Annotated in this window: 43 protein-coding genes and 1 pseudogene; 23 read left to right on the top strand and 21 right to left on the bottom strand. The window is 70.4% G+C overall.

The genetic code is table 11. From position 1 onward, the window contains the following. Positions 1–38: 38 nt before the first annotated feature. Positions 39–578, bottom strand: a complete 540-nt coding sequence (locus ACFWWR_RS38950) for an EF-hand domain-containing protein (protein WP_383876153.1) — start codon at positions 576–578, stop codon at positions 39–41. Between the two features lie 654 nt (positions 579–1,232). Here ACFWWR_RS38950 and ACFWWR_RS38945 point away from each other — a divergent pair. Genes ACFWWR_RS38945 through ACFWWR_RS38920 form a run of 6 tightly spaced genes read left to right on the top strand, consistent with a single transcriptional unit; the run spans position 1,233 to position 7,756 of the window. Beyond that, entirely contained in the window at positions 1,233–2,270 is a 1,038-nt protein-coding gene (locus ACFWWR_RS38945) for a hypothetical protein (RefSeq protein ID WP_384308412.1), read from the top strand. Next, entirely contained in the window at positions 2,260–3,219 is a 960-nt protein-coding gene (locus ACFWWR_RS38940) for a sugar phosphate isomerase/epimerase family protein (protein ID WP_384308409.1), read from the top strand. Before ACFWWR_RS38945 ends, ACFWWR_RS38940 begins: the two co-directional genes overlap by 11 nt. Further along, on the top strand, positions 3,212–4,648 hold the full coding sequence (locus tag ACFWWR_RS38935; RefSeq protein WP_383876148.1) for a M20/M25/M40 family metallo-hydrolase: 1,437 nt from the start codon (positions 3,212–3,214) through the stop codon (positions 4,646–4,648). Before ACFWWR_RS38940 ends, ACFWWR_RS38935 begins: the two co-directional genes overlap by 8 nt. After that, positions 4,645–5,874, top strand: coding sequence for an Ldh family oxidoreductase (locus ACFWWR_RS38930; protein ID WP_384308406.1), 1,230 nt, complete (start codon positions 4,645–4,647; stop codon positions 5,872–5,874). Before ACFWWR_RS38935 ends, ACFWWR_RS38930 begins: the two co-directional genes overlap by 4 nt. Continuing rightward, on the top strand, positions 5,871–6,815 hold the full coding sequence (locus tag ACFWWR_RS38925) for a Gfo/Idh/MocA family protein (RefSeq protein WP_384308403.1): 945 nt from the start codon (positions 5,871–5,873) through the stop codon (positions 6,813–6,815). Before ACFWWR_RS38930 ends, ACFWWR_RS38925 begins: the two co-directional genes overlap by 4 nt. Next, complete coding sequence (locus tag ACFWWR_RS38920) at positions 6,812–7,756, top strand: carboxymuconolactone decarboxylase family protein (RefSeq protein ID WP_383876143.1); 945 nt, start codon at positions 6,812–6,814, stop codon at positions 7,754–7,756. The genes ACFWWR_RS38925 and ACFWWR_RS38920 overlap by 4 nt, the downstream gene beginning before the upstream one ends. A 478-nt stretch (positions 7,757–8,234) precedes the next feature. Here the strand turns inward: ACFWWR_RS38920 and ACFWWR_RS38915 are convergent, their stop codons facing one another. From ACFWWR_RS38915 to ACFWWR_RS38905, 3 genes are all read right to left on the bottom strand, one after another. After that, the gene (locus ACFWWR_RS38915) at positions 8,235–8,381 is read right to left on the bottom strand and encodes a hypothetical protein (RefSeq protein WP_384308400.1); all 147 of its coding nucleotides are present in this window, start codon (positions 8,379–8,381) and stop codon (positions 8,235–8,237) included. 229 nt (positions 8,382–8,610) lie between these two features. After that, entirely contained in the window at positions 8,611–10,035 is a 1,425-nt protein-coding gene (locus ACFWWR_RS38910) for a family 43 glycosylhydrolase (RefSeq protein WP_384308420.1), read from the bottom strand. Positions 10,036–10,278: 243 nt separating this feature from the next. Continuing rightward, on the bottom strand, positions 10,279–10,695 hold the full coding sequence (locus ACFWWR_RS38905; protein ID WP_384308398.1) for a hypothetical protein: 417 nt from the start codon (positions 10,693–10,695) through the stop codon (positions 10,279–10,281). Between the two features lie 714 nt (positions 10,696–11,409). Between ACFWWR_RS38905 and ACFWWR_RS38900 the strand changes: the two genes are divergently transcribed. Beyond that, the gene (locus ACFWWR_RS38900; protein WP_384308395.1) at positions 11,410–13,569 is read left to right on the top strand and encodes a SpoIIE family protein phosphatase; all 2,160 of its coding nucleotides are present in this window, start codon (positions 11,410–11,412) and stop codon (positions 13,567–13,569) included. A 168-nt stretch (positions 13,570–13,737) separates the two neighbouring features. On the opposite strand, the gene ACFWWR_RS38895 is transcribed toward ACFWWR_RS38900, so the two are convergent. Then, positions 13,738–14,793 (bottom strand): type III polyketide synthase, encoded by a 1,056-nt coding sequence (locus ACFWWR_RS38895; protein ID WP_384308392.1) that lies wholly within the window; start codon positions 14,791–14,793, stop codon positions 13,738–13,740. Here ACFWWR_RS38895 and ACFWWR_RS38890 point away from each other — a divergent pair. Then, the gene (locus ACFWWR_RS38890; RefSeq protein ID WP_383876136.1) at positions 14,788–15,006 is read left to right on the top strand and encodes a hypothetical protein; all 219 of its coding nucleotides are present in this window, start codon (positions 14,788–14,790) and stop codon (positions 15,004–15,006) included. The genes ACFWWR_RS38895 and ACFWWR_RS38890 overlap by 6 nt on opposite strands. A 129-nt stretch (positions 15,007–15,135) precedes the next feature. On the opposite strand, the gene ACFWWR_RS38885 is transcribed toward ACFWWR_RS38890, so the two are convergent. After that, entirely contained in the window at positions 15,136–15,870 is a 735-nt protein-coding gene (locus tag ACFWWR_RS38885; protein WP_383876134.1) for an ASCH domain-containing protein, read from the bottom strand. 108 nt (positions 15,871–15,978) lie between these two features. Between ACFWWR_RS38885 and ACFWWR_RS38880 the strand changes: the two genes are divergently transcribed. Continuing rightward, positions 15,979–16,362 (top strand): hypothetical protein, encoded by a 384-nt coding sequence (locus ACFWWR_RS38880; protein WP_384308389.1) that lies wholly within the window; start codon positions 15,979–15,981, stop codon positions 16,360–16,362. Beyond that, complete coding sequence (locus tag ACFWWR_RS38875; RefSeq protein ID WP_384308386.1) at positions 16,359–16,802, top strand: hypothetical protein; 444 nt, start codon at positions 16,359–16,361, stop codon at positions 16,800–16,802. The genes ACFWWR_RS38880 and ACFWWR_RS38875 overlap by 4 nt, the downstream gene beginning before the upstream one ends. A 158-nt stretch (positions 16,803–16,960) precedes the next feature. Here the strand turns inward: ACFWWR_RS38875 and ACFWWR_RS38870 are convergent, their stop codons facing one another. Next, positions 16,961–17,818 carry an acyl-CoA thioester hydrolase/BAAT C-terminal domain-containing protein gene (locus ACFWWR_RS38870; RefSeq protein WP_384308383.1) on the bottom strand — a complete coding sequence of 286 codons (858 nt, stop codon included), beginning with the start codon at positions 17,816–17,818 and terminating at the stop codon, positions 16,961–16,963. Between the two features lie 301 nt (positions 17,819–18,119). Between ACFWWR_RS38870 and ACFWWR_RS38865 the strand changes: the two genes are divergently transcribed. After that, positions 18,120–18,308 (top strand): hypothetical protein, encoded by a 189-nt coding sequence (locus ACFWWR_RS38865; protein WP_384308380.1) that lies wholly within the window; start codon positions 18,120–18,122, stop codon positions 18,306–18,308. Between the two features lie 689 nt (positions 18,309–18,997). On the opposite strand, the gene ACFWWR_RS38860 is transcribed toward ACFWWR_RS38865, so the two are convergent. From ACFWWR_RS38860 to ACFWWR_RS38845, 4 genes and pseudogenes are all read right to left on the bottom strand, one after another. After that, positions 18,998–19,777 (bottom strand): hypothetical protein, encoded by a 780-nt coding sequence (locus ACFWWR_RS38860; protein ID WP_383876125.1) that lies wholly within the window; start codon positions 19,775–19,777, stop codon positions 18,998–19,000. 313 nt (positions 19,778–20,090) lie between these two features. Then, a complete protein-coding gene (locus ACFWWR_RS38855; RefSeq protein WP_383876123.1) occupies positions 20,091–21,128 on the bottom strand; it encodes a LacI family DNA-binding transcriptional regulator in 1,038 nt (345 codons plus the stop codon). A gap of 421 nt (positions 21,129–21,549) precedes the next feature. Next, entirely contained in the window at positions 21,550–21,714 is a 165-nt protein-coding gene (locus ACFWWR_RS38850) for a hypothetical protein (RefSeq protein WP_384308377.1), read from the bottom strand. 288 nt (positions 21,715–22,002) lie between these two features. After that, positions 22,003–22,374, bottom strand: a pseudogene (locus ACFWWR_RS38845) (ATP-binding protein); the annotation flags it as partial. A 253-nt stretch (positions 22,375–22,627) separates the two neighbouring features. Between ACFWWR_RS38845 and ACFWWR_RS38840 the strand changes: the two are divergent. Next, entirely contained in the window at positions 22,628–23,020 is a 393-nt protein-coding gene (locus tag ACFWWR_RS38840; RefSeq protein WP_383876122.1) for a VOC family protein, read from the top strand. Positions 23,021–23,156: 136 nt separating this feature from the next. On the opposite strand, the gene katG is transcribed toward ACFWWR_RS38840, so the two are convergent. Beyond that, positions 23,157–25,346: a catalase/peroxidase HPI gene (gene katG / locus ACFWWR_RS38835; protein ID WP_384308417.1), complete on the bottom strand. Its 2,190-nt coding sequence runs from the start codon at positions 25,344–25,346 to the stop codon at positions 23,157–23,159. Positions 25,347–26,081: 735 nt separating this feature from the next. Between katG and ACFWWR_RS38830 the strand changes: the two genes are divergently transcribed. After that, the gene (locus ACFWWR_RS38830) at positions 26,082–27,476 is read left to right on the top strand and encodes an MFS transporter (RefSeq protein ID WP_383876120.1); all 1,395 of its coding nucleotides are present in this window, start codon (positions 26,082–26,084) and stop codon (positions 27,474–27,476) included. 42 nt (positions 27,477–27,518) lie between these two features. Here the strand turns inward: ACFWWR_RS38830 and ACFWWR_RS38825 are convergent, their stop codons facing one another. The 4 genes from ACFWWR_RS38825 to lnt form a co-directional block, all read right to left on the bottom strand. Beyond that, positions 27,519–29,465 (bottom strand): helix-turn-helix domain-containing protein, encoded by a 1,947-nt coding sequence (locus ACFWWR_RS38825; RefSeq protein ID WP_384308374.1) that lies wholly within the window; start codon positions 29,463–29,465, stop codon positions 27,519–27,521. A gap of 76 nt (positions 29,466–29,541) precedes the next feature. After that, the gene (locus ACFWWR_RS38820; RefSeq protein WP_383877084.1) at positions 29,542–30,351 is read right to left on the bottom strand and encodes a 3-hydroxybutyrate dehydrogenase; all 810 of its coding nucleotides are present in this window, start codon (positions 30,349–30,351) and stop codon (positions 29,542–29,544) included. Positions 30,352–30,405: 54 nt separating this feature from the next. Next, entirely contained in the window at positions 30,406–30,885 is a 480-nt protein-coding gene (locus ACFWWR_RS38815) for an NUDIX domain-containing protein (RefSeq protein ID WP_383877085.1), read from the bottom strand. A gap of 67 nt (positions 30,886–30,952) precedes the next feature. Continuing rightward, complete coding sequence (gene lnt, locus ACFWWR_RS38810) at positions 30,953–32,566, bottom strand: apolipoprotein N-acyltransferase (protein WP_383877087.1); 1,614 nt, start codon at positions 32,564–32,566, stop codon at positions 30,953–30,955. A 301-nt stretch (positions 32,567–32,867) separates the two neighbouring features. Here lnt and ACFWWR_RS38805 point away from each other — a divergent pair, with 301 nt between their 5' ends. Beyond that, on the top strand, positions 32,868–33,875 hold the full coding sequence (locus ACFWWR_RS38805) for an O-antigen ligase family protein (RefSeq protein WP_384308371.1): 1,008 nt from the start codon (positions 32,868–32,870) through the stop codon (positions 33,873–33,875). A 42-nt stretch (positions 33,876–33,917) separates the two neighbouring features. Here the strand turns inward: ACFWWR_RS38805 and ACFWWR_RS38800 are convergent, their stop codons facing one another. Beyond that, entirely contained in the window at positions 33,918–34,463 is a 546-nt protein-coding gene (locus tag ACFWWR_RS38800; protein ID WP_383877090.1) for a hypothetical protein, read from the bottom strand. Between the two features lie 138 nt (positions 34,464–34,601). Further along, positions 34,602–35,387 carry a glutamate racemase gene (locus ACFWWR_RS38795; RefSeq protein WP_384308368.1) on the bottom strand — a complete coding sequence of 262 codons (786 nt, stop codon included), beginning with the start codon at positions 35,385–35,387 and terminating at the stop codon, positions 34,602–34,604. A 57-nt stretch (positions 35,388–35,444) separates the two neighbouring features. Between ACFWWR_RS38795 and ACFWWR_RS38790 the strand changes: the two genes are divergently transcribed. After that, positions 35,445–36,623: a glycosyltransferase gene (locus ACFWWR_RS38790; protein ID WP_384308366.1), complete on the top strand. Its 1,179-nt coding sequence runs from the start codon at positions 35,445–35,447 to the stop codon at positions 36,621–36,623. 4 nt (positions 36,624–36,627) lie between these two features. On the opposite strand, the gene ACFWWR_RS38785 is transcribed toward ACFWWR_RS38790, so the two are convergent. Continuing rightward, entirely contained in the window at positions 36,628–37,920 is a 1,293-nt protein-coding gene (locus ACFWWR_RS38785) for a TerD family protein (RefSeq protein WP_384308415.1), read from the bottom strand. Between the two features lie 299 nt (positions 37,921–38,219). Here ACFWWR_RS38785 and ACFWWR_RS38780 point away from each other — a divergent pair, with 299 nt between their 5' ends. The 4 genes from ACFWWR_RS38780 (at position 38,220) to ACFWWR_RS38765 (ending at position 42,895) form a co-directional block, all read left to right on the top strand. After that, on the top strand, positions 38,220–38,675 hold the full coding sequence (locus ACFWWR_RS38780; protein WP_383877096.1) for a DUF6643 family protein: 456 nt from the start codon (positions 38,220–38,222) through the stop codon (positions 38,673–38,675). A gap of 41 nt (positions 38,676–38,716) precedes the next feature. After that, on the top strand, positions 38,717–39,544 hold the full coding sequence (locus tag ACFWWR_RS38775) for an MOSC domain-containing protein (protein ID WP_383877098.1): 828 nt from the start codon (positions 38,717–38,719) through the stop codon (positions 39,542–39,544). Between the two features lie 198 nt (positions 39,545–39,742). Next, a complete protein-coding gene (locus ACFWWR_RS38770; RefSeq protein ID WP_383877100.1) occupies positions 39,743–40,348 on the top strand; it encodes a hypothetical protein in 606 nt (201 codons plus the stop codon). A gap of 108 nt (positions 40,349–40,456) precedes the next feature. Beyond that, a complete protein-coding gene (locus tag ACFWWR_RS38765) occupies positions 40,457–42,895 on the top strand; it encodes a right-handed parallel beta-helix repeat-containing protein (RefSeq protein ID WP_384308363.1) in 2,439 nt (812 codons plus the stop codon). Here ACFWWR_RS38765 and ACFWWR_RS38760 read toward each other — a convergent pair. Continuing rightward, complete coding sequence (locus ACFWWR_RS38760) at positions 42,865–45,213, bottom strand: hypothetical protein (protein WP_384308361.1); 2,349 nt, start codon at positions 45,211–45,213, stop codon at positions 42,865–42,867. The genes ACFWWR_RS38765 and ACFWWR_RS38760 overlap by 31 nt on opposite strands. A gap of 292 nt (positions 45,214–45,505) precedes the next feature. On the opposite strand from ACFWWR_RS38760, the gene ACFWWR_RS38755 reads away from it, so the two are divergent. Both ACFWWR_RS38755 and ACFWWR_RS38750 read left to right on the top strand, forming a co-directional pair. Further along, positions 45,506–46,336, top strand: a complete 831-nt coding sequence (locus ACFWWR_RS38755) for a DeoR/GlpR family DNA-binding transcription regulator (RefSeq protein ID WP_383877105.1) — start codon at positions 45,506–45,508, stop codon at positions 46,334–46,336. A 63-nt stretch (positions 46,337–46,399) separates the two neighbouring features. Then, positions 46,400–46,873: an SRPBCC family protein gene (locus ACFWWR_RS38750; RefSeq protein WP_384308358.1), complete on the top strand. Its 474-nt coding sequence runs from the start codon at positions 46,400–46,402 to the stop codon at positions 46,871–46,873. Here ACFWWR_RS38750 and ACFWWR_RS38745 read toward each other — a convergent pair. Then, complete coding sequence (locus tag ACFWWR_RS38745; RefSeq protein WP_383877108.1) at positions 46,870–47,991, bottom strand: PLP-dependent cysteine synthase family protein; 1,122 nt, start codon at positions 47,989–47,991, stop codon at positions 46,870–46,872. The genes ACFWWR_RS38750 and ACFWWR_RS38745 overlap by 4 nt on opposite strands. 343 nt (positions 47,992–48,334) lie before the next feature. On the opposite strand from ACFWWR_RS38745, the gene ACFWWR_RS38740 reads away from it, so the two are divergent. Together ACFWWR_RS38740 and ACFWWR_RS38735 are read left to right on the top strand one after the other, a co-directional pair. Next, entirely contained in the window at positions 48,335–48,658 is a 324-nt protein-coding gene (locus tag ACFWWR_RS38740; protein ID WP_383877110.1) for a hypothetical protein, read from the top strand. Positions 48,659–48,845: 187 nt separating this feature from the next. Next, the gene (locus ACFWWR_RS38735; protein ID WP_383877112.1) at positions 48,846–49,376 is read left to right on the top strand and encodes an ATP-binding protein; all 531 of its coding nucleotides are present in this window, start codon (positions 48,846–48,848) and stop codon (positions 49,374–49,376) included. Positions 49,377–49,532: the final 156 nt, after the last annotated feature.

Here is a 49,532-nt window from a genome sequence, read left to right as displayed (position 1 = left end):
CCTCGCGCTCGGAGCGACCCCTGCCGTCGGTCCGCGGCTCAGACACCCAGGAGCGGGGCGTCGAGCTCGCCCGCGTGGTACTTGCCGACCGCGGCCACGAGTTCGTCGACGGACAGCTGCCCGTTTCCGTCGGCGTCCACCTGGCTGAACGCCTCGTCCGCGTCGATCCGGTCGTTGCCGATGGCGCCGAGCCACTTCCGGAACTCCTGCGGATTGACCTGCCCGTCGCCGTCGACGTCACACAGGTCGACCATCGCGCGGATGCTGGGCCGGAGCATGTTGCTGAAGCCGATCGCGCCCTGGCTCAGCATCTGGGCGTCGGCGATCTCGACGAACTCCTCGACCGACAGGGCCTGACCGGCGTTCAGGCCGGCCTTTTCCATCATGTAGTCCCACATGTGCGGGTACGCCTGCAGCAGCGCCTGAGCCTTGGGGGAGCCTTCCGGCTCACCGAAGGCCTCGACGATGCGCCGGGCCTCCGCCTCCAGGTCGCCGCGTTCGACACGTCCGTCCCCGTTGGTGTCGTACAGCGCGAAGCGCTGTCGGAGACGCTCGGCCTGGGCAGTCTTGTTGGACATCTCACTCCTCGTTGTCGAAAAGCTGCGGTGAAAACCGGCTGTCTCGCACCCGAAACCATGGGACACCGAAAGAGCGACTATTCCGGAATCCCCGAGAGAGAATTGAAGAGTCGAGCACAGGTCCAGGCGATCGACCGGCCCACGCGAGGCGAACATCCAACGCCTCGCTGCAAGTTACATGAGTACTGGCAACATCGAGGCCTGTCAACGGAGCGGGCGACGAGCGGAAGACCGCAGAAACATTTTTCCCGCAATGCCGAGCACCTCCACACGGCCGATTGTTTTCGACCGTGGGTTCGGCCGCGAAACCGGAATCGTCCTCCTGGGACCGCACAGGCCGGGCCGGCTGCACACCGCAGCCCCCCTCGACATGCATTTCGGCCATCTTCCCGTCGACTGCAGAAGTGGCAAGCAAACCCACGGACGCCCACCATCGGATACGATGCCTCGAGGCCGCGATAACGCAACCTGCGCCCCCTTTCGCCGCACATTCTGGAAACATGTCGCGCGCGTTTCAGGGGAAGACGGGATGGGTATGCAGAAGATTTTCGAGCCGATCCGCCAACCTTTTCCTAACTCACTCGACGCGATATTCGCGTGCGAATTCACACCCATGTGCGACGTTCAGAAAAGGTGTACGAGGGGGGTCGAGCCGTGCTGTGCACGTTGATCGTCGGCTTGGGCCGCGCGGGCCTGGGACTGCATGTGCCGGTGCTGCTGCGTGCCCGCTCCCAAGTCCTGGGCACCTTCGCCGATCACCCGATCGTGGGAGTGGATCCCGGAAACACCGCCCGTGCCGAGCAGCGGGATCTGCTGACCGTCGACTCTCTGCGCCGAGCGTGCGATCTACTCGACCCGGCGCGTACCGTCGTCCATCTGTGCACTCCACCCGCAGTGCGCGCCGAGGTGCTCCGCGAGGTCGCCGCACTCGGGTTCTCACGGATTCTCACGGAGAAACCGCTGGCCGGTGACCGGGACATGCTCCGGTGGATCCTGCGGCTCGCGGGGGAACACGACCTGCGTCTGTCCGTCGTGGCGCCCTGGCTGCACAGCGCGCTGACCCGGCGTCTCCTGCAGGTGGTGGGCGACCGGAGGCTCGGCGCCGTGCGTTCCGTGTCCGTCACCCAGCACAAGCCCAGGTTCCGGCGCTCCCTGGGCAGCAGCAGTCACACCTCCGCTTTCGACGTGGAGGCGCCGCATGCGGTAGGCGTCCTCCTGCGCCTCCTGGGTGACGCGCAGCTGCGCGGCGCGCGCAGCACCGACCTGCGGGTGGGGACGACGACGGTGCCGCGCATGGGCGGTGCGCACCTCGAACTGCTGCATGCGGGTGGGGTCCGCAGCGAGGTGCTGTCCGACCTGTCCGCACCGGTACGTCAGCGGCGGATCGTCCTCGGTATGGAGGACGGAAGCGTCGTCGGGCACTACGCGGTCGGCCAGGACGACGACTTCGCGCAGTTGGAGATCACACGTGATGGCCACACCACGCGTGAGGTCCTCCGTGACGACTCGCTCACGGCATGTCTGACACATGCCTACCGCGGCTTCGCCGATGGCGGCGATGGAGCCGGTGCCGACGACCTCGGTCTGCATGTGCGGACGGTCGAGCTGCTCGACGAGGCGAAACGGCTGGCGGCCGCGCCTCCCGCCGGTGACACGCACCCTCGCAAGGAGACGATCGCGCATGGGCGTTGACCTTCCCGGAGCGGGTCCCCAGCAGCCCCGGTGCGGGGTGACCGAGGACGCCCCGAGCGGACGGGCGGCTCCCGGCATCCGTTTCGCGGGCATCGGGGACGAGGCCGCGGCGGATCTCGCCGGGCAACTGGACGCACTGTGCCAACTCGGCTGGGAGGCGATCGAGTTGCGCAACGTCGACGGCGTCGCGGTCGCCGACCTGGACGACCGGGCCTTCGCCGCCCTGGCCGACCGGATCGCGGCAGTCAGTCTCGACGTCGTCTGCGTCGACTCCCGGATAGCCAACTGGAGCCGCCCGATCACCGGTCGCTTCGAGGACGATGCGAGGGAGCTACGGCAGCTGGCCCGGCGCTGCGCCACCCTGGGCACGCGGTACGTCCGGGTGATGTCCTATCCCAACGCCGGCCTGGACGAACAGGAGTGGGGCAAACGGGCGCTGGACCGGATGGCCCTGCTGGTCCGGCAGGCCGAGCAGCAGGGGCTGGTGCTGCTGCACGAGAACTGCAGCGGTTGGGCCGGCAGCCGGGCCGACCGGATACGGCAGCTCCTCGACCGCGCCGGCGGCCCGGCGCTGCGGCTGCTGTTCGACATCGGCAACGGGGTGCCCTACGGCTACGACGCCCGCGCGCTGCTGGACGAGATCATCGACCACGTCGCTCACGTGCACGTCAAGGACGCCCGGACCGGGCCGGGCGGCCAGGTCACGTACACCCTGCCGGGGGACGGGGAGTCCGGCGTGCGCTCCTGCCTCAGGGCCCTCATCGACCACGGCTACACCGGGGCCTGGTCGATCGAACCGCACACGCACCTGCGGCCGCACCAAGACCAGGACACCACCGGCACCGACGGTGTGGCGGCGTTCGTCCGCTACGGCCGGTGCCTGGAACGGCTCGTTCGGCAGGAAACCCGGTCTGCCCGGACGTCCGCCGGTGGGGGGCGGCATGGTTGACGTCCCGGACCGGCCTCCTTCCCCGTCCGACTCCGCCGCCCTGTCACCTCCCGCGGCCCTGTCGCTGCCCGCCCGGCTGACACCAGCCGATCACGACCTGCTGCTCGATCTGCTCGGCACTCCCACGGCCGGGCCGCTGGAGTCCGGCACCGACGGTCCCGCCGTGCGCCTTTGGGAGGCCGGCCGGGCCTATGCGGCGGCCGCCGCGACGCTCGGTCTGAGGATTCTGCGCCACGCCCCGCCGGAACCGGCAGCGCTGCGCCGGGACGACGTGCCGCTGACGGTCCGGAACGCGGCGCAGGACGAGACGTTCCTGGCCCGGCAGCCCAGCTTGGTGCTGCGCCTCGGCCCCGAGCTCCCGCGGCGGGACACGGTGATGTTCAACGTCCACCTGGACACGGTGGCCGGCTGGTGGCCGGCCCACTTCGACGGTCGGCGCTTCACCGGCCGGGGAGCGATCGATGCCAAGGGCCCCGCCGTCGCCCTGCTCGCCGGCATCCGGGCCGCTCGCGCTGCCGAGCCGGCCCTGGGCAGCCGGGTCGGTGTGCTCATCCAGGCAGTCGCAGGTGAAGAAGGCGGTGCCATGGGTACGTTCGGCACCAGGCCGCTGGTGGAGGACGGGTTCACCGGCGGGCTGAACCTGTTCTGCGAACCCACCGGGCACCGCTTCCTGCCCCGTTCGACTGCGTCGATGACGGCCCTGATCCACGTCGAGGGCGAGGACGCGGTGGACGATCGCCCCGAGGCCGGTCACAACGCGACCGTACTGCTGGGGCACATCAGCAACTTCCTGGCCCGCGCCCTGCCGCCGCGGATCGGCGACAGCAGGGTGTGCGTGGCCGGACTGCACACCGGCGAACGGCACAACCGGGTGTACGGCACCGGCCGGCTGCTGCTCAACATCTCCTACGGGTCACGGCCGGCCGGCCGAGCCGCCGAGGCCGCGCTGGAGCAGGCACTGCGCGAGGCACTCGCCGACTTCGCCTCCGGGGCCGCCGGTGTCCCCGACCTGGCCAGGACGGCCTTTGACGCGACACGGATCACGTCCCTGCACTGGTACAAACGCGGTCTACCCGCGCTGGACGGCCGAGGCCGCGCGCCGTGGGCCGAAGAACTGCTGGAACGACATGCGGGCCTGGCGCGCTGGCCCGACGAGGAGCCGGCCTTCACCTGCGACGCGATCTGGATGGAGGACGTACCCGACAGCTACACGGCGGTCCTCGGCCCCGGCGACCTGGACACCAACCACGCGCACGCCGCCGGCGAGTACGTCGACCTGGACGACCTGGACCGGTACGCCGACGAGATCGCCCGCATTCTCGTCGCCCGAGTCCGCCACGCGCCGCCAGACGACGGTGCCGACGAAGAATGTCACACTCACTCAGCTGCCGCGCCGGGCGCGGCCGCGGACAGGACCCCTCCCCGATGACCTCGACGGCTTCCACCACCTCCACGGCGTCGGCAGACGCGACCGCCCCGACTGCCGTGACGCCCCGTTCCGGACCGTGCGTCGTCCCGCCCCAGGCCTCCGGCGCTGACGGCGACATCGGCGTACGGGTGCCGTACCGGGACCTCGTCACCTTCGTGACCGAGGTCTTCCTCGCCAGGGGACTGCCCGAGCACCGCGCAGGAGCCGCCGCCGAGGCACTGTGCCACGGCGACCTGACGGGCTTCACCAGTCACGGCATCACCAACCTCACCCGGCTCTACCTGCCGCTGTTCGACGCGGGCCGATGTGACCCGCGGGCGGAGCCGCGGATCGTCGCCGACCACGGTGCCTCGGTGCTCCTCGACGCCCGCCGGGCACTCGGGCTGTGGGCCGCCACCGAGGCGATGGACCTGGCGGTCGAGCGCGCCCGCCAATACGGGGTCGGCATGGTCTCTGTGCGGGGAGCCACGCACTTCGGCTGCGCGGGCCACCATGCCCTGCGCGCGGTCCGGCACCACATGGTGGGCCTGGTCACCGCCAACTGCGGCCGACAGCGGATCGTTCGCCCGGTCGGCGGACGGGCCCTCATGCTCGGCACGAATCCGCTCGCGCTGGCCGCCCCGGCCGGCGACCGACCGCCGTTCGTCCTGGACATGGCCACCACGGTTGCCCCCACCGGCAGGGTCCGGGCCGCCGCACGTGCCGGGCAGAGCGTGCCTGTGGGCTGGCTGCAGGACGACGACGGCGCGCCGGTGACCGACCCGGCCGCCTTCGACCGCGGCCAGGCGCACCTGCGCTGGCTCGGCGGTGACCCTGACAGCGGTGCCTACAAGGGCTTCGGTCTGGGCCTTCTGGTGGAGGTACTGTCCGCACTCGTCCCCGGAGCCGGAGTCGGCCCGCAGGAGGGAAAGGCGGAGCCGGCCGGCCCTGACGATGACATCGGCTACTTCATGCTGGCCATCGCCCCCGGGCGCCTCAGGCCCGAGGCGGAGTTCCGCACCGACGCGGCCACCTTGTTCGGTGCCCTCCTCGGCTGCCCACCGGTCCGAGCGGACGAACCGGTGCGCTATCCCGGCTGGCCGGAGGATGCCCGCTCTCGCGACCGGCGCGCTCACGGCGTCCCTCTGGAGCCGGCCCTGCACCGGGAGATGCTCGATCTGGCCCGGGACAGCGGTCTCAGCTTCCCGGCGCCTGTGCGGCCCACAGAGGCGGGGAGCCTGGCATGACGCTCCCCCGCATCGGCCTCATCGGCCTCGGCGTCATCTCCCGCTTCTACCTGGCCGCACTCGAACGTGCCGCGTGCGCACGGCTGGTGGCGGTGTGCGACGCCGACGAGACCCGGCTCGCCGTCGCACCAGCACAGGTGCCGCGCTACCGCGACCACCGCGAGCTGCTGCGGGCCGCGGACCTGGACGCCGTGGTGGTCAACGTGCCCAACGACCTGCACTACCCGGTATGCAGGGACGCGTTGGCGGCAGGACGCGCGGTATGCGTGGAGAAGCCGCTCGCCACGCATCCGCTCGACGGCCACCATCTCGCGCAGTTCTCCCAGCAGAGCGGCGCCGTGCTGTTCACCTCCTTCCACCGCCGCTACAACAGGGAGGTGAACGCGCTCCGCGAACGCATCGCTTCCGGGGCGCCGATCGCGTCGCTGACGGTGCGTTACGAGGAGACGATCGAGGAACACGCCGGCCGGGACCGCTGGTATCTCGATCCGGAGCGCTGTGGGGGCGGCTGCGTCGCCGACAACGGGCCCAACGCGTTCGATCTCGTTCGCCTGTTCCTCGGCGATGTCCGGGTGACCGAGGCCACCGTGCACCGCGACACGCAGGGCGTCGACCGGCAGGCGCGGGTGTTGCTGACCGCCTCGTCCGGCGCGGCGGCCCGGGTGGTGCTCGACTGGTCCTGTCCCGGCGAGCGCAAGACGGTGGAGGTGCGACTTGCCGACGGGACCGTCGACCGTGCCGACATGCTCGCGGGCCATCCGGAGTTCAAAGGGTCCCTGTGGCACGAATACGTGGGCGTACTACGGGACTTCACCGACGTCCTGTCCGGCCGCCGCACGAACGACCCTGACGGTCTGGCCGCCCTGGAGCTGGTGGCCGCCACGTACGCCTACGAAGGCCGCAGCCGACCCCACCCCGAACAGGAGGTACGCCGCCCGTGACACCCGGAGAGGACGGTGCCAAACGCGCCGTGTACGGGCACCTGGTGAAGGTCCTCACCCACCGGCGTGACGACCGGGGGATGACTCTGGAGGAATTCGCGAGCCGGTGTGTCCGCCGTGGTGAGGTGCATGAGCTGGTGACCACCGACCACACGGAGACCGCCGTCGGCGCCCGGATCGACCGAGTCGGATTCCTGGGCTTCGTGGAGATCGGATGCGCCGGCGTCATCGACCGGGGCGACGAGGTCTGGGCTGACGGGGACCTGGTGGGGACGGTTCTGGGATTCGACGCCTGCCACTTCCCGAACCACTACAACATCCTCATTTCGGCGCCTGAACGGCTCACCGGCCCGCAGCTCGGTCTCGCCCCCGAAGTCGGGGTCAGGTTCGAGCAGCGGGTTCATGTGCCGCACCCGCCCGCAAGCAATCCGATCCCGCGCGGCGGACACCCGCCGAACCGATCACCGGGAGCACCCGTGAACCCACGTATCAACCTCGCAGAGCTGGAGCCCGCTGCCTATCAGGCCATGCTGGGCTTGGAGGAACACCTCTCGTCCAGCTCGCTGCCGGCGCCGCTGCGCGAGTTGGTCAAGCTGCGGGCAAGTCAGCTCAACGGTTGCGCGTTCTGTGTACACCTGCACAGTGGCCGCGCCAGGAACGGCGGAGAACCAGACGAACGACTGTTCTCCCTCGTGGCCTGGCGCGAGTCCCCCTTCTTCAGCAAGGCCGAACGTGCCGCGCTCGCGCTGACCGACGCCGCTACCCGCCTCGACGCGGAGGGAGTGCCCGACGACGTGTGGAACGAAGCCGCCGCCCACTACGACGACCGGCAACTGGCGGCGCTGGTCATGACGGTCGCCACCATCAACGCCTGGAACCGAATCGGTGTCAGCACCCGCTTGGTGGCCGACTCACAGCAACCTGACGGGGACGACCGCTGAACGACTGGAGGAGCCGCCCTCGACGGGGCGCGTACGCCATGCCGTCCATGGCAAGGCCAAGGCCACGGCAGGGCGGCGCGAACAGATAGAGCACTCCAGGCACTGCTCAACCTTGTCGCCGCCGTCCTGTTCTCACCAGCGAGTGGCCTGGCTGCCGAGTCGGCGATCCGCTCAGCGAGAGAGCGGCAGAAGTCGTAATGAAGCCGCCGGACATGCTGTTCCTCGCCGGACTCCGCGAACTTCTGCGCGCCGTACTGGCAGACGGTCTCCAGCAACGAGGCTGTCCATTGCACTCGTTGCTGAGGACCACCGACTGTGCCCCCAGGCGATCGAGCAAGCCGAAGACATCTTGGCGCGCAACGTTCTCCCCCGCACCCACACCCTCGGCCGCGTCCAAGCCGAAGCCACCAACGAACACCGACAGCAGGTTCCACAGCAGCCGCTCGGCTGGGAGTGCACAGCTCGTAGCTCCAGTCGATCAACGCGCGCAGGTGCGCTGCCGGGGAGGGGCGGGCGGTGCGGTACCGCCAGTGAGCGGGGCGAAGCGGTTCTCCAGGCGCTCCGCCACCTGGTCGACGGTCAGGGTGAGCAGTCGTCTCAACCCGACGGTCTTGAGCAGCCACACACTGGCCGAGTCAACGCCTGGCTGGGTGGGGCTGGGTGGCGGCCGCCTCAGGCGACAGCGGAGCCCTAACAGTTACGAGCCAGTTCTGATCGAAAGCGCCGAAGCCTAGTCGTCACAGTGATCTGTCCCGGTCGGAAGTGTTCACAGGAGGCTCTCCTCAGTGCGGGTGGGGCGCGGCTCCGGCCGGTGCGGTCGGAGCCGCTGGGGGGTAACGGGCCGGGGCTGTGGCTTACTGGGTGTAGAAGGTGGCGTCGGCCCGGTCGGTCGCCGTGCTGAGAGCCTGGACCTGCAGCAGGTAGTCGTAGTGGCGGATGTAGCGGCCCGGGAAGTTGTACGACTCGTAGGAGACCCCGGCGGAGTCAGCGAGGCCGGCCCGGGCGGTGAAGGAGGCGTCACTGCGGAACTGGGCCGTCCCGTCGTTCTTCTCCACCCACACCTCGAAGTTCTTGTGGCGGAGGAAGTAGCCGGGGAAGTCGGCCGACTCCAGGGAGACGGTGCCGCTGCCGGCGAGACCGGTGACGACCCGGAACTGCGAGTCGGCCAGCGGGGAGACGTTCGGCTCGATCTTGGCGCGGAACTCCCAGTGCCGGATGAACCGGTCGGGGAAGTTGTACGAGGAAAGCCGGATCGGGGTGAGACCGTCGGCGACCGGGATGCCGAAGTCGGGTGTGCCGTCGGCCTTCCAGTAGATCTTCTGGACGCGGGTGCGGCGGTTGGGGTCGTTGAGGGGGTCGCCGCTGATGTCCTTGTAGCTGCGGTCGTGGTAGACGAGGATGTCCGACTTGCCGTCCTCGGAGACCGTGAACTGGTTGTGGCCGGGACCGTACTGGCTGGTGGCGGCGTTGCTGGCGAAGACCGGGCCGGCGGACTTGGCCCAGGACGAGGCGCTGAGCAGGTTGGCCGACGAGGAGGCCGTCAGCATGCCCATGCAGTAGTTGGCGTCGGTGGCGCTGGCCGAGAAGGTCATGAAGACCTTGCCGTTCCGCTGGATCACGGCCGGGCCCTCGTTGACCGTCTGTCCTCCGGCGGTCTCCCACGAGGCGGTCGGCCGGCTGAGCATGACCGGAGTGCCGGTGATGGTCCAGGGGCTGGACATCTGCGCCAGGTAGATGTTGGTGCCGGAGCCGACGGCCGGGTCGTTCTGCGCCCAGGCGAGGTAGCGGGTGCTGTTCACGACGAAGGTCGTCGCGTCCAGGGAGAAGGTGTCGAGCGGCAGCGCGATACGCCCCTTCTCCGTCCAGGCGCCCGTGATCGGGTTCGCGGCGGTGCACTCCAGGACGTAGGGCCGGATCTTCCAGATGTTGTTGGCGTCACCGGCGGCGAAGTAGATGTACCACTTGCCGTCGATGGAGTGGATCTCCGGAGCCCAGATGTGGGCGCCCATCGCACCGCTGGCGTGCTTGGTCCAGATGGTCGTCTCGGTGGCTGAGGAGAGCCCCTGGATCGTGGTGGCGCGGCGCAGCACAATGCGGTCGTACGCCGGCACCGTGGCGGTGAAGTAGTAGAAGCCGTCGGTGTGCTTCCAGATGTGCGGGTCGGCCCGCTGCTCGGCGATGCTGTTCGTGTACGTCACGCCGGGTGACGCGGGCACGGCGGCGTGGGCGGTACCGGCGGAGACGCCGGTGAAGGTGGCGGCGGCCGAGCCGGCCATCATGCCGAGGACCGTTCGACGGGTGAGCGCAGGTCTCACGGACTACTCCCTCTGGGACTGGAGCTGGGGGTGGGAACGCATCGACAGTTCACACTCTGTCGGTATTTCGAACGCAGTTCGTAAGCTCGGGCAGAACATAGGTTCTCGTGCAAGACCCAGTCAACGCTTCTGTCACACAGGTTTCACACGGCGGCAAAAAGGGTGCGCCTTCCCCGTCCGGCCAGGTGAGAAGCACCCCAGGCGGGTTCAGTCCAGCAGGGCGACCGTGAACGATTTACGGTGGCCACCAGCAAGGCCTGGAGGCGGTCCCGGCATTCCCCGTCCACCGCGCTCGGCCGGCGCCCGGAGGTAGACGGCGACCCCGTCGGCCACTCGGCGGGCGACCAAGGACCGAGAGCGCCGGAACGGCGGCAGAGCCAGGCCACCGGGGATGTAGGTCAGCTGCTCGCGGCCGTCCTCGGTGAGAAGGACGGGCCGCAGCCGCGCGGCGATGCCGTGCTCCCTCAGCGCCCGAAGGTGGCCGTGGAGAGCGCGCGCGTCGTGCGATGCCGGGTGCTCGACGATCTCACCCCGCGGAAGCCCGCCCCCGCGTTCAGAAGCCCTGGACCAAGCCGCTCGGATGCCGCTGGGGTGCGGGGCCGGCAAACACTGGACGATCACCATGGCATGACCTCCTCAGAGACAGCCCCCGCGGGGCGGCGAGGCGGTCCCGTGCATGGTGCATGGCATCAACCGTCACGATGCTGGAGATCGCGCGAGCCGGCCGGCGCCGAGGAGCCATCCGCACAACATCATTCCGCTCAGGCACCCCGTGGCTTTGAGGCGGCCAGGCCGGCCTCATCCGGCGTCGATAGGGTCATCGTCCGCGCCTTGCACGTTGCGGTCCTCGGCTCCGCGCCACAGGCCATCCGAACCACTGCACCCCGTTCCGCAAGCCGCTCTGCGACGCCGTACGCGCGCACCTCACGAAAGCTGCCTGAGCCGTCGACGCCCTGCACTATGAGCTCATGAATCGGGTGCCGCCTCGGCGACGACCGGATGCTGGCCCTCTGACCGCGCATCAAAACGTCACCCACTTGGTGTTCTTCGTACGCCCGCGAGGTCAGCCGTAGGCAGCACCAGCAGGCCCCAGTTGACGGCGCCCAGTGGCCCTGCGGCGGTCGTCGAATCCTGGCGGCGCTGCCCCGGGCAGGGTGAGCGCCCTACCGGCCGCGGCATTCCCTCACTGTCCAGCGTTCACCGCGCGATCCGCTGGTGTGTGGGCGAAGCGACCCCCGGTGTTATTCAATGAGGTGTGCGGTCAGGGATCTCGGGGCCCTGTCCCACGGGTCCGAGTAACGACCCCGGCGCTGCGCCGGGGATTGCCGAGAGAGCCGCATGGACTCCACGCCCTCCCCCTCGCCCTCATCGCCGTTTGGCCTGGTCAGCAGCGCCCTGGGGCGCTACACGCGCGGCGGACCGGCAGCGGCCACCGGTCCTACCAACCCGCAGGGCGACCGCACCACCCGCCAACGCGTACCCGACAACCCGGCAGCCGACTCCCAGGATCAGATTCTCGGCGTGGTCAACTTGGACAGAGATCTGAGGATCACCCGCTGCAATCTGGACGCCGCCGTATTCGCGGGTCTGGGCCCCGTGGCCGGGAGACCTTTCGCCGATCTCCTGCCCCCCGGCGACGTACCGACGGTCACACGGCGATTGCGGCAGGTCCTGGAGATCGGTGAGGCGCACGTCGCCCGGATCCAGCGCCTGCGGCGCGGCGACGGGTCGGAACTGGTGGTCTCGATGAGCATCCTGCCCGCCGCGGCGCCTGATGAAGGCTTGACCGTCTCCTTGATCGCCATGGCCAAGCGGCTGCACCTGTACGCCGCCGAGACCGCGATCGGCACCTCGCTGGACATCGGTGAGACCGCGCAGTCGCTGGCGGAGTCCCTGCTGGCTTGGGGAGACGTGGCCGCCGTCGACCTCGACTTCGCCATGTGGACGGGCGAGGGAGTCACCGCGCAGGCGCAGGGGCGCATCCGGCTACGGCGGGCAGCCCTGGTGCCGGATCGGGTGTGGCCCGAGGGTTACGTGACCCCGGGCGACGAGCTTCCGAGCGACGCGAGTCGCCTGCTTTCGCAGGCGGTACGGCGGGACGATGCCCCGCAGGCCATCGTCATACCCGACCGGGAGGCGGTCGAGCGGCTGCTCGGCACCCCACGAGTGATCCGAGCCCTGGTGCCCGGTGACCGGTCGGCGAGTGTGGCGTGCATACCGCTGGTCCTGGACGGCGCGCCGCCCGTCGTGCTGGGCGTGGCGGAGGTCTGGCGGCGGCCGGACTGTCCCTTCCACGACAGCGAGTTGTTCGACCTGCAGGAACTGGTGGCCAGGACCGCCCATCACGTCGATCTGGCCCGTCAACACCATCGCGAGCACACTCAGGTGCTGGCGTTGCAGCGCCGACTGCTGCCCCGAACAGGCGGCCACACCATTGAGATCGCCAGCGTCTACCAGCCCGCCACCCCCGACAGCGCAGGCGTCGGCGGCGACTGGGTGAACAGCTTTCCGCTGCCGGACGGCCGTACCGCACTGGTAGTCGGTGACGTCGTGGGGCACGGCCTGGGAGCCGCGGCAACCATGGGCCAGCTGAGCATGGAGGCCCGCGCACTGCTGTCCGCGGGGCTGGCACCCGACGAGGTGCTGGAGCACCTGGACGAGACCGTGACGCTGCTGGACGACGCGGATGCCGGGCTGGCGGCCGGCTACAGCGCCCTCGGCTCTACCTGCTGCATCGCCCTCTACGACCCGGTCAGCCACCACGTGGCGCTCTCCAGCGCCGGCCACCTCCCCCCGGTCCTGGTGCTTCCGCACGGCCACGCGAGCCCGCTCCCGGTCAGCCCTCACCCTGGCCTGGGCGCCGAGTTCGCGCTGCGGGAGCCGTTCGACGTGTACACGTTCGGCGCGCCCCCAGACTCTCTAATCGCCCTCTACACCGACGGCCTGGTGGAGGATCCGGCCCTGTCGATCGACGAGGGGATCAGCAGGCTGGCGGATACCTTGTCCACGGTGCATCCCTGGGACGCCCTGCAGCAGACCGCACGGCACGTCGTCGCCGCGCTGGCGCCCGTGCGCCAGCGCGACGACGTGACCCTGCTGCTCGCGCGCATGATCGGCTACCGCAAGGGGGACACCGCGACCTGGCGGCTGCCCGCCCGCGACGACGCGCCCGCCCGTGCCCGCACGCATGTCTCCGCGCTGCTGCGGCAATGGCACACCAGGGGCGCCACCCAGGACGACGTACCGCTGCTGGTCAGCGAGCTGGTCACGAACGCGGTCCGCTTTGCCACCGGTCCCATCACGATACGACTGATCAGGGCCGGTCCCCGCCTGCTGTGCGAGGTGGGCGACACCGGCAACGGCAGGCCACGTCTGAGGCGAGGCGGCCTCCTCGACGACGACGGGCGTGGCCTGCACGTCGTGCACAGGCTGACCACCCGGTGGGGGGTGCGGTGGACGGACACCGGCAAGGTGGTCTGGGCGGAAGTCGCCAGGTGACGCGGCTGCCGGGCGGGGCGCAGCCGGCGTACGCGAGTGCGGCGAGGGAGGGGCGGCGTGCGCGTCAGCCGGCGCCACCGACGATACGGACGGCGCCCTCCGCGGTACTGGTGGCGTGACCGGTGATGCGGGCGGCCCGTCAGCTCGTACGGGTGGCGCGGGCTCGCACTACACCCACTCCCCTTCCAGTTCCAGGGCGGTGGCGGTGAGGCCCGGTGCCGCCGCGTACAGGACGGCGCGATTGCCCGACTTCTGCCCGGCGTCGTGCGCCCGCCGCAGGATGTCGAACACGGCGGCGCCTCCGCTGGTGTAGCTGTCCCGGCTGTAGTCCAGCAGCCCCGACGGCCACGCGTCGGGCATCGTCTGCTCCATGTACTCCAGCACCCGGGTCCCGCCGGGGTGCGCGAGCAGTACGTCAGGGTGCCAGGAGTCGGGGTCGTCCTGGTAACGGACGCGCAGCCACTCCCACATCGCGGTGACCGTCTCCTGTACGGCGCGCGGCCCTCGCCGGTCCATCACGAAGTGGGTGCCGTCCGCCGGCGTATCCAGGCGATGCAGGTCTTGGGTGCCGGGCAGGGTGTGGTGCCAGGCGGCGTCCAGCCGCAGCACCGACTCGCGCCTCGGGCGGCCCGTGACCACCGCGGTGTCCGCGGTGTCCACGGTGTCCACGGTGTCCGCGGTGTCCACGGTGTCCACGGTGTCCGCGGTGTCCGCGGTGTCCGCGGTGTCCGCGGTGTCCGCGGTGTCCGCGGTGTCCGCGGTGTCCGCGGTGTCCGCGGTGTCCGCGGTGTCCGCGAACAGCAACCGGACGATCAGGGACTCGATGGTGTCGTCCGCGGGCTGGTAGGTCGTGCTCAACGCCTCCGCGATCACGACCAGGACCACCCGTTCGGGGTCCGCGGCCACGAGATCAGCCGCCAGGGCCAGGGAGCGGGTCCCCGCGACACAGGCCCACTGCGTAGCCGGCAGCAGCATCAAGTCGTTGCGGAGCGGAAGCTTGTTGGCCAGGGCGATGTCCAGACCCGGCAGCGCCGGGGTGGTGGAGTGACTGGTGATCAGGCAGTCGATGTCTGCGGCGTCCAGCCCGGCGATCTGCAGGGCCCCGCGCGCCGCACGCTCCCCGTGGGACTGCACGGCCTCCCAGGCCGGGGCGGTGCGCTCCTGGACGGTCTGTGGCGCGGGTATCGCCTCGAGGGCGGCGATCACGCGGTCCACGTAATGCACCGCCGGATGCTCGGCAACGGCTACTGCGCTCGCCCCGTCGAGATGGACTGCCACTTCGAGTCGATCTGTGAATCGTGCACGTTCTTCGTCACCACGATCGAGTTCCGGCCCACCCTCGAACGCCAGCGAGACGACGCGGCAGCGAAGGGACAAGTCGCACGCGAGCAGATCTTCGACGGACTCCTCAGCCGACTCGACGGAGAAGCGTCCTGACTGGCCCCCATTCAATATGAACGATCCGGCCAGCTGTGATGTGACGCCGACATCAACAAAAGGGCGCCCTATGGGATCGCAGGGCGTCCGCACTGCTATCCCATCGGGCGTGGAGCCATCCACGCTGCATCACTGCACGGCGTCAGGCGCTTCGACGGTAAACGTCACAACTTCGACTTCGGCATCGGAGGGCAGGCCGGGATAGTGACCCTGGAGGCCCGTCTTGAGCTGGTCGATGCTCGTGCCGCCATCGAGCCGAGCCTGTTCGGCGGTGAGGCGATCGAGCCGGTGGCGTTCGACGCCGGTGACGGTGCCGTTCAACGTGCGGTGGGCTTCGTCGTCCTCGAATAGGAAGATTGCGGGACCCAGCGCGATCGGATCGTCGTAGCGGACGGTGGAGGTCTTCCGCGCGGTGGCGATGGCCTCGTAGTAGCGCTTGTTGAACCGAACAATTCGACGCGCATCCGCATCGGGGAAGAAGTAGGTGTCCGGCAGAAGCATCCGAATCGGGCGCAGTGTCGGCCCGTCGTCGGTCGGTACGGCCACGAAGACGTCGGGATGGAGGTCGAGAAGCGCTTGGCGGCAGCGGCCGCACGGCGGGATGAGGCCACGACCCTGATCTCCCGCGGCGGCGATTGTGACGAGCGGGCCGGCTCCCGCTGCTGCGGCGGCACCGAGTACGACGAGTTCGGCGCACGGTCCGCCGGTGAAGTGGTAGACGTTGACCGCCTCATGGATCCTGCCGGCCGTGTCCATCGCCGCTGCGGCTACGGTGTGGTTCGGGTCGCTCCCGAGAGCAGCAGCGAGCAGTTCCGCAGCCTCGATGACGCGGCGCTCGGAGTCGAAGAGCTTCATGGAGACCATGGCGCCGACCCTAGATCGGCCCAGCCGGACTCCTCGACACAATTGTTCTAACGGGCTTCACCCTCAGCGCGGTCGGTGGCTTGACATCGAGACCCGCATATTAGAGGGGTGCCGGCCGGGCAGGTGCGCTACGACAACCTCACCCCGGCCGTTCGCAAGGTCATCTTCCGCAGCCGACTGCGGGAGGAGAACCCGAAGTGGACCGCACTGCGCGAGTTCTACGGGTTCAGTCCGTTCTATTGCGAGCCGGGACTGCGCGGCGCACACGAGAAGGGCGGGGTTGAGGGCCAAGTCGGCTACTTCCGGCGTAACTACCTCACCCCGGTCCCGCGAGTGGCGACGCTGGAGGATCTCAACCAGCAGATCACCGTGTTCGAGGAGCGCGAGCTCAACCGCCGGATCGGCTCGCGGATCCGCACGATCGGCCAGGACTTCGCCCGGGAGGCGCCGCACTTGCTCCCTTGCCGCCGGAGCCGTTCGAGACAGCGATGACATTCCAGCCCAGGGTCGACCGCTACAGCCGGATCACCGTCAAGATGTGCTCGTACTCCGTCCCGGTCCGCTTCATCGACCGCAAGGTCACCGTGCACCTGACCGGCGACACGCTCGTCGTATTCGAAGGCCGCCGTGAGATCGCCCGCCATGCCCGGCTCGCCGGCCCGCGGCCTGGAGCACCTGGTCCTGGACCACTATCTGGAGGTGCTGCTGCGCAAACCTGGCGCTCTGGACCGTTCCGAGGCGTTGCATCAAGCCCGCGCCGAGGGCACCTTCACCGCCGAGCACGAGGCGTTCTGGGCCATGGCCAAGCAGCAGCTCGGCGAGATCGAAGGAACGAAAGCCCTGGTCAGGATCCTTCTCCTCCATCGCCACCAGCAACACGCGGACGTGCTCGCGGGCTTGCGGGCCGCCGTCGAGTTGAGCACCTGCAGTGACGACGTGGTGCCCTGGAGGCCCGCAAGTCCGCCCAGATCGCCGGCCGGGCCCCCACCGTCACCGCAACATCGGCCCGGGCCCGCACCAGCGCGAATAAGACCAACGGGACGCAGCAGAACCCTTGCCGGGCTTCGTGCGCGATCAACCGGAGGGAGGGTCAGCTCCCGTTGCGGAGCGTGTCGAGGACGTGGGGCCAGGCAGCCGTCCCCAGGAGGGCGTCGGCTTCGGGCGTGCCTCCGTACTGGAAGCGTGGGGATGCCGACGCCGGTCTCTCGCCGGGAAAGCGTGGGCGGTGGCCGGCATCGTGGCGGGTGATCAGACGCACCGTGGCCTTGACCGAGCGCCGGCGTTGTGCCAGTTGTTCGGCGAAGGGAAGAGACGGCCACATCGCATCGTCGCCGCCTGCGACCAGCAGCAGATCGGCGCGCGCCTTGTCCACGGGGATCTCCGCCAAAGGGAGTCGATCAGCAAACGTCCGCTCGCTCAGTTCGTACCACCCGCGGATGGCGACCGGCCCACCGTCCGTCTCTGCGGGAGTCCAGGAATCGTCCAGCGGGACGAAAGGCACCGCCTGCTCTCGCCAGGTCCAGGACGATCGATAAGGGCGGTGGGCTCCATCGCGCCCTGGCCCGACGTTGCACCAGACCCGGGACGTGGGCGACATCGCGACGACAACGTCCACGCGAGGATCGTGCACTGCCGTGAGCAGCGCCGCCTCAGCTCCCTTGGAGGTGCCCAGGATGCCGACGCGTCGTGCCCCGTTCAACCGGAGGAGGTCGACGGCGGCGGTGAAGGTCTCCAGGGGGATCTCGCAGATCCCTGGGGACCGACCCGGCCCGCCGAACCAGCGGATCGACACGGCCGTCATGCCCTGCTGGGCAAGGATGCGTGCTCTCTCCCGTTCGACGCGCCCGCTGGAACCCGCCAGGACCACAACGCCGATGTCACTGCCGCGGGCGGGAGCGACCAGTACGCCTTCCCAGGGATCGGTCAGCTCGCGCTCAGTGACATCCACGTGATCCCCCCGTCGGTCCGCCTCAACCTGTCAGCGCAGCCTAATCGGCGTTGCCATGCCTCCTGGAACAACCGCACCCGCCCCGCACAGCCACCGGCGGTGTCCATCCTGTGGTCCCAAAACCCAGCCCCGCCGGACCGGCCCCCACACCGGCGGCAGAGCTGGATGCGATCCTCGCCTCGCCCGCCGACCGGGTACGCCAGGACCTCGACCACCTGGCCCGCCACCAGGGAACGCTCGGCCCCGGCTGCGGACCCTGCACGCCGACCCGCAGACCCGCCTGGCCAAGGTCATCGAAGAGATGGAAACGTACTGGGAGCTGGCACTCGCCCCCTACTGGGCGCGGATCCGGGAAGTGCTGGACGTGGACATCTTCTACCGGGCCCGCATGGTCGCCGAACACGGTGCGGGCCGCCTCCTCAACGACCTGCACACTTCGGTGAGCTGGGACGACATGGGCTGCAGCCGGCCCGCCGAAAGCAGCCGCTGAATCGCGAAACGGCAGGTAGAGGACTGCTGCTGGTCCCGTCAGCCTTCACCGGACCGGGACTGCACACCCGGACGACTCCGCCGGATCCACCCCAACTCGCCTATCCGGCGCGCGGTGTCGGCTCGCTATGGAAAGCGCGGCCCGTCGCCCAGGCCGAGAGCCTCGCCGCCGTACTCGGCCGCTCGCGGACCCTACTCCTGACCGAACTGGAGACTCCGGACTCCACCACACAGTTGGCCCACCGCACCGGACTCTCCCCGGCCGGGGTATCCCAATACCTCACTGCGCTACGCACGCGGGTCTGGTCAGCGCCCACCGCGTCGGCCGATCCGTCCTCTACGCCCGGACCACCGCGGCCGAAACCCTCCTCCAAGCAGCCTCTGCCTGAGACTCAGTCAACCCCCGAAGGACTTCCGGAGCCAAGAGCCAACCGCGAAGAGATGCTGAGATGGCTCTTCCCCTCGACGAAGCCCCGTGGCCTGGGACCGCTGCGACATTGCTCCCAACGCGAGGGGTCGGTTGTGGCCAACCACCGGCCGAGCACGAAGTCGGTGCTTCCATGAAGGTGATTACGTCGTAATCACTCTCATGGAAGCAGTTTGAGCACGGAGCGCTGTGCGCCCCGCAGACGGATCCAGAGCGATCACTCACGGAGAGTCGCCGCCGATTCATAGGATGGGCGCCCGTACCTATTGGCTCCGTCTGGTGGGGACAGCGGGCACACCTGCGGCTCCACTCAGGGCGACGGGTGTCACGAGACCTGCCACCACAGCCTGGATGAGGACGTCGTTGGCTGCTCGCTCGCTGCCGACCCCGGCAACGTAGAGCCGGACGGACACGACAATCAGGAGGGCCCACCAGGGTGATTGCAGCCAGCTGAGCGCAGCTGTCAGACCCACGAGGGCGTAGGCGACATTCTTGCGGAACTCTGCTTCACCCACGGCTCGGTCGTATTCGTTGAACAAGTCGTAGTTGGCGGTCAGCAGTTTGATGCGAAGCTGTCTGGTCTCGCCGAGGATGTCTCGTGCAGCGAGGTTCACCACGAGGCGTTCGCCGCGCTGGCGTTCAAGTCCGGCGCCCGAGTTGGTCTCCGGCTGCGGGGCGGGTATCCGTCCCTCGTCCTGCAGGAAGGCGACCAGATCATTGAAGGCAAGCCTAGAGACGCGTGGCGTGATGGTAGTACGAGCATCCCAGAACCTTGCAGTCTTCGGCGCTTCCTGCGTGTTCACAGTGACCACTCGGACCGCGAGCATGGCGCCGATGAGGTAGGCGAGAAAGGCGCCGGCGGCGAGCACTCCCGCAGGACCTATCAAGCCGCCAAGGCGATACAACGAAACCCACACACCGTGAGCCTGCTGCTGTGTCGGCACGCGGTCTCCTAAGACCAACCAGAGCGTCAGGAGCCAGATGCATCCCGTTGAGAGCGGTGCTCGGACATCACGAAGGCCAGGCAGCAGATTCGCGAGCATGTCTTCTCCCTAATCCAACGTGCCGCGTGTGGCTCCGTCCCGCACTTCACCTTCGCCCGCCCTCGTGAGAGCCAGTCCGACGGACATCTGTTCTGAAGCGAAGGGTGCGGAACCCACGTGGCAATGGCCTCGGTCTTCAACGGCCAGTAGAACAGCCCCTTTCGAAGGAGAACCGCACCACCGCGGGCCCGTGGAACCCGGCGCAGCCGCAGCGTCACGCGACGGCCCGCCCCCGATGTCAGGGGACATTACGGGCGAACCACCGAGCCACTCAGCGACCGAACCCCGCTGACGGATCGAGGTCAAAGGTGGGTCACGTCGTGCCGCGGACATTCAAGCTCGGTGTCAGGACGATAGGGGGTGGCAGTTCGCCTACGAGGAGTTTGTCGACTTGGTGGATGGCCAGTTCGCCCAGCCGTCGCTTGTCGAGGTAGAGGGTGGTCAGTGGCGGGTCGACCAGATCGACGACGCTCAGCCCGTCGTAGCCGACCAGTGCGCAGTCGCCTGGCACTTGGACGCCGAGCCGGCGGGCGGCCCGGAGCGCGCCGATCGCAACCAGGTCGTTGAAGGCGACCACGGCGGTGAGGTCTGGGCGCGCGGCGTACAGCGCCTCGAACGCGGCGGCGCCCCCGGCCGGGGACTGCTCACCCATGACAACCCAGCCCTCGCCGACGGGCAGCGCATGTTCGCCGACGACTTCGAGAAAGGTGCGGCGCCGGACCATCGGGGCGCTCACGCACTCGCAGTCGATCATGCCGATCCGGCGGTGACCCCGGTCGATGAGGTGCTGCATCCCGGCCCGGATTCCGGCCGCGGTGTCGATGTGGACCAACGCGTGGTTCGACGATTCCAGCCCGCGATCGACCAGAACCAGCGGCACGGTGCCCACGTACGGCTCGAGCTGCGCATCGGGATGGCTGATGTAGCCGACAAGAGCGTCAACCTGTTGCCCGAGCGAGCGGACCAAGGCCAGCTCCCGGGACCGATCGTTCTCGGTGCTGGCCACGAGCACCTGCCAGTCGCGTTCGTCCGCGGCCGCAATCACTCCTGCCACGAACTCTGGGAAGAAGGGGTTGACCACGTCGGGGACGATGAGCCCGACGGATACGACGTCCGGGCGGGCCAGCCCCCGGCCGAACCGGCTGGGCCGGTACCGCAACTGCCTTGCGACATCGAGCACGCGTTGCTGAGTCCCCGGGTCGATCTCCCCCTTGCCGTTGATCGCCCGGGAGACGGTCTGATGGGACACGCCTGCCGCCTGAGCAACGTCGCGGAGCGTGACGCGCTTGACGGTTCTCACACCCCGCGCCCGCTGGTCTTCCGTTTCCCGCTGTCCGGCCACGCTGCCCACTCACTTCTGTTCCTGTGCCGCCGTGTGTCCAAGTCAATCAGGTTCACCGGCCTGCCGCGCCATCGCCAGCCCGGCACTGCCAGGAGAGCAAGGCAACGCCAGAACGCCGCTGGCGGCTCGTGAGCCGTCTGGCGGCGGGCGTTGACGGAATCTGCTCCCCTGAGCAAGAATCCCGTTAACGGTCACGTTAACGGTCACGTTAACGGTCACGGCAAAGCGAAGGAGAGCACAGTGGCTTCTTTGAGGGGCCCCCTACCGCACGAACCCCACCCGACGTTCCGTGGCGTGTTCCGCACATGGCACGCAAAGGCCGGCGTCTTTTCGGCGCTGCCAGACGCACCTGTGGAGCCGGATGATCCACAGCCTTGGTGGCGCCAACTGAGAGTTCGGCGGCAGAAGCCGAGCAGCGGTGGATCTTCGCTCAGTCGGTCCACAGCGCGTCCCCGGGGCTGTCCTGCTCCCAGTGGGGATGGTCGGAGCTGACAAGAAGTGTTCGCGTGGCAGGGTCCGACAGCAGCCCCAACATCAGATGCCGTACCCGGCGCCGGGGTTCGACCCGGGCGAACCGGTCGGATATCCGGCTCATCGGGCCCTCGAACGCTGATGAGGGCAGCCTCCCCGGGTGATCGACGACCTAGCCGACGCGACCTGGGGCTGTGAACGCGACGACCTCTTCCTACGCATCGGCCACCGCTTCGGCCGAGCCGACCTGCGACGCCGCATGCGCGACTACGTCCGTGCCCTGCTCGGCCCGGTCGGCGAGTCAGGGCGTGGCACTGCCCGATGTCGTTCTCGGGGAACTGCACGCAGCGCTGGCCCGCCACGCTGCCTCACGCCCCGCCTGACGAGGGGGGCGGCCCGCTTCGTCCTGCAGGGGTCGGCGTCCGGCGATGGCGCCGCCGGGGTCGTCCAGGAGGGCGATGCGGGCGGTGATGCGCTTGCCGACCGGCTCCCGCTGCGCTTCGAAGCCCTGGGCGACGGCCATGACGATCTCCAGACCGTGCTGCCCGACTCTGCCCGCGTCGGCGGCCCGGGCCACCTGCAGCACCGGATCGCCGTCCCACACCACCACCTCGACCGTGTCGCCGACGATGCGCGGGTCCACCAGCACCGGGCCCGGCGCGTACTTGCGGGCATCGGTGACCACCTGGGTGAGGTCCGCTGCGAGACCGGCAGGCCGTTTGCTTGCTCGGCGGCTTGCCTGCGACCGTGAGTCTGTAGGACACCCGCATTGGCGGTCCCTCATCGACCTCGCGGCGGTGGGGTGCAGGCCCGGCTCGGAGCGGTTTGCGATATCAGCGTCGGCCTGTGCGAGGTCGATGGTGATCGGCTCCGGTGACTGTCCGTCGACGGAGCACAGGCGGCGGCCGGCCATCGCTTCGTGAGGGTGAAGGACGCACGACCATCCGGGCGTCGACCGCGTGGCGCGCCCTTGACCGTGGTCCGTGTGGTGTGCCCTGAAATCTTGTGACGGCTCAACCGTGAAGGAGACACACGGCATGTTCGGACAGTCGCAGGCGTTCAGCGGTTTCGCGGTCGACGACCTCGGCGAGGCCCGCCGGTTCTACGGTGAGACTCTCGGTCTCCAGGTGGAGGAGACCGGGGAGGGGGACATGCGGATGCTGACCCTCACACTCGGCAGCGGCGCGCGTGTCTTCGTCTATCCGAAGGAGACGCACACCCCCGCGACGTTCACGCTTCTCAACTTCCCCGTGGACGACATCGAGGCCGCCGTCAATGAACTGGAGCGGCGCGGCGTGAACCTTGAGCGCTATCCCGAATTCGACCACGACGAGAAGGGCATCGTCCGTGTCGGTGACGGCGGTCCTGCGGCGATCGCGTGGTTCACCGACCCGGCCGGGAACGTTCTCTCCGTGCTCCAGGAGAACTGACGAGCGGGGCCGGTTGGTGTGAGTGACCCTCTGGGCTCGGCGGGCACGCGTGCTGTGTGGAGTGCGCGTGCCCGCCATGGAAGCGCTGCGGGAGCTCTGAGGGACCAGCGTCCCTGCCCCCGCCCGGACATCGGGTTCAGGCCAGGTCGAACCGATCGAGGTTCATCACCTTGTCCCACGCGGCCACGAAGTCACGCACGAACTTGTGTCCCGCGTCCGGGGACGCGTAGACCTCCGAGACGGCTCGGAGCTGGGAGTGTGATCCGAAGATGAGGTCGACCGCGGTGGCGGTCCACTTGAGCTCGCCTGTGGCGCGATCCCGGCCTTCGAACACGTTCTCGTCCGAAGTCGACGCCTTCCACTCCGTGCCCATGTCGAGCAGGTTGACGAAGAAGTCGTTGGTCAGTGTCTCCGGCCGGTGAGTGAAGACGCCGTGTGACGATCGCTTGTAGCCGGTTTTCAGGATCCGCATGCCGCCGATTAGTACCGTCACCTCGGGGGCGGTCAGCGTCAACAGGTTGGCGCGGTCCAGCAGGAGTGTCTCCGGCGACAGCTTCTCGCCCGCGCGGACGTAGTTCCGGAATCCGTCGGCCCTGGGTTCCAGCACGGCGAACGACTCCACGTCGGTCTGATCCTGCGAGGCGTCCGTGCGCCCCGGTGCGAACGGGACGGTGATGTCGTAACCGGCGTTCTTCGCGGCTTGCTCGACGGCCGCGCACCCGCCCAGGACGATCAGGTCAGCAAGTGAGACCCTCGTGCCGCCGGCATGTGAGCGGTTGAAGTCCTGCTGGATCTGCTCCAGCTTCTGCAGCACCTCGGCCACCTCGGGCAGGTGGTTGACCTCCCAGTCCCGTTGCGGCGCGAGGCGAATCCGTGCCCCGTTGGCCCCGCCCCGCTTGTCGGTGCCGCGGAAGCTCGCCGCCGACGCCCAAGCGGTGGTGACCAGCTGGGAGATGGACAGCCCCGAGTCGACGATCCGGCTCTTGAGAGCGGCGACGTCCTCGGCCGCGACGAGTTCGTGATCGACCTCGGGGACGGGGTCCTGCCACAGTTGCGGCTCGGGAACCCACGGGCCGAGGTAGCGCGTGACGGGTCCCATGTCGCGGTGCAACAGCTTGTACCACGCCTTGGCGAAGGCTTCCGCGAGCTTTTCCGGGTTCTCGTGGAAGCTCTTCGAGATCGGGCCGTAGACCGGATCCAGCTTCAGCGCGAGGTCCGTCGTCAGCATCATCGGAGCGTGCCTCCTCGACGGATCATGAGCATCGGGCACCATGCCCTTGGCCGAAGGATCCGTGGGAGTCCACTGCTTGGCACCGGCGGGGCTCGTCGTCAGCTCCCATTCGTACCTGAACAGGTTGTCCAGGTACCCGTTGTCCCACCGGGTCGGCGCGGAGGTCCATGCGCCCTCGAGCCCACTGGTGAGCGCGTCGGTGCCCTTGCCGCTGCCGTACGTGTTCCACCAGCCGAGACCCTGTTGCTCGACGGGTGCGGCCTCGGGTTCCGGGCCGATGTACGTGGGATCGACCGCGCCATGACACTTGCCGAAGGTGTGGCCGCCGACGATGAGCGCGACCGTCTCCTCGTCGTTCATCGCCATGCGCCCGAATGTCTCGCGAATGTCCCGGGCGGCGGCCATCGGATCCGGGTTTCCGTTGGGCCCCTCCGGATTGACGTAGATCAGTCCCATCTGCACGGCACCGAAGGGAGCGCCGAGTTCCCTGTCGCCGCTGTAGCGCTCATCTCCGAGCCAGATATCCTCGGGCCCCCAGAAGATCTCCTCGGGTTCCCAGATGTCCTCTCGTCCGAATCCGAACCCGAACGTCCTGAATCCCATCGATTCCATGGCACAGTTACCGGCGAAAACCAGAAGGTCGGCCCAGGAGATTTTCTGTCCGTACTTCTGCTTGACCGGCCACAGCAAACGGCGCGCCTTGTCGAGGCTCGCGTTGTCCGGCCAACTGTTCAGGGGGGCGAAGCGCTGAGCGCCGCTGCCGCCACCGCCCCGGCCGTCGGCGACACGGTACGTGCCCGCGGCGTGCCAACTCATCCGGATGAAGAGCGGCCCGTAGTGGCCGTAGTCGGCAGGCCACCAGTCCTGTGACGTCGTCATCACGTCGAAGACGTCCTGCTTCAGTGCGTCGAGGTCGAGGGTCGCGAACTCTCTCGCGTAGTCGAAGCCCTCGTCCATCGGATTGGAGCGGGACGAGTGTTGGTGGAGAATTTGAAGGTCCAGCTGATTCGGCCACCAGTCCCGGTTCGTCCTGGGCCGAGTCGGCGTGGGGGTCGGAGAGGCGATTGCCGGGTTCTCGCTTTCGCTACCGGACACGTCTTCCTTCTTTCTGTATCGGTGATTCCACGCACCATGCCGATGAATGTGATGTCGGCGTCCGTATAGTCGCGCACCACAGACGGCACCGCTACGAAACACGCAGAGCACCCCGCATGACAAACGCGCGAGCAAAGGCTTTTTTTTGACTGCCCTGACTCTCGTGAAGCGGACGGCGCGGCACACCGGTGAGTTCGGCCATGCAGCCGAGGTGTTGCCCACTGCGGACTTGTGACTGCCGCCACCCCGGGAGGTCGGCCTTACGTCGATGCTGCCCGGAGCCATCTGTACCACCGGCAGACGAAGAACCCGCTGGGAGTGACCCAGGTAAGGGACTTCACCAAGTGCCGCTACCCGCAGGAGGACACACAGCCAGGTATGCACCCTCGCCGATGGATCGCCATTCGGCGATACATGTCGCCACAGCGGTGCCGCCACCTACCTAGGCTCGTCCGATCTGACCAACATGCCGGATTTTTACGCAGCGTAGTCAGCACCAAGTCAGCACGGGAGTCAGCACCCCACCACCAAAATCATGCACGAACAGTGCAACTCGGACAGCGCGTTCGCGGGCCCGATGGAGGCTCTCGTAGAGGCTCCGGCCAGGCCCTCATGGTGGCCACGCGCACATCTGCACCCTGAACTATGGTGTCCCACCACATGTGCCACTGACCTGCGGATTCCTACGGTATGGCGACACGAAACGTCCCCGCCAACCGCCAGGAAGTGGTACCGATGTCCTCCCCCGCGACCGCTCCCCCATCCCCGGAAACCCCCGCCAGCCTCAAGCGCATCGTCGCCGCCAGCCTCATCGGCACCACCATCGAGTGGTACGACTTCTTCCTCTACGGTTCCGCCGCGGCCCTGGTCTTCAACAAGCTGTTCTTCCCGGGTTCCGACCCGCTGGTCGGCACGCTTTTGTCGTTCCTGACGTACGCCGTCGGATTCGCGGCGCGACCGCTGGGCGCCCTCGTCTTCGGGCACTACGGCGACCGGCTCGGGCGCAAGAAGCTTCTGGTGCTCAGCCTGTTGATGATGGGCGGGGCGACCTTCGCGATCGGTCTGCTGCCCACGCACGCGACGATCGGAACGGCAGCTCCGGTGCTGCTGACCGTGCTGCGCCTGGTGCAGGGCTTCGCGCTGGGCGGCGAGTGGGGTGGGGCGGTGCTGCTGGTGTCCGAACACGGAGACGCCCGCCGGCGCGGCTTCTGGGCGTCGTGGCCGCAGACCGGGGCGCCCGCGGGACAGCTCCTCGCGACCGGCGTGCTGTCCCTGCTGACCGCCACCCTGTCGGACGCCGCGTTCGTCAGCTGGGGCTGGCGGATACCGTTCCTGCTCTCCGGTGTGCTGGTGATCGTCGGTTTGTGGATTCGTCTGTCTGTCGATGAATCGCCCGTCTTCAAGCAGGCGTTGGCACAGGCCGAGGCGCGCCGCACGGCAGGGCCCGGCGACGCCGAGAAGCTGCCGGTCGTCGCCGTGCTGCGCCACCACTGGCGGGACGTCCTGGTGGCGATGGGCGCGCGCATGGCGGAGAACATCAGCTACTACGTGATCACCGCGTTCATCCTCGTCTACGCCACCACCTCGGCCGGCGTCTCCAAGCAGACCGCGCTCAACTCGGTGCTCATCGCCTCGGCCGTGCACTTCGCGGTGATCCCGGGCTGGGGCGCGCTGTCGGACCGGATCGGCCGCCGTCCCGTGTACCTGCTGGGCGCGGTCGGGGTGGGCCTGTGGATGTTCCCGTTCTTCTCGCTCATCGACACCGGCGGCTTCGGCAACCTGGTCCTCGCGGTGACGGTGGGTCTGGTGCTGCACGGCGCGATGTACGCACCCCAGGCCGCCTTCTTCTCCGAGATGTTCGCGACCCGGATGCGCTACTCCGGCGCCTCCATCGGCGCCCAGTTCGCGTCGGTCGCGGCGGGCGCGCCCGCACCGCTGATCGCCACGGCGCTGCTGTCCGACTACGGGAGTTCCACGCCCATCGCGCTGTACGTCATCGGTGCGGTCGTCCTGACGGTCGTCGCCGTGGGAGCGGCCAAGGAGACCCGCCAGCGGGACCTGGCGGACGTCGAGCCCGCGGCCGACGCGGAGCCCACACCGGCCCGGACCGCGGACGCTCGTACTGTCTGACCCGCTCCGGAACGCGCCCCCGTACGCCCGCGCGTACGGGGGTCAGCGCTGCGCCGGTCCCGACAACCGGTGCAGGCGCAGGGCGAGTTGTATCTCCAGGGCACGCGGGGGGCTCTGCCAGTCGTCGCCGAGGAGACGCCCGACCCTTTCCAGCCGCTGGGCGACCGTGTTCACGTGGACGTGCAGCTCGTCCTTCGTACGAGCCGGGCTCATCCCGCAGGCGAAGTACGCGTCGAGGGTGCGTACCAGGTCGGTGCCGCGTCGTGCGTCGTAGGCGACGACCTGGCCGATGGTGCGGTCGACGAAGCCGGCGATGTCCCGGTCCCCGGCGAGCAGCAGCCCCAGGAAACCGAAGTCCTCCGCGGCGGCTCCGTCCCCGGAGCGGCCGAGCAGCCGCAGGGCGTCGAGGCAGCGGCGACCCTCCTCGTAGGCGGCGGCCACAGCGTCCGGGTGGGCCGTGAGGCCCTCCACCGGGGCGGAGGCGCCGACGGTGACCGCCTCGTACACGGCGGCGCCCAGATGGCGGGCGGTGCGGCGGGCCAGCTCCGTCGCGGTGTCGTCGAGTTCCAGGGGCAGTAGCAGGACGGTGCCGCCGTCGCGGGCGGCTGCCAATCCGTGCCGGGTGGCGGCGAGGTGGGACGCGGCGGACCACAGGCGTCTGCGGGCGGCCGCCTCCTGATCGGCGTCGGCCGCGGCGCCGTCCAGGCGGGCGGCGAGTACGACGTGCCTGGCGTCGAGGTCGGCATGCAGCCGGGAGGCGCGCTCGCGCAGCAGGCGCGGGTCCCGGTCGCGGGCGTCGAGCAGGTCGTCCAGCAGTTCGCCGCGCACGCGCTGTTCGGCTTCGGCGGCGGAGCGTCGGGCGAGCAGCAGCAGCGAGGTGACCATGGCGGCGCGCTCCAGGGTGCGCTGGTCGACCGGGTCGAGCCCCGGGTGTCCGCGCAGTACGAGCGCGCCGAGCAGTTCGCCGCCGGCGGCGACGGCGGCGATCCAGTCGTCCGCGTGTCGCACCGCGTGTCCCTCGGCACGGGACACCTCCAGGGCCTGCGCGGGTGCGGCGGCGGCCTCGGTGAACTCGACCGTGCCGTCGAGGATTTCGGAGACCGCGGCCGCCACGTCGTGGACGCCGCCGCCGCGCAGGACGAGTTCGGCGAGCCGGTCGTGCACGTCGGAGGCTCGCTCGATGACCCCGCTGCGGTCCCGGATGATCTCGTTGGCGCGTTCCAGGCCGGCGAGGGCCGAGCGGGTCTCGGTGAGGAGGTTCGCGGTGTCGATGGCGGCCGCGGCAAGCGCGGCGAAGGAGCCGAGCAGGGCGATCTGCTCGCGCTCGAAGACGCGGGCCCGCCGGTCCGCCGCGTACAGGACCCCGATGACGTGGTGTCCGAGCATCAGCGGCACGCCGAGGATGGCGACCAGGCCCTCGTCCCGCACGCCCCCATCGATGGCGTGGGTGTGCTGGAAGCGGTCGTCCTTGAAGTAGTCGTCGGTGACGTACGGACGGGCCGTCTGGGCGACGAGGCCGCCGAGCCCCTCCCCCATCCCGAGCCGCAGTTGCTGGAAGCGGGCCGCGACCGAGCCCTCGGTGACCCGCATGTAGGTGTCGCCCCGCACCGGGTCGTTCAGGCTGAGGTAGGCGACGTCGGTGCCGAGCAGCGACCGGGCGCGCTGCACGATCGCCTGCAGCACCGCGTCCAGGTCGCGCAGCCCGGCCAGGTCGTGGGCGGTCTCGAAGAGCGCCGACAACTCGGCCTCCCGTCGGCGCCGCCCTTCGAGCTCCGCACGCACCCGCAGCGCGATCAGCTTGGCCTGTTCGAGCGCGGCGACCCGCTCGGCCGGCCATCCCTCGGCACGGGCGAGCAGCGCCGGCTGCTCGTAGGCGTCGGCGGACGCGCCGCGGGCGAGCAGTTCCAGGAACGGCGCCGCAGCGTCGCGTGCCGACGCTGCGGCGGCGACATCGGAACGCTCGGCGGACTGCACGTGATCGCGGGACATGCTCACAGGATTCACCATCACCCGACCACCCCGTCAGCCCTGTGGAAAACTCCGCCGGCGACCGGCACCGCCCGCTTCAGTGCGCGGTCCAGCCGCCGTCGAGGACGAGCGAGGTGCCGGTCACGAAGGAGGCCTGAGGGCTGCACAGGTAGGCCACGGCCTCCGCGACCTCCTCGGGTTCGATCAGCCGTTTGACGGCGCTGTCCAGCAGCAGCACCTCGGACAGCACGCGCTCCTCGGGGATGCCGTGCGTGCGGGCCTGGTCGGCGAGCTGCTTCTCGACCAGTGGGGTGCGCACATAAGCGGGGTTCACACAGTTCGAGGTGACCCCGTGGGGGGCGCCTTCGAGGGCTGCTGTCTTGGACAGTCCCTCCAGGCCGTGTTTGGCGGCCACATAGGCCGACTTGTAGGCCGAGGCTCGCAGACCGTGCACGGAGGAGACGTTGACGATACGGCCCCACCCCTGCCCGTACATGTGGGGCAGGGCGCCTCGGATGAGCCGGAACGGCGCCTCCAGCATCACGGTGAGCACGGTGTGGAAGACCTCGGGCGGGAACTCCTCGATGGGGCGCACCAGTTGCAGCCCGGCGTTGTTGACGAGGACGTCGGTCCCCGCGGCGGCGAGTTCGGCGGCGTCCAGGTCGGTGAGGTCGAGGACGTGCGGTGCGAGGGTGCCCGCGAGGCCGCGGGCCTGTTCGGCGAGCGCCTCGAGGCCCGCGGCGTCCCGGTCGACCGCTCTCACCTTGGCCCCGGCGGCCGCGAGCCGCAGTGCACAGGCGCGGCCGATGCCGCCGGCGGCGCCGGTGACGAGGGCGGTGCGGCCGCCGAGGTCGAGTGTGGGGGCGGGGGCGCCGTGGGGGCCCGGGAGGGCACTGCTAGCGGTCATGCCTCGACCCTAGGCAGCACCCGAGCCTCGCCCCATGTGGTCGTCACCCACACTTCACTCGGAACTCGTGGGGTCGAACCATGTGGGTGCGTCAGATAGGGCTTGCTTGATCCTGAGGTGGGCGAAGTCGTTCAGCTCGGGCAGGGCGTCCACCGCGAACCAGCCCACCTCCAGCGACTCGTCGTCGTTGACCCGTGCCTCGCCGCCGAGGGCCCGGCAGCGGAACGAGATGTCCATGTACTGGCAGACGTCGCCGTTGTCGTACCTGACGGGCTTCAGCGCCTGGACGACGATCACCCGCTCGACGACACAGTGGACCCCCGTCTCCTCCTCCACCTCTCGCACCGCGCAGACCGCGGGCTGCTCCCCCGGCTCCGGGATGCCGCCGATCAGTGCCCACTTGCCGGTGTCGGAACGGCGGTTGAGCAGCACTCTGCCCTCGTCGTCGAAGACGACGACGCTGACACCGGGCAGCCACAGCAACTCGTGGCCGGCGGAAGCCCGGAGGGTACGAATGAAGTCAGGAGTAGCCATGCCCCGACCCTAACGGGCCGACTCCGTCACCCCGTTGGACTTCCCCGGGCGTCCGACGGGCGTACGGCTACACGCCACGGGCGCGCCGCCCGCGCACACCGGCGCCCACGGCCCAGCCGAGTCCGCCCGCGGCCACCAGCACCAGCGCGATCTCGGGCAGGATGCCCAGCCGTGTGGCGGGCGTCTGGGAGGACCGCAGAGGCACCTTCTGCACCAACGAGTCGGCGACGAACATGCCGGTCTTCTGCGTGATCCTCCCGTCCGGCATGATGATGGCGCTGACACCGCTGGTCACCGGAACCGTGACGGTCCGGCTGTGCTCGACGGCGCGGACCCGGGACATGGCGAGCTGCTGGTAGGTCATCTCGCTGCGGTCGAAGGTCGCGTTGTTGCTGGGCACGGAGATCAGCTGGGCTCCGTCGGTGACCTCGGAGCGCACGGCCCAGTCGAAGGCGGCCTCGTAGCAGGTGACCAGCCCGACCTTGGCGCCGTCCATGTCGAACACGCCTGGCTTGCTGCCCCGGCTGAAGTCCTGGCGGACCATGGAGGTCCATTTGTCGTTGATCGCCCCGATGAGCGAGCGCAGCGGGAGGTACTCGCCGAAGGGCTGGATCTGCCGCTTGTCGTAGGTGTCGACGGGTCCCTTGGCCGGGTCCCACAGAATCTGCTCGTTGTAGAGCTTGCCGTCCCGTTCGACGACACCGCCGACGGAGATCGGCACGCCGATCGCCTTGGCCGCCTCGTCGATGACGGCGCGCGCGTCGGCATTGGCGAACGGGTCGATGTCGGAGGAGTTCTCCGGCCACAGCACGAAGTCCGGCTTTGCGACCTTGCCCGCCTTCACCTCGGCGGCCAGTCGCTCCGTCTCGCGCGCGTGGTAGTCGAGCACGGCCCGCCGCTGGGCGTTGAACTCCAGACCCGCACGCGGCACGTTGCCCTGGATGACCGCGACGGTCACCGTGCCGTCCTCGGCCTTGTCGCTCACCAGCGGCCGGGCGGCCACCGCGCCCACCACGGGCAGAGCCACGCTCAGCAGCGCGACGGCCGCCGCGGACCGCCGTACCGTACGTGTGCGCCGCCCCTCGAGGACCAGGCGGACGACCTCGTAGAGACCGAAACCGCACAGGGCCACCGCGAAACCGAGCACCGGGGTGCCACCCACCGCGGCGAGCGGGAGGAAGACCCCGTCCGCCTGGCCGAACGCGATCTTGCCCCACGGGAAGCCGTTGAAGGGCACACGCGCACGTGCCGCCTCGCCGGCGATCCAGATCGCGGCCGCCCACACCGGCGCACCCGGCAACTTCGACACCGCGGCGACGCCCGCGCCGACCAGCGCGACGAAGATCGCCTCGATCACGACCAGGGCGATCCAGGGGCCGGGGCCGACCTCCACGCCGGTCCACACCAGCAGGGGCAGCAGGAAACCGAGGCCGAAGAGGTAGCCGAGACCGAGGCCCGCCTTCCAGCTTCGGCCGCGCAGCAGCCAGCCGAAGACGGCGAAGGCCGGCAAAGCGAGCCACCACAGGGTGCGCGGCGGGAAACTGACGTAGAGCAGCACTCCGGAGAGCGCGGCTGCGGCGGCCGGGGCGAGACGACGCAGGAGCCGCGCCCCGCGCGATACGGGCGCGGTCGGGGGCTCTACCTGGTCCGACTCGTCCACGGAGGTTGCGGTGACGGTCACTGTGGGAGTGTACGGCGGCTGACCTCGGGGCCGACAGCGCGGTCCACGGCGGCCACGGCGAGCGTCCCGCGGCACTGCGGGCGCAACGTTCCTGCGCAACTCGGTCCAACTCGTCCACAAACCGCCCATCAGCCGTTACGGTGTGCCGAAGTCCTTGTCGTACGGGCCGGTAACGCCCGCGACGGCAGGGACCGTCACGGGTCGGGGGCGACCGGGTTCGGGGGGCGCGGTGGGTTCCACGAGGATGACGTCTGTGGCCGGTTCTGATGAGGACGGCGACAGACGAAACGTTTCTGATGCGATGGGTGTCGTGGTGCTCGGGGCCTGCGCCATCTGGTCCCTGGTCACGGCGGCCGCGCACGACGGCCGCCCGGAGGGCGTCCTGCTGGCGGTCCTGGCCGTGGGTGCCGGTTACGCCGCGGGACGTATCTGCGGAGCGCTGCTGCCGGTCGCCGCGCCCTCCGCCGGCGCGCTGGCCGGGCTCGGCCTCACGGTGGGCCTGCCGCACCTCACCCCCGGGCCCGAGATCGTCGCGCCGCTGGGACACGCCGGTGCCACCGCCGCCCTGCTGACCCTGTCGGCAGGCGCCGCGTGCTGCGCCGCCTGGTCCGCCGACGCGCCTGCCCTTCGGCTCGCCCTGCGCGCACTGGCCGCCGTGATCGCGGTGACCGCGGCCGTTCTCGGTTCGGTCGGCGGGTTCGCCGCCTGCACCGCGGTGCTGCTGTGCTCGCTCGCCGCGGGCCGGACGCGTCACCGCGGCGCGGGCCTCGTGGCGCTGGGCCTGTCCGCGGCCCTGGTGACGTCTCTGACCTGGGCGGTCGCCGGTAACGCGGTGCCGGACGGGCTCGAGGTGTCCCTCTCGGGCCGACTGACCGAGCACCGGATCGAGCTGTGGCACGACGCGCTGCACATGGCGCACCACGAGGCGGCGCTGGGCGTCGGCCCGGGACGGTTCGGGGAGCTCAGCACGACGGCCACCCAGTCGCTGCTGTCCGACGGAAAGCCCCACTCGGCGCCGCTCCAGCAGGCCGCCGAACAGGGAGCCGTCGGCCTCGCCCTGCTGGCGACGGCCTTCGGCTGGATGCTCTACGCGCTGTGGCGCACCGGACGGCCGACACCGGTCGCCCTCACCGCGGGCGCGGCCCTGACGGCGCTGGCGGCGATCGCCTGTGTCGGCAACGCGCTGAGCTTCACCACGGTGTCGGCGGGCGCGGGGCTGCTGGCCGGACTGGCCACGGCACGCCCCTTCGTCGAGGAGTCACCGGACCGCGAGAAGGACGCGCACGCGCGTGGTGGTCTGACTCCGTGACCACGGCGACTTCACGACGGGGCGCCTGCGGGCCCGGGCGCCTCAGTGGGTGGCGCCGGCGGTGCCCGAGCGCAGCCGGGCCCGGATGACCCGTACGGCCGACTCCGCGTCGTCCACGGTGATGGTGAAGGTGTGGCCGTCCCACAGTTGCAGGACCACGCCCTCGCCACGCCGTACGACGACCGCGGTGCCCTTCTCGGGACGCCAGCGGTAGCCCCAGCCACCCCAGTGGCGCGGGGTGACGTGCGGGTCGAACTCGGCGCCCGCGACCTGCGCCAGGGGGATGCGGCGGCGGGGCAGGCCCATGTGGCCGCAGCGCACTTCCAGGCACTCCTTGTCGACCTTCAGAGCGACGTGCACGAAGGCGAGGGTGCCGAAGAGGACCAGCAGCCCGGCCGCGATGCAGCCGACCACGGACATGACGAGCGGGGCGACGCCCGACGTCCAGGCCGAGTCGACGGCCAGCTCGATGCCGAGCGCCAGACAGGCGGCACCGACGAGTGCCAACAGCCACTGGATCCGGTTGGAGGCCCGTCCGGTCCAGACGTCGGGGTGCGGGGCGTTCTCGCCGCGGGGGTGGTCCCTCATGCTTACGAGATTACTCAGGTTTCGCTGTGCGGGTAGCGCGTGGCGGAGAGTGACTGCTCCGGGTGGGGGCACGGGATGCCGGACGTCCTCTTTGTCCGCGCCGGGCGCGTGTCCCAGGTGCCTGGGCCGTCCGCCCGGTCAGCGGGCGGGGCTGACCGTCTTGAGGAGCCGGCCCTCCTCGTAGGCCAGCGCGGGCTCGGGCAGGCTCCCCTCGCGTCCGCTCAGCAGCACCGTCAGGGTCCCTTCGGCCGCCGCCCGGGGGGCGGGCTGCTCGCCGAGCCGGCGGAGCGCCTGGGCGGCGACCGCTCCCGCGGAGCCGTGCAGGACGAGCGGGGGGAAGCCGGGGCGCTGCACGGCGGCGCGGATGCGCTCGGAGACCAGCTCGTAGTGGGTGCAGCCCAGGACTACGGTCGTCACCTCGTCCGGGGTCAGGGCGGCGGCAGCGGCGACGGCGGCCTCGATGGCCGCCTCGTCGGCGTGCTCGACCGCCTCGGCGAGACCGTGGCAGGGCACCTCGGTGACCGCCACGCCGTCGGCGAAGTCGTCGATGAGGTTGCGCTGGTAGGGGCTGCCCGTCGTGGCGGGCGTCGCCCAGATCGCGAAGGGGCCGCCACCGGCGGCGGCCGGCTTGATCGCGGGGACCGTGCCGATGACCGGGATGCCGGGTTCCAGGCGGGCGCGCAGGGCCGGCAGGGCATGCACGGTGGCGGTGTTGCAGCCGATGATCAGGGCGTCGGGCCGGTGCGCGGCCGCGGCCTCCGCGACGGCCACCGCGCGCCGGGTGAGGTCCTCGGGGGTCCTGGGGCCCCAGGGCATGCCGTCGGGATCCAGGGAAAGCACGAGATCTGCGTCGGGTCGCAGACGCCGTACCGCAGCGGTGGCCGCCAGCAGCCCGATCCCCGAGTCCATGAGCGCGATCTTCACCCCGCCACGATAGACGATGCGCCCTTGCGGGCCGGGCCCGTGGGGCAGACTGCGCGCGTGAGCGTCATCGTGTGGACGGCCGCCGGATCCCTCGCCGCCTGGCTGTGGCTGCTGCTCTGCCAGGGCTTCTTCTGGCGCACGGACGTCAGACTGCCGCCCAGGACCGAGCCCGAGGACTGGCCGTCTGTCGGTGTCGTCGTCCCGGCGCGCGACGAGGCCGGGGTGCTGCCGGCGAGTCTGCCCACGCTTCTCCTCCAGGACTATCCGGGGCGGGCGGAGGTCTTCCTCGTCGACGACGGCAGTTCGGACGGCACCGGGGAGCTGGCGCGGGAACTGGCCCGGCGGCACGGAGGGCTGCCGCTGATCGTGACCTCGCCCGGCGAGCCGCCCGCGGGCTGGACCGGCAAGCTGTGGGCGGTGCGCCACGGCATCGGACTGGCACGCGCGCGTGCCCCGGAGTACCTACTGCTGACGGACGCGGACATCGCCCACGCGCCGGACAGTCTTCGCCATCTGGTCGCGGCGGCGCGTACCGGCGGTTTCGACGTCGTCTCCCAGATGGCCCGGCTGCGGGTGGCGAGTCTGTGGGAACGGCTCGTCGTGCCGGCCTTCGTCTACTTCTTCGCACAGTTGTATCCGTTCCGCCGGATCGGCAGGCGGGGAGCACGGACGGCGGCCGCGGCGGGCGGCTGTGTGCTGCTGCGTACCGAGGCGGCAGAGCGGGCGCGGATCCCGGACGCCATCCGGCACGCCGTGATCGACGACGTGGCACTCGCGCGGGCCGTCAAGGGCGGCGGCGGCCACATCTGGCTGGGGCTGGCGGAGCGGGTGGACAGCGTGCGCCCGTATCCGCGGCTGTACGACCTGTGGCGGATGGTGTCGCGCAGCGCGTACGCGCAGCTGCGGCACAACCCGCTGCTGCTGACCGGAACGGTGGCCGGGCTGGTGCTGGTGTATCTGGTGCCGCCCGCGGCCCTGGTCGCGGGTCTGGCGACGGGACGTACGGCGGCCGTGGTTCTCGGTGCTCTCGCGTGGCTGGTGATGACGGGGACGTACGTCCCGATGCTCCGCTACTACGGTCAGCCGCTGTGGCTCGCTCCTCTGCTGCCGTGCACCGCGTTCCTCTATCTCCTCATGACGGTCGATTCGGCGGTGCAGCACTACAGGGGACGCGGTGCGGCGTGGAAGGGCCGCACCTACGCGCGGCCGGACGCCGTCGTGGGTGACGAGACCTGAGCGGTCACTTCCTGCCCGGGGTCCAGTTCATGCCCCATCCGTAGGCGTGGTCGACGGTGCGCTGCGGGCTCACGCCGCGCTCGGGCACCAGGTAGCGGGCTTCGCGCTGGACGACCAGGTCGCTGCCGGTGTTGGTGATCAGGGCGAGCGCGCACACCGTCGACGGGACCGTGCATTCGTCGAGGGAGAAGTCGATCGCGGCGCCGTGCTGCGGCTGGAGGGTGACCGTGGCGTTCAGGTCGGCGAAGGACCTCGCCCCTTCGTAGATGGTGACGAACACGAGGATGCGGCGGAAGTCCCGTTGATGGTCGAGGTTGACGGTGAGGTTCTCGCCGCTCGCGACGGCACCGGTGCGGTCGTCGCCGTCGAGGTGGATGTACGGAGGTTGGTGCAGGGCGCCGAAGGCGTTGCCGAGCGACTGCACGACTCCCTTGCCGCCGTCGGCGAGTTCGAACAGGGCGCACAGGTCGAGGTCGAGGTCGGCGTGCATGGCGACCGCCCGGCCCAGTTTGCTGCCCCACCCCGAGAACTGCTTGCGCATCTCCCAGTTGAGGTTCACGCGCAGGGCGCCGGAGGTGCCGCCCTGTTTGGTGAGCGAGACGGAGGGGGCGGCCTTGGTGAGTGTCACTTTGGTGAGGCGGACGGGGGGTGCCGAGGGAGGGGCCGACGGCGCGGGCGCAGGGTTCGTGACCGGCGCGGGAGTGATGACCGGCGCGGGAGTCGTGACCGGCGCGGGAGTCGTGACCGGCGCGGGAGTCGTGACGGCCGCTGTCTGCTGGGGTTCGTCGACGGTGATCCCGTAATCCGTGGCGAGGCCCTCCAGTCCGCTGCCGTAGCCCTGGCCGACGGCACGGAACTTCCAGGCGCCCTGACGGCGGTAGAACTCGCCGAGTACGAAAGCGGTTTCCACAGTGGCGCCGGTGCTGTCGAAACGGGCGACCACCGTGGACCGAGCGGCTTCCCGTACCTCGATATAGAGGTCCGGCACCCCCGCGAACGTGCCGCCGTCCGCGGAGGCGGCGAGGACGACAGTCTCGATCGCGGGCTCCACGCGCGCGAGATCGACGACGAGGGTGTCGGTCACCCGGCCACCCTCGTCCCGTTTGCCCTCGTGACGGACCGCGCCGGAGGCGTGTGCCGGCTGGTTGTAGAAGACGAAGTCGGCGTCGGAGCGGACCTTCCCGCCGGCCAGCAGCAGCGCCGAGGCGTCCACGTCGGGGACGCCGGGACCGGAACGCCACCCCAATTCGACGCGCAGTGCCGTCGACGGCACCGGAACATTTGAACCCTTGAGCATTGGCATGTCCGCCCCCTCACGTGTAACCCGCGCCGGAAACGCCCCGGCAGTCGCCTCGGGATGCCGTACCCCGTCAACCTATTCCCCCGGACGGCTAACTCGTATGAGCAGCACAGGAAGACGGTTGATCAACCGCCGGTAACCTCCCGGGAACTCGGCCTTTACGTGAGAAACGTCTTGCGCGGCGCCCCTTTTTGCCAAGTTCGCTCGCATTGGGGGTCCCACGTCACTGCCGACCCGGAAAACAACCCTCTTATCGGTCTCCCCAACCAGCACATCGTGGGCTTAACTTATGTGCCATGACCTCCCCCCGCTCCACTTATGGCTCCACTTATGGCGGCGGCTACTACTCCGCCTCCTTCCCGGACACTCCGATCTACGACTCGCTCGTGGCCGAGCGGGGTACCCCGCAGATCGCCCCGATCCGGGTCCCCGCCGCGTACGACATGCCGGGCAGCCACCTGCCCGCCCTGCCGTCGGCACTCCCCGCCCTTCCGGCGGGCCCGTCCCAGCCCGCCTACGGCTATCCGCAGGCCCAACAGCCCTCCCCGCTGCAGCAGGCGCCCGGGGCGTACATCCCGCAGCAGGCCGGCGCGCCACGGGGTTACCCCGGGCCGCAGGCACAGCAGCAGCCGCGGCCGGCAGGCCCCGGCATGGGTACGGGGTACGAGGCGATGCGCCCGGCGGCGCCGCGCCCCGCACCGGCTCCTTACCAGGACCCGTACAACAACCAGCAGTACCGAGGCGGCTACTGATTCCTGTCCGGGCTGTCGGCGGCGGCTGGCACGATGGCCCCATGGGGAACGCGCAGCTGCAGTCGATTCATGTTCATCCGGTCAAGGCGTTCCGGGGCCAGGCGCCCCGGGAGGCCGTCGTGGAGCCCTGGGGGCTGGCCGGTGACCGACGCTGGGTACTGGTCGACGACGGGGGAAAGGTCGTCACACAGCGCGAGCAACCGCGCCTGGCGCTGGCCGCCGCCGAGCTTCTGCCCGGCGGCGGCATTCGTCTGTCCGCGCCCGGCATGGACGCGTTGACCGTGCCCGTGCCGCGACCGGACGGCACCGTGCCGGTGAACGTCTTCCGCGACAAGGTCGAAGGGGTCCCGGCCGAGGGCGACGCCGCGCATGCCTGGTGCAGCGCATACCTCGGTGCGGAAATGCGCCTGATCCACATGGCCGACCCCGCCACGTGCAGGCCCGTCGACCCGGAGTTCGCGCTGCCGGGTGAGACCGTCTCGTTCGCCGACGGCTATCCGCTGCTGCTCACCTCGGCGGCGTCCCTCGATGCCCTGAACTCCCTCATCGCCCAGGGTGATCACGCGGCCGAGGGCCCGCTGCCCATGAACCGCTTCCGGCCCAACGTGGTGGTGTCGGGCACCGCCCCCTGGGCCGAGGACGACTGGTCGCGCGTCTCCATCGGTGACGTCACCTTCCGGGTCGCCAAGATGTGCGGGCGGTGCGTCGTGACCACCACCGACCAGAGCACCGCCGACCGCGGCAGGGAGCCGCTGCGCACCCTCGGCCGGCACCGGCGCTTCGGCGGCAAGCTCGTCTTCGGACAGAACCTGGTGCCCCTCTCCCCCGGCACGATCCGGGTCGGCGATCCGGTGACCGTGCTCGGCTAGAGCGGATCGGGCCGAGCGGGTCCGGTCGGGACGGGGAGCGGATTCGTGGGAACCCCGGCCGGGGGTCCGGGCGTTGGGTTCCGTGAGAAGTTCATGAGAGGACCCGGCCACAGGTGATTTCGCTCTCTCTTTGGCCCGGCCCGCACGTGAACGACTCCGCCGAGGGTTATCACGGAGCGGGAAGGGGGGTGCGAGACGGTGCGAGCGATCAGTGGACTCTGGCGCTGGCGGCACAATCCGCTGCGCCGCGCGACCGATCTGGCCGAGGCATGGGCGGCCCTCGTGGCCCTGCTGCTGATCCTCGTCGTCGGCCCCGTGATCGGCTCGCTCGTCGGCGGCGTCGCCCAGGACGCGTTGCAGAGGTCCGTGCGGGAGCAGCGCGAGTCGCGTCACCTGGTGACAGCCACCGTGGTCCGCAAACTGGACCGCTCCGCTCTGGACGCCGACCCCGAGACCTCCTCCGGCCGGGATCTGCGCAGCCGGGTGGAGGCCGACTGGACCGCACCGGACGGCACCGCGCACCACGGCACGGTGATAGCCGCCCTGCAGACACCGCACCGCGGCGACCATTTCACGCTCTGGACGGACGCGCACGGCCGCATCGCCGCCCGCCCGCTCGACTCCGCCACGGCGACCACACACGCCGTGCTCGCCGGGGTCGGTGCGGCCCTGCTCACCACGGGCCTCGTCGAGACGGGCAGACGGCTCATGGTGTGGCGCATGGTCCGCGCCCGGTACGCCCGTTGGGACCGGGCCTGGGAGCGGGCGGGCCCGGACTGGGGCAGGACCGGCACCGGCAGCTGACAGCCTTCCGGCTCTGGTCAACCCACCGCCTGCGCGCACGCTACGGTGGACCGGCCGAACGTATTCGGCATCAACCCGCGTACCACGAGGTGGGGGCACAGCAACGCCATGGCACAGGGCACGGTCCAGGTGACGCACACCGGCACATCGCGCTGGCGGCGCCGCACGGGTGAGTACGCGTCGCTCGCCGCCGCCCTGGAGGCCGCGGCCGAAGGCGATGTCCTCACCGTCGCCCCCGGCACCTACCGGGAGAACCTCGTCGTCCAGCGGGCGGTGACCCTGCGCGGCCCCGAGGGCTCCCCCGGCTCGGTGCGCATCGCGCCCCTGGACGGCGTGCCGCTGACCGTGCGTGCCTCGGCCGTGGTGCAGGACCTGCACGTGGAGGGCCAGGACGCGGCAGCGCCCGCCCTGCTCGTCGAGGAGGGCACACCGGAACTCACGGACATCCGGATCGTGACCCGCTCCGCGGCCGGGATCGAGGTGCGCGGCGGCGCACGGCCGACCGTGCGGCGCTGCACCGTCGACAACCCGGCCGGCATCGGCATCGCCGTGGTGGACGGCGGGGGCGGGGTCTTCGAGGAGTGCGAGGTCGTCGCGGCCGGCCAGGCCGGCGTCGCGGTGCGCGGCGGCGGACACCCCCGGCTGGACCGCTGCCGGGTGCACCACGCGTCGGGCGTCGGCCTGTCGGTGACGGGCGAGAACTCCGCGCTGGAAGCGGTCGGTTGCGAGGTCTACGAGGTCCGGGGCAGCGGCGTCCAGGTCACCGGCCGGGCCACCGCACACCTCACCGACTGCGATGTGCACCGCACCACGGCGGACGGCGTCACCCTCGACACGGACGCGGTGCTGACCCTGGCGGACTGCCGTATCCACGACATCCCGGAGAACGCGGTCGACCTCCGCTCGCGTTCGGTACTGACGCTGACCCGGACGACGGTGCGTCAGTTCGGGCGCAACGGGCTGTCGGTGTGGGACCCGGGCACGCGCGTGGACGCCAACCAGTGCGAGATCTTCGACAGCACGGGCGACTACCCGGCCGTCTGGGTCAGCGACGGCGCCACCGCGGTCCTCGACTCCTGCCGGGTGCACGACGTGCCCGACGCCCTGTTCGTCCTCGACCGCGGCTCGCGCGCGGACGTCGTCGACAGCGACCTCTGGCAGGTGCGCAACACAGCCGTCTCGGTGAGCGACGGCGCCACCGCGCAGCTCGACGACTGCCGCATCCGCGACGCGGCGACAGGCGCCTGGTTCCGCGACCACGGCAGCGGCGGCACCCTCAACAACTGCACGGTGGACGGCACCCAGACCGGCGTGATCGTCACCAAGGGCGCCGACCCCACGATAGAGCGCTGCACCGTCGATTCCCCCGCCGAAGCGGGCTTCTACGTCTCCGCCGGCGGCCGGGGCAGCTTCCTGAACTGCCGGGTCACGGGCAGCGGAGGCTACGGCTTCCATGTGATCGACGGCAGCCGCACGACGCTGAGGAAGTGCCGCACGGAGCGGTGCGCGCGCGGTGGCTACGAGTTCGCGGACGCCGGCCCGGACGCGGGATCGGGTGCGGGCCCCGTGGTCGAGGACTGCACCAGCGACGAGAGCGGCGGCCCGCGACCGCCGGCGGCGGCCGAGACCGCCGTACAGAGGGTGTCCGAGTCCCCCGGCCTGCTGGGCGCGATCCCCGGGCAGCGCACCACCGAGCAGGAGCCGCTGGTCCCCGGCGCGGAGCCGGAGAAGCCGTCGCGGACCTCGAAGGCGGTGCTCGGTGAACTGGACGCACTGGTGGGCCTGGACAGCGTCAAGCGCGAGGTCCGGGCGCTCACGGACATGATCGAGGTGGGCCGGCGCCGGCAGGAGGCGGGCCTGAAGGCGGCCTCGGTCAAGCGCCACCTGGTCTTCACGGGGTCCCCGGGCACCGGCAAGACGACCGTCGCCCGTCTCTACGGCGAGATCCTCGCCTCCCTGGGCGTGCTGGAGAAGGGCCACCTCGTGGAGGTGTCCCGTGTCGATCTGGTCGGCGAGCACATCGGATCCACGGCGATCCGCACCCAGGAGGCCTTCGACAAGGCGCGCGGCGGTGTGCTGTTCATCGACGAGGCGTACGCGCTGTCGCCGGAGGACTCGGGCCGGGACTTCGGCAAGGAAGCCATCGACACGCTGGTGAAGCTGATGGAGGACCACCGGGACGCGGTCGTGGTGATCGTCGCGGGCTACACGGCCGAGATGGAGCGGTTCCTTTCGATCAACCCCGGTGTGGCGTCCCGCTTCTCACGGACCATCACCTTCAGCGACTACAACCCCGAGGAGCTGCTGAGGATCGTCGAGCAGCAGGCCGAGGAGCACGAGTACCGGCTGGCGCCGGGCGCCTCGGAGGCCCTGCTGAAGTACTTCACGACGCTCCCCAAGGGCCCGGCCTTCGGCAACGGCCGCACCGCCCGCCAGACCTTCGAGGCGATGGTCGAGCGGCACGCGAGCAGGGTCGCGCAGGTCGCCGACCCGAGCACGGACGATCTGACGCTGCTCTACGCGGAGGACCTTCCCGAGTCCTCCTGAGGCCGCTGCGCCGGTACGTCCGGCCGCAGCCGGGCCAGCAGCCGTTCCCGTTCCTCCGCGAACGCCGGGTCGGCCTGGTAGTCGGAATGACCGAGGATCGGCGCGGGCAAGGGGTGTTCGTCGGTACGGCCGTAAGCCAGCGGGTCCCTGAGCGCTTCGCGGTCCACCTCGGGGCCGCAGTCGCCGGGCAGCCGGACCGGACCACCGATCGGATCGGTGGGCCGGTGCAGGTTGCGCCAGCAGTCGACGTCGTGGTGCAGCGCGCTGAGCGCGGCGGGGCCGAAGTGGGCCGGGAACCAGCGGCCGTAGAGGCGCTCCAGCGGGGAGCCGTAGGTCAGCAGCGCGACCCGTTTGCGGACGGACGGCTTCAGCTGCCAGGCGGCCGCGGCGGCGAGCACGCTGCCCTGTGAGTGTCCGGACAGGACGAGCCGGCCGCCGGTGGCGTGGGTCCAGGTGGCCATGCGCCAGGTCAGGTCGGGCACCGCGCGTTCGGCGTAGCAGGGCGGTGCGAAGGGATGGGCGGCGCGTGGCCAGAAGGTTCCGACGTCCCAGAGGATGCCGATGGTGCGGCGCGCGGAGGCGTCCTTGTAGGCCCGTCGGCCCCAGGTGACGAACAGGATGAAGCCGAGTCCGATCAGCCAGGAGCCCAGTGCCTGTGCGGTCTGGGCGACGCCCTCGACGAACGCGGGTGTCCGCCGGGCGGCCTCGGCGGGTACCCGGTCGGTGGTCATCGCGCCGACCAGGGCCCCGGCGCCGAGCAGGAGGGTCGTGGTGGAGGTGACCGCGACGAGCAGGGGTCCGCGGTCGGTGAGCGTGGCCGCCGCGCGGATCCGTGCGATGCGGCGGGTGCGGGTGGTGTCCTTGGGCTCGCCCGGGTAGTCCCGTTCCACCCTGTCCAGTTCGGCCCGGCGCAGGAGCCAGGTCCGCCACGCCAGCCAGCCGCAGAGCACCAGCAGGACGACGAGCAGCGGCGGAATGACGGATGCCTGCCAGGTGAGCAGGACCGGCGGGCCGGGGATGTTCGTGCCGGTGCCGTCCAGCCAGTCGGCGACGCGCTGGGAGACGCCTCCGGACATGACCCCGCCGAGCGCGCAGGCCAGCATCGCGACGGCGGGCCCGCCCAGCCCGCGCATCGCGGCACGCGCGTCGGGACGGGCGCGGTGCAGGACATGGGCGACCGCGCCGAGGGCGATGACGAGCAGGCCCTGGAGCAGGGCGATGCCGCCGAAGGTCGCGTCGCCCGGCAGCCGGTCGGCCGATTCCCATCCGGGGCGCTCCCAGCCGGCGTACACGGCGGCGAGCACGAGCAGGACGACGGCGGTGAGCGGCAGGCCACGTACAAGACGGGCGTCGAGCTCCTGGTCGAGGCGGTGTTCGCTGCGGCCCCGGCGGCAGACCACCCACACCACGCCCACCGCGGCGGCGACGAGCGCCGCTTCGAGGAGCCGGCCCAGTGCGTCGAGCAGCACGGGTCCGCCGGGCCGGTGGTCGAACCGTGCCGCGGCCGTGCCGACAGCGGCGGCGACCGTCAGCAGTCCGGCGGCGGTGTGGGCGGCCCGCAGCCGGGCCACCAGGCGGCGTCCGTACCAGAAGCCGGGCCGGCCGAGCGCGGTACGGCCGGTCTCCTCTTCGGGTTCGGACGTGCGGGACATCGGCTGCTGGGACTCGTACGCGCTCCAGGTACGGTGCGACAGGTACCACAACAGCCAGGTGAGCGCGGCGGGGACCAGTGCCGCGAGGGTGAGGCGGCGGCCGGGCCGGCTCCACCAGCCGCCGTCGGAGACGGTGGGCGACAGGAAGCCGAGCCAGGAGTGCCGCTCGGCACACGCACGCGTGCCCGCGCACTGCCAGGCCGCGAGGTCGAGGGCGACCTCGCAGACCGCGGCGACGAGCAGCACGGTCAGGGTCAGTCCCGCGAGCCGCACCAGCAGCCCGTACAGACGCACCGTCCGTCTGCGCCCGCGCGCGGTGGGGCGCATCCAGTGGGCGAGATTGACCACCATGAACGGCAGCAACAACAGCCACAGGGCGCGGGTGCCGTTGCCGGAGGTGAGGTTGCACCAGACGTACGCCTCGGGCACCGGCCGGCCGCGGTGGTCGTGCGGTCGGGACTCGGCGTCGGCGTCCTCGGCGCGTCGGAAGACGGCCGCCGTGTCGTCGCCGGTGATCCGGACGGTGCGCGGATCGTCGAGCATCTTCTCTGGTGTGGTGCCGCCGACTCCGTGGACGAGGAGTTCCAGGGCGGTTCCGGATTCGTCGGGCCTGGTGGCGGAGCCGTCGGCTCCGGCGGTCGAGGCACGTTTCTGCGCACGTTCCACTGTTCGCACTTCCCCCGTGACGCGCTGTCGGCATCTGTTCGTGCGGGGACAAGGATCGCTGTTCGTCGCGAGCCGCACACCTGTCGTCACGGAATCTCCCCGATCCGTGTGACGGCCGACGGCACGGATGTCACCCGGGTGGCACGCGTGCGTCGGGACGGTCGGTGGCGCGACCCGCACCGCCGCGTGCGAGGATGGGACGTCCCGCGCACCAGGACCCGGCAAAATGTCCTTGTCACAGGCGGTGCGCAGGGCGTGTCGGACGGGTTGAGGCGAAAGGACCGGAGCGTACGTGAGCGAGAATCAGAACCTCCTCGCTGAGCAGCGACGTGCCCTGATCCTGGACGAGGTGCGCCGCCGAGGCGGCGTCCGTGTCAACGAGCTGACCCGCAAGCTCGGCGTGTCGGACATGACCGTACGACGTGACCTCGACGCGCTGGCCCGGCAGGGCGTGCTGGAGAAGGTGCACGGCGGCGCGGTCCCGGTGGTCGAGGCGAGCACCCACGAGCCCGGCTTCGAGGCGAAGTCGGGTCTGGAGCTGACCGCCAAGGAGGACATCGCGCGGGCCGCGGCGGAGCTGGTCGTTGCGGGCAGCGCGATCGCGCTCTCGGGCGGTACGACGACGTTCGCGCTGGCGCACCGGCTGGTCGACGTGCCGGACCTGACCGTCGTCACCAACTCGGTGCGGGTGGCCGACGTCTTCCATGTGGCGCAGCGCACCTCGGGACCCCGTCAGGGTGCGGCCACGGTCGTGCTGACCGGCGGGGTGCGCACCCCGTCCGACTCGCTGGTGGGTCCGGTGGCGGACCAGGCGATCGCGGCGCTCCACTTCGACCTGCTGTTCCTCGGAGTGCACGGCATATCGGTCGAGGCCGGCCTGTCGACGCCGAACCTCGCGGAGGCCGAGACCAACCGGCGCCTGGTGCAGTCGGCGCGGCGGGTCGTGGTGGTCGCCGACCACACCAAGTGGGGGACGGTGGGCCTGAGTTCGTTCGCCGCGCTGGAGCAGGTCGACACGCTGGTGACGGACGCCGGGCTGCCCGGCGAGGCACGCGCGGAGATCTCGGAGCATCTGCGGCGGCTGGTCGTCGCGGGCGAGCCCGGTGAGGGTGCAGACGAGTGACTGACCGTCAGCTAGGGTGACGCTGCCCGGTCAACGCCCGCCTCCCCCAAGGAGGTTCCGTCCATGGCCCGTCAGCTGCGCCCGGTGGGGATCGAGTTCGTCGAGACCGCCCCGGTACGCCTGGTGTTCGCGCGGGAGATCTCCGCTGCCCCCGGTACGGTCTTCCACGCCTTGGCCGAGGACGTGCCCGGCTGGGCCGAATGGTTCGGGGCGGTGACGCTGGCCCGGTCCTGCGACGACGGGACCCGGCGTGAGATCCGGCTCAAGGGCGGGACGCGTTTCCTGGAGACGGTCCTCGTCGCGAAGGAGGCCGAGGTCTACGCCTACCGCGTCGACGAGACCAACGCGCCCGGCCCTCGCGCGCTGGTCGAGGAGTGGCGGCTCGTCCCGGCGGGCGCCGGCACCCGCGTGCAGTGGACCTTCGCCGCGGACGGACCGGCGGCGTTCCGGCTGGCGCTGACGTTCGCGCGCGGGGGCCTCGGCCGGGCCTTCCGGGAAGCCGTCACCTCGCTCGAACGACGGCTGACGGCGCGCTAGCGCCAGACGCCCGACTCCAGCAGCGAGGCGATCGCCGCCGTGTACGGCGCGATGTCCAGGCCCTGTTCGGCGAGCCAGGCGTCCGAGTAGTACTTGTCGAGGTAGCGGTCCCCGGGATCGCACAGCAGGGTCACCACACTGCCCTGCCGGCCCTCCGCCACCATCTCGGCGATGATCTTCAGCGCGCTCCACAGCCCGGTGCCCGTCGAACCGCCCGCCCTGCGACCGATGGCCTGCTCCAGGGCGCGTACGGCGGCGACGCTGGCCGCGTCCGGGACCTTCATCATCCGGTCGATCGCACCGGGCACGAAGCTCGGTTCCATGCGGGGCCGGCCGATGCCCTCGATGCGTGAGCCGCAGTCGCAGGTGACGTCCGGATCGCCGGTGGTCCAGCCCTCGAAGAAACACGAGTTCTCCGGGTCGGCGACACAGATGCGGGTGTCGTGCTGCATGTAGTGGACGTAGCGCGCGATGGTCGCGGAGGTGCCTCCGGTGCCGGCTGTGGCGACGATCCACGCGGGCTCCGGGAACCGCTCCAACTGGAGCTGGCGGAAGATGGATTCGGCGATGTTGTTGTTGCCGCGCCAGTCCGTGGCCCGTTCGGCGTAGGTGAACTGGTCCATGTAGTGGCCGCCGGTCTCCACCGCGAGGCGGGCGGACTCCTCGTACATCTTCCGCGAGTCGTCCACGAAATGGCACTGGCCGCCGTGGAACTCGATGAGGCGGATCTTCTCGGCGCTCGTCGTGCGCGGCATGACGGCGATGAAGGGCACGCCGATCAGCTTCGCGAAGTACGCCTCGGAGACGGCGGTCGAGCCGCTGGACGCCTCGATCACCGGGCGGCCGGGACGGATCCAGCCATTGCAGAGGCCGTACAGGAAGAGGGAGCGGGCGAGCCGGTGCTTGAGGCTGCCGGTCGGGTGGGTCGACTCGTCCTTCAGGTACAGGTCGATGCCCCATTTCTCGGGCAGCGGAAAGCGGAGCAGATGCGTGTCGGCCGAGCGGTTGGAGTCGGCCTGGACCTTGCGCACGGCCTCTTTCAGCCAGCCGCGGTAGGCCGCGTCGCTGCGGTCGACGTCGAGGGTTTCGCCGGTCCGGGTTCTCTGCGGGGTGCTCACGGCGGGGCTCCTTATGCTGCGCGCCGACGGCGCGTCGCGCGGCCGCCACCTCGATCATAGACACCTTCTGCACGCTTCTCACCTGCATAAACACGCCTTTGAGCACCTCAAAGGCATCCCTGGGGCTGGGCGGCACCGGGAGGTGGGGGCGCATTCGCGCGAGTGCTCCGGGCGCTCTCGGCGAGGGGCCGTGCGCACTGGTGCGAGACGTCGGAGGCAGGCAGACTGCCCGACGGGACGAAGGTCTCCCACGGGGGCGCACACTGGATCGCGACACGAACAGGTCAACGGCCCACTCGGAGCAAGGGCCGGGACACCCACACGCACAAGGGGGCGGGGCGGGATGGCGGAGCCGGAGTTCACGGCCACGGGCGTGCGGATCGGGAAGCGGCTGCGCTCGCTCACCCGGGCCGGCCAGGTCCGGATCAGCGACGGTCGGCTGGAGTTGCTCACCAGTTACGGCAGTGAGATCGACAGCGCGCCGGTGCAGGCGGTGCGTGCCTCCAAACCGTGGTTCGCCCCGGAGGACCGGGCCCTGGCGGACCTCAACGGCAACCGCTACCTGTTGACCCTGGGCGAGCACGACCCCGCTCCGGGTGAGCCCGGGCCGCCCGCGGCGCGCCGGTTCATCGAGGCCGTACGGCGGGCCGCAGGGCGTAGCGACTGAAACACCGCGAGTTGCGGGACCGCACCCCCTGGGTCACTCTGGTCTCACGTCACTCTGGGTTTACCGGCGATAACGCTGCGAACCAGCCCGCCGGGCCACGACAGCAGGCGCCGTTTCACGCAAGGCACGCTGCTGGATCGATCCGAAACTCCGTGTTCTTCCGGACCTACGTCGGGGAGTCGCAGCCGTGATCAGTCACCCAAGCAGGCACTGCGCGGTGGAGCTACAAGCCCTGCCGTCGCGGATCGGCCAGGTCCGCAGAATCGTATCGGCGCAGTTGCGCTACTGGCATCTGGATCCCCTCATAGACCGAGCCGCGCTCGGTGTGACGGAGTTGTTGACCAACGTCCACCGGCATGCCCAGCCCGACAAGACGTGCACCGTGGAGATCGAGCTGCTGCTCGACCGCCTGACGGTCTCGGTGCGCGACCACGACCCTCGGCTGCCGGTCGTGGAGGACGCCGAGACGTTCGCCACGTGCGGGCGCGGGCTCGCGATGGTCGCGGCGGTCAGCGAGAGCTGGGGCGCGCGGCCGGAGGGCGAGTCCGGCAAGGTCGTGTGGTTCACGCTGCCGACGCCCTCGTCCGCGCGACCGGCCGCGCGACCGCCGCGGCGGGCGGTCGCGGACAAGCCCGCGCACCGGTTCGTGGAGGTCGCGCACACCGTCGATCTGCGCAGGCCCGAACACGCTCCCGCCCGGTCGGCCGTTGCCGGCTGACCGGGCGGTGACCTCTCTTTCGGTTCGTTCGCCTACGGGGCGCCCAAGCCGGTGTCGGGGGGGGGGGTGTGGGGAGGGGGGGGGGGGGCGCGCCCGTCGGGCTGCGCCCCGCACGCCCCCCCCCCCCGCGACAGACAGCCGCCCCCGCTAGGCAGA

The organism is Streptomyces sp. NPDC058678 (assembly GCF_042714835.1).
In the GTDB taxonomy this organism is placed as follows: domain Bacteria; phylum Actinomycetota; class Actinomycetes; order Streptomycetales; family Streptomycetaceae; genus Streptomyces.
Note: the sequence above shows the minus strand (reverse complement) of the source record. Positions and strands in the feature narration are given on the sequence as shown.

What these genes read in the sequence shown, in the direction of transcription:
- ACFWWR_RS38950 (WP_383876153.1), bottom strand. Translation starts at nt 578, where the DNA reads ATGTCCAACAAGACTGCCCAGGCCGAGCGTCTCCGACAGCGCTTCGCG.
- ACFWWR_RS38940 (WP_384308409.1), top strand. Translation starts at nt 2,260, where the DNA reads ATGGGCGTTGACCTTCCCGGAGCGGGTCCCCAGCAGCCCCGGTGCGGG.
- ACFWWR_RS38935 (WP_383876148.1), top strand. Translation starts at nt 3,212, where the DNA reads ATGGTTGACGTCCCGGACCGGCCTCCTTCCCCGTCCGACTCCGCCGCC.
- ACFWWR_RS38930 (WP_384308406.1), top strand. Translation starts at nt 4,645, where the DNA reads ATGACCTCGACGGCTTCCACCACCTCCACGGCGTCGGCAGACGCGACC.
- ACFWWR_RS38925 (WP_384308403.1), top strand. Translation starts at nt 5,871, where the DNA reads ATGACGCTCCCCCGCATCGGCCTCATCGGCCTCGGCGTCATCTCCCGC.
- ACFWWR_RS38910 (WP_384308420.1), bottom strand. Translation starts at nt 10,035, where the DNA reads ATGATGGCCGGCTCGGCCGCCGCCACCTTCACCGGCGTCTCCGCCGGT.
- ACFWWR_RS38905 (WP_384308398.1), bottom strand. Translation starts at nt 10,695, where the DNA reads ATGGTGATCGTCCAGTGTTTGCCGGCCCCGCACCCCAGCGGCATCCGA.
- ACFWWR_RS38900 (WP_384308395.1), top strand. Translation starts at nt 11,410, where the DNA reads ATGGACTCCACGCCCTCCCCCTCGCCCTCATCGCCGTTTGGCCTGGTC.
- ACFWWR_RS38890 (WP_383876136.1), top strand. Translation starts at nt 14,788, where the DNA reads ATGCACCGCCGGATGCTCGGCAACGGCTACTGCGCTCGCCCCGTCGAG.
- ACFWWR_RS38885 (WP_383876134.1), bottom strand. Translation starts at nt 15,870, where the DNA reads ATGGTCTCCATGAAGCTCTTCGACTCCGAGCGCCGCGTCATCGAGGCT.
- ACFWWR_RS38875 (WP_384308386.1), top strand. Translation starts at nt 16,359, where the DNA reads ATGACATTCCAGCCCAGGGTCGACCGCTACAGCCGGATCACCGTCAAG.
- ACFWWR_RS38865 (WP_384308380.1), top strand. Translation starts at nt 18,120, where the DNA reads ATGGAAACGTACTGGGAGCTGGCACTCGCCCCCTACTGGGCGCGGATC.
- ACFWWR_RS38860 (WP_383876125.1), bottom strand. Translation starts at nt 19,777, where the DNA reads ATGCTCGCGAATCTGCTGCCTGGCCTTCGTGATGTCCGAGCACCGCTC.
- ACFWWR_RS38850 (WP_384308377.1), bottom strand. Translation starts at nt 21,714, where the DNA reads ATGAGCCGGATATCCGACCGGTTCGCCCGGGTCGAACCCCGGCGCCGG.
- ACFWWR_RS38840 (WP_383876122.1), top strand. Translation starts at nt 22,628, where the DNA reads ATGTTCGGACAGTCGCAGGCGTTCAGCGGTTTCGCGGTCGACGACCTC.
- ACFWWR_RS38830 (WP_383876120.1), top strand. Translation starts at nt 26,082, where the DNA reads ATGTCCTCCCCCGCGACCGCTCCCCCATCCCCGGAAACCCCCGCCAGC.
- ACFWWR_RS38825 (WP_384308374.1), bottom strand. Translation starts at nt 29,465, where the DNA reads ATGTCCCGCGATCACGTGCAGTCCGCCGAGCGTTCCGATGTCGCCGCC.
- ACFWWR_RS38820 (WP_383877084.1), bottom strand. Translation starts at nt 30,351, where the DNA reads ATGACCGCTAGCAGTGCCCTCCCGGGCCCCCACGGCGCCCCCGCCCCC.
- ACFWWR_RS38815 (WP_383877085.1), bottom strand. Translation starts at nt 30,885, where the DNA reads ATGGCTACTCCTGACTTCATTCGTACCCTCCGGGCTTCCGCCGGCCAC.
- ACFWWR_RS38805 (WP_384308371.1), top strand. Translation starts at nt 32,868, where the DNA reads ATGGGTGTCGTGGTGCTCGGGGCCTGCGCCATCTGGTCCCTGGTCACG.
- ACFWWR_RS38800 (WP_383877090.1), bottom strand. Translation starts at nt 34,463, where the DNA reads ATGAGGGACCACCCCCGCGGCGAGAACGCCCCGCACCCCGACGTCTGG.
- ACFWWR_RS38785 (WP_384308415.1), bottom strand. Translation starts at nt 37,920, where the DNA reads ATGCTCAAGGGTTCAAATGTTCCGGTGCCGTCGACGGCACTGCGCGTC.
- ACFWWR_RS38780 (WP_383877096.1), top strand. Translation starts at nt 38,220, where the DNA reads ATGACCTCCCCCCGCTCCACTTATGGCTCCACTTATGGCGGCGGCTAC.
- ACFWWR_RS38775 (WP_383877098.1), top strand. Translation starts at nt 38,717, where the DNA reads ATGGGGAACGCGCAGCTGCAGTCGATTCATGTTCATCCGGTCAAGGCG.
- ACFWWR_RS38765 (WP_384308363.1), top strand. Translation starts at nt 40,457, where the DNA reads ATGGCACAGGGCACGGTCCAGGTGACGCACACCGGCACATCGCGCTGG.
- ACFWWR_RS38750 (WP_384308358.1), top strand. Translation starts at nt 46,400, where the DNA reads ATGGCCCGTCAGCTGCGCCCGGTGGGGATCGAGTTCGTCGAGACCGCC.
- ACFWWR_RS38740 (WP_383877110.1), top strand. Translation starts at nt 48,335, where the DNA reads ATGGCGGAGCCGGAGTTCACGGCCACGGGCGTGCGGATCGGGAAGCGG.